36 protein-coding genes are annotated in these 51,870 nt (G+C 51.7%); 9 read left to right on the top strand and 27 right to left on the bottom strand.

The features are described from left to right. The first annotated feature begins 212 nt into the window (after positions 1-212). Positions 213-1,859: a hypothetical protein gene (locus tag AC0QKW_RS02755; RefSeq protein WP_473149526.1), complete on the top strand. Its 1,647-nt coding sequence runs from the start codon at positions 213-215 to the stop codon at positions 1,857-1,859. Between the two features lie 115 nt (positions 1,860-1,974). Here AC0QKW_RS02755 and AC0QKW_RS02750 read toward each other — a convergent pair whose 3' ends face one another. The 3 genes from AC0QKW_RS02750 to AC0QKW_RS02740 form a co-directional block, all read right to left on the bottom strand. Next, positions 1,975-3,045, bottom strand: a complete 1,071-nt coding sequence (locus AC0QKW_RS02750) for a PDDEXK nuclease domain-containing protein (RefSeq protein WP_473149525.1) — start codon at positions 3,043-3,045, stop codon at positions 1,975-1,977. 901 nt (positions 3,046-3,946) lie between these two features. Further along, a complete protein-coding gene (locus tag AC0QKW_RS02745) occupies positions 3,947-4,261 on the bottom strand; it encodes a plasmid partition protein ParG (RefSeq protein ID WP_473149524.1) in 315 nt (104 codons plus the stop codon). Then, entirely contained in the window at positions 4,258-4,857 is a 600-nt protein-coding gene (locus AC0QKW_RS02740; protein WP_473149523.1) for a nucleotide-binding protein, read from the bottom strand. The genes AC0QKW_RS02745 and AC0QKW_RS02740 overlap by 4 nt, the downstream gene beginning before the upstream one ends. 338 nt (positions 4,858-5,195) lie before the next feature. Between AC0QKW_RS02740 and AC0QKW_RS02735 the strand changes: the two genes are divergently transcribed. Next, a complete protein-coding gene (locus tag AC0QKW_RS02735; protein WP_473149522.1) occupies positions 5,196-5,744 on the top strand; it encodes a tyrosine-type recombinase/integrase in 549 nt (182 codons plus the stop codon). Between the two features lie 198 nt (positions 5,745-5,942). On the opposite strand, the gene AC0QKW_RS02730 is transcribed toward AC0QKW_RS02735, so the two are convergent. The 8 genes from AC0QKW_RS02730 to AC0QKW_RS02695 all read right to left on the bottom strand — a co-directional run bounded on the left by AC0QKW_RS02730 (position 5,943) and on the right by AC0QKW_RS02695 (position 16,923). Beyond that, entirely contained in the window at positions 5,943-7,739 is a 1,797-nt protein-coding gene (locus AC0QKW_RS02730; RefSeq protein WP_473149521.1) for a GmrSD restriction endonuclease domain-containing protein, read from the bottom strand. Between the two features lie 48 nt (positions 7,740-7,787). After that, positions 7,788-8,360, bottom strand: coding sequence for a hypothetical protein (locus tag AC0QKW_RS02725; RefSeq protein ID WP_473149520.1), 573 nt, complete (start codon positions 8,358-8,360; stop codon positions 7,788-7,790). Between the two features lie 168 nt (positions 8,361-8,528). Beyond that, complete coding sequence (locus tag AC0QKW_RS02720) at positions 8,529-11,435, bottom strand: ATP-binding protein (protein ID WP_473149519.1); 2,907 nt, start codon at positions 11,433-11,435, stop codon at positions 8,529-8,531. A gap of 37 nt (positions 11,436-11,472) precedes the next feature. Then, positions 11,473-12,090, bottom strand: a complete 618-nt coding sequence (locus AC0QKW_RS02715; RefSeq protein WP_473149518.1) for a hypothetical protein — start codon at positions 12,088-12,090, stop codon at positions 11,473-11,475. Next, positions 12,080-12,805, bottom strand: coding sequence for a hypothetical protein (locus AC0QKW_RS02710; RefSeq protein WP_473149517.1), 726 nt, complete (start codon positions 12,803-12,805; stop codon positions 12,080-12,082). Before AC0QKW_RS02710 ends, AC0QKW_RS02715 begins: the two co-directional genes overlap by 11 nt. 74 nt (positions 12,806-12,879) lie before the next feature. Beyond that, a complete protein-coding gene (locus tag AC0QKW_RS02705; protein ID WP_473149516.1) occupies positions 12,880-13,509 on the bottom strand; it encodes a restriction endonuclease subunit R in 630 nt (209 codons plus the stop codon). A gap of 4 nt (positions 13,510-13,513) precedes the next feature. Further along, a complete protein-coding gene (locus AC0QKW_RS02700) occupies positions 13,514-16,366 on the bottom strand; it encodes a DUF1156 domain-containing protein (RefSeq protein WP_473149515.1) in 2,853 nt (950 codons plus the stop codon). Between the two features lie 155 nt (positions 16,367-16,521). Beyond that, positions 16,522-16,923 (bottom strand): hypothetical protein, encoded by a 402-nt coding sequence (locus AC0QKW_RS02695; protein ID WP_473149514.1) that lies wholly within the window; start codon positions 16,921-16,923, stop codon positions 16,522-16,524. A gap of 1,224 nt (positions 16,924-18,147) precedes the next feature. Here AC0QKW_RS02695 and AC0QKW_RS02690 point away from each other — a divergent pair. Continuing rightward, complete coding sequence (locus AC0QKW_RS02690; protein ID WP_473149513.1) at positions 18,148-20,457, top strand: tetratricopeptide repeat protein; 2,310 nt, start codon at positions 18,148-18,150, stop codon at positions 20,455-20,457. 249 nt (positions 20,458-20,706) lie between these two features. Here AC0QKW_RS02690 and AC0QKW_RS02685 read toward each other — a convergent pair whose 3' ends face one another. Further along, positions 20,707-20,937, bottom strand: coding sequence for an NfeD family protein (locus tag AC0QKW_RS02685; RefSeq protein WP_473149512.1), 231 nt, complete (start codon positions 20,935-20,937; stop codon positions 20,707-20,709). A gap of 212 nt (positions 20,938-21,149) precedes the next feature. Next, the gene (locus AC0QKW_RS02680) at positions 21,150-24,578 is read right to left on the bottom strand and encodes a helicase-related protein (protein ID WP_473149511.1); all 3,429 of its coding nucleotides are present in this window, start codon (positions 24,576-24,578) and stop codon (positions 21,150-21,152) included. Positions 24,579-25,157: 579 nt separating this feature from the next. On the opposite strand from AC0QKW_RS02680, the gene AC0QKW_RS02675 reads away from it, so the two are divergent. Together AC0QKW_RS02675 and AC0QKW_RS02670 are read left to right on the top strand one after the other, a co-directional pair. Further along, entirely contained in the window at positions 25,158-29,132 is a 3,975-nt protein-coding gene (locus AC0QKW_RS02675; protein WP_473149510.1) for a hypothetical protein, read from the top strand. Further along, positions 29,113-31,560, top strand: coding sequence for a hypothetical protein (locus tag AC0QKW_RS02670; protein WP_473149509.1), 2,448 nt, complete (start codon positions 29,113-29,115; stop codon positions 31,558-31,560). Before AC0QKW_RS02675 ends, AC0QKW_RS02670 begins: the two co-directional genes overlap by 20 nt. Positions 31,561-32,141: 581 nt before the next feature. On the opposite strand, the gene AC0QKW_RS02665 is transcribed toward AC0QKW_RS02670, so the two are convergent. The 4 genes from AC0QKW_RS02665 to AC0QKW_RS02650 all read right to left on the bottom strand — a co-directional run bounded on the left by AC0QKW_RS02665 (position 32,142) and on the right by AC0QKW_RS02650 (position 35,523). After that, positions 32,142-33,161, bottom strand: a complete 1,020-nt coding sequence (locus tag AC0QKW_RS02665) for a sensor histidine kinase (RefSeq protein ID WP_473149508.1) — start codon at positions 33,159-33,161, stop codon at positions 32,142-32,144. Beyond that, positions 33,148-33,891 (bottom strand): response regulator transcription factor, encoded by a 744-nt coding sequence (locus AC0QKW_RS02660; RefSeq protein WP_473149507.1) that lies wholly within the window; start codon positions 33,889-33,891, stop codon positions 33,148-33,150. The genes AC0QKW_RS02665 and AC0QKW_RS02660 overlap by 14 nt, the downstream gene beginning before the upstream one ends. Before the next feature lie 100 nt (positions 33,892-33,991). Beyond that, positions 33,992-34,408, bottom strand: a complete 417-nt coding sequence (locus tag AC0QKW_RS02655) for a hypothetical protein (protein WP_473149506.1) — start codon at positions 34,406-34,408, stop codon at positions 33,992-33,994. Next, on the bottom strand, positions 34,405-35,523 hold the full coding sequence (locus AC0QKW_RS02650) for a ParM/StbA family protein (RefSeq protein ID WP_473149505.1): 1,119 nt from the start codon (positions 35,521-35,523) through the stop codon (positions 34,405-34,407). Before AC0QKW_RS02650 ends, AC0QKW_RS02655 begins: the two co-directional genes overlap by 4 nt. A gap of 297 nt (positions 35,524-35,820) precedes the next feature. Between AC0QKW_RS02650 and mobF the strand changes: the two genes are divergently transcribed. Beyond that, the gene (gene mobF, locus AC0QKW_RS02645; RefSeq protein ID WP_473149504.1) at positions 35,821-39,267 is read left to right on the top strand and encodes a MobF family relaxase; all 3,447 of its coding nucleotides are present in this window, start codon (positions 35,821-35,823) and stop codon (positions 39,265-39,267) included. A 370-nt stretch (positions 39,268-39,637) separates the two neighbouring features. Here the strand turns inward: mobF and AC0QKW_RS02640 are convergent, their stop codons facing one another. The 10 genes from AC0QKW_RS02640 to AC0QKW_RS02595 form a co-directional block, all read right to left on the bottom strand. Continuing rightward, positions 39,638-42,622 carry a tetratricopeptide repeat protein gene (locus AC0QKW_RS02640; protein ID WP_473149503.1) on the bottom strand — a complete coding sequence of 995 codons (2,985 nt, stop codon included), beginning with the start codon at positions 42,620-42,622 and terminating at the stop codon, positions 39,638-39,640. A gap of 2 nt (positions 42,623-42,624) precedes the next feature. Then, positions 42,625-43,071: a hypothetical protein gene (locus AC0QKW_RS02635; RefSeq protein ID WP_473149502.1), complete on the bottom strand. Its 447-nt coding sequence runs from the start codon at positions 43,069-43,071 to the stop codon at positions 42,625-42,627. A 1,598-nt stretch (positions 43,072-44,669) separates the two neighbouring features. Then, the gene (locus tag AC0QKW_RS02630) at positions 44,670-44,867 is read right to left on the bottom strand and encodes a hypothetical protein (protein ID WP_473149501.1); all 198 of its coding nucleotides are present in this window, start codon (positions 44,865-44,867) and stop codon (positions 44,670-44,672) included. 596 nt (positions 44,868-45,463) lie between these two features. Beyond that, complete coding sequence (locus AC0QKW_RS02625; protein ID WP_473149500.1) at positions 45,464-45,826, bottom strand: hypothetical protein; 363 nt, start codon at positions 45,824-45,826, stop codon at positions 45,464-45,466. 4 nt (positions 45,827-45,830) lie between these two features. Continuing rightward, positions 45,831-46,958 carry a peptidoglycan DD-metalloendopeptidase family protein gene (locus AC0QKW_RS02620; protein WP_473149499.1) on the bottom strand — a complete coding sequence of 376 codons (1,128 nt, stop codon included), beginning with the start codon at positions 46,956-46,958 and terminating at the stop codon, positions 45,831-45,833. Further along, positions 46,942-47,364, bottom strand: a complete 423-nt coding sequence (locus tag AC0QKW_RS02615; protein WP_473149498.1) for a hypothetical protein — start codon at positions 47,362-47,364, stop codon at positions 46,942-46,944. The genes AC0QKW_RS02620 and AC0QKW_RS02615 overlap by 17 nt, the downstream gene beginning before the upstream one ends. 2 nt (positions 47,365-47,366) lie before the next feature. Further along, positions 47,367-47,915: a hypothetical protein gene (locus AC0QKW_RS02610; RefSeq protein ID WP_323350650.1), complete on the bottom strand. Its 549-nt coding sequence runs from the start codon at positions 47,913-47,915 to the stop codon at positions 47,367-47,369. Continuing rightward, positions 47,915-49,183: a hypothetical protein gene (locus tag AC0QKW_RS02605; protein ID WP_473149497.1), complete on the bottom strand. Its 1,269-nt coding sequence runs from the start codon at positions 49,181-49,183 to the stop codon at positions 47,915-47,917. The genes AC0QKW_RS02610 and AC0QKW_RS02605 overlap by 1 nt, the downstream gene beginning before the upstream one ends. Further along, entirely contained in the window at positions 49,167-49,829 is a 663-nt protein-coding gene (locus AC0QKW_RS02600) for a hypothetical protein (RefSeq protein ID WP_473149496.1), read from the bottom strand. The genes AC0QKW_RS02605 and AC0QKW_RS02600 overlap by 17 nt, the downstream gene beginning before the upstream one ends. A 63-nt stretch (positions 49,830-49,892) precedes the next feature. Further along, a complete protein-coding gene (locus AC0QKW_RS02595) occupies positions 49,893-50,474 on the bottom strand; it encodes a hypothetical protein (protein ID WP_473149495.1) in 582 nt (193 codons plus the stop codon). Positions 50,475-50,707: 233 nt separating this feature from the next. Here AC0QKW_RS02595 and AC0QKW_RS02590 point away from each other — a divergent pair, with 233 nt between their 5' ends. The 3 genes from AC0QKW_RS02590 to AC0QKW_RS02580 are packed head-to-tail and all read left to right on the top strand — an operon-like array spanning position 50,708 to position 51,638. Beyond that, entirely contained in the window at positions 50,708-50,881 is a 174-nt protein-coding gene (locus AC0QKW_RS02590) for a ribbon-helix-helix protein, CopG family (protein ID WP_073611168.1), read from the top strand. Continuing rightward, positions 50,878-51,318 (top strand): hypothetical protein, encoded by a 441-nt coding sequence (locus AC0QKW_RS02585; RefSeq protein WP_473149494.1) that lies wholly within the window; start codon positions 50,878-50,880, stop codon positions 51,316-51,318. Before AC0QKW_RS02590 ends, AC0QKW_RS02585 begins: the two co-directional genes overlap by 4 nt. Then, a complete protein-coding gene (locus tag AC0QKW_RS02580; RefSeq protein WP_473149493.1) occupies positions 51,315-51,638 on the top strand; it encodes a hypothetical protein in 324 nt (107 codons plus the stop codon). The genes AC0QKW_RS02585 and AC0QKW_RS02580 overlap by 4 nt, the downstream gene beginning before the upstream one ends. The last annotated feature ends 232 nt before the right edge of the window (positions 51,639-51,870 follow it).

Genomic DNA, 51,870 nt, shown 5'->3' with positions numbered 1-51,870 from the left:
CCACCTAGCGATCGCGTGAATCAGTGTTAAGCGTCCTGACCAGACCCTTAATACGCAAAAAGAACCGGCAGCGAATGCCACCGGCTCTTTAAAAAGCGAAAACCCGAGAGGACCAGTTCCCGAGTCGCGCCAAATGTCTTGTGCGACCATGGTAACACCGGCTCTCTCTCGGGGCAATACCCATTGCTCTTTTTTAGGAGAGAGAAGCCCCCATGACCGCATCCATAGGATGGGGCGAGGAGTCGCGTAAGACTCCCCGTTCCGAACCCCTACCCGCTGACCCCATCGGCCAGCGGCTGTGTGAAATCTTTGGCCACTACCGCTGGAACTTCATTCGCGCCGACCTGCCGGATGACGCCACCACCAAAGCCGCCTGGACGACCGTTACCACCTACCCACTGCGGCCCCGCGTTCTCTGGAACCAGTGGCAAGATGCCAACCAGCTAATCGGCGTCCGCTTTACCCACGACACCCGCTACGCCCTGCTCGACCTCGATGCTGGCGGCGACTACTGCACCCCTGAAGGGGTCGACCAGATTCGCGCTGCTCTCGAGACCATTGGCATTACCCGCACCCTGCTGGTGCGCTCCAGCTGGAGCGGCGGCCTGCACCTCTACCTCCCCTTTGCCGAACTGGTCAACACCTTCAACCTGGCTGTCGCTCTCAAAGAGTGCCTCCAGGCCCAGGGGTTTCGGCTCCAGGCGGGGCAGCTCGAAATCTTTCCCAACGTCAAAGCCTACGGCGTCGAGACCTTCATTGAATACATGGGCCACCGGCTGCCCCTCCAACCCGGCAGCGGCTCCTGCCTGCTCGACGATGCCCTCAACCCCATCGGCAGCAGCCTAGCCCGGTTCTTCTGGCTCTGGGATGGCGCGGCCAGCCACCAAGACATGGATGCCCTGCGCCATGCGATGAAAATTGGTCGCGACAACCACCGCAAGCGGCCCAAACGCCGCAGCCACCCCGTTGAGAGCTGGCGACACGACCTCGACCTTGAGATCACCGAAGGTTGGACCGACTATGGCCAGACCAACCACCTGCTGAAAACCATCGCCTGCTACGGCCACGTCTTCGAGGGCATCCAGGGCCAAACCCTGATCGACTACACCCTGCGCATCGCCCTCCACTGCCCCGGCTACGTACAGTACTGCCGCCACCAGCACGACATCAAGCGCAAAGTCACCGCCTGGGCCAGAGCCGTCGAAGGCTACTACTGGCCCCTAGGCACCACCCCCAGCCGCGACACCAGCCAGCCCAAGAACAACCTGGTGCCTTTCAACCAGCAGCAGGCCGAAGATGCCCAGCACCGCATCTGTACTGTCTACACCGAGCTAGAGCAGGCCGGAGAGCTGCCTGAGCAGATTACGGCCCGAGCCAGGGCGATCGCTCAAGCGGCCAAAGTCAGCCAGCAGACCCTCTACAAGCATCTCAGCCTCTGGCACCCTGCCCACCAAGAGGGTGTAATAGCCCAGGTAGCAAGCCTTCTAGCCCCTGAAGAGGTGAATTCCGAAGCAATGCCAGAATCGCTAGAACCCTTAGAAATTAAGGAATTACACCCCTTTGGGGGATATATGAAGAGTGAGGCGCTTTGCGCCGGTGATCTGGGGTCGGATTTAAAATCTCTTTCTCCGGAAAGGGGGGTGCGGGGGGATGAGCCTGCTTTTCCACAGGAGGCAGAGCCTGCGGCCTACGACCCAGACCTGCACGAGCAGATTCAGCACCAGATCCGGAACCTGGGTTGGTCTGGGGAGGTGATTGGTCAGTTCATTGCTGACCAGTTTGAGGGCAAACGCTGGTCTGAGCTGACGGACGATGAGCGGTTGCTACTGCTCTATCATCTGCGTGTGGTTGATAGATAAATAGGGTGATGCAAATTAGAGGGTCTAGGTACCTCAAACCCTTGCCTATAAGTCTTTTCAGGGTGACCCGAATTAGCATAAAAGAAGGCGGTTACTCGTTGTTAGCCTATCGCGGTTACAGAGGTGAGTTGTCCTGCTCAGCCCCAATTTCCCTAATGGCTGCATCTAGTTCCATCTCCAATTGCTCAGCAGTGGGTAGACATCCCTGTAAAGCTGGTGGCAGCTCGTCACGCAGTTTGTAGGTGGCCACACCAATGGGGTTCTGCACTGTGTCCAGGGCAAATTCAACGGTGGTGCGCTTCTTGGACTTGCATAAGATGATGCCAATAGTGGCTTCGTTCCGCTCGTCGCATAGCAGGTGGTTGACAGCGCTAATGTAGAAATTCATCTTGCCTGCATACTCCGGCTTAAACTCCGTCACCTTGAGGTCTATGACCACGTAACGATGTAGCTTCAGGTGGTAGAACAGTAGGTCAATAAAGTATTCGTCGCCGTCTACCTCAAGCCGGTACTGGCTGCCCACAAAGGCAAAGCCTACCCCTAGCTCTAGCAAAAAGTCACGGATGCGTTCTACCAGAGCCCGCTCCAGGTCACGCTCCTGCACCTCATCAGCGAGGGCTAAAAACTCGAAATTGTAGGGGTTTTTTAGCAGGTCGCGGCTCAGGTCTGACTGTTCAGGTGGCAGGGTACGCTCAAAGTTGGTAATGGCACCGCCCTGGCGGGTAAACAGGTTGGTGTCGATCTGTAGATCTAGGATGTTGCGACTCCAGCCAAATTGAACGGTTTTGCGGGCATACCACAGACGCTGTTCTGGGCTGTTGAGTTTGTTGAGCAGCGACTGGTTATGCCCCCAAGGAATTTGTGCTATGACCTGTAGCACTATTTGCTCATCGGGGTAAGCCTCGGCCAAAGCCCTCATGTATTGCAGGTTTCGAGGAGAGAATCCCTTCATCTCTGGAAACTCGCGGCGGAGGTCTTTGGAGATGCGGTCAATGACCTTGCTGCCCCAACCCTGCGATAGCTGGCGTTCCATAATCTCTTGGCCTATGTGCCAATAAAGCATGATCAGCTCCTGGTTGACAGCCAGGGCAGCCTTGAGTTGCGCTCTACGGATGCGTTGCTTTAGGCCATTAATCAGGGCAAAGTAATTTTCGTCTTCGGGAAATAGGTCAGGGGGTTGGGGCATAAAACAACAGTCATTTGGTGGATCAGCGGCCATAAATAGACGTGACCAGCACAGAAATTTAGAATTCCTGAGTCTTGTAACCACTGTCCTATATAGGTTTCAAGAGATGTGGCCCATTTTTACACGAATCGATGTCATACCCGAATTTGTGCACCAGGCTGGTGCACAAATCGTTCATCAGGCTAAGCTTCGGCGAAGGCCCATACTTGAGATTGCGTGGTGAAAAGCCCTGTATGTGGGTTTGAGTAGTAATGGAACAGAAACCCACGCTAAGCACTTCTAATTTCCGTACCAATTGAACCCCTCTGGCAGAAAGGGGCTGAACCCCCTGATATACCGTTTTATTTTTCTGTACCAATTAGGGAACTGTTCAACTGGCACAAGAGCGTCTGCCAAGAACGTCAAAAAACGGGCTTTGAGAAGCACTCCCTGCAAAGCTTTCAACCTTAGCGTAACTTTCTGTACGATTACTCACTGAACCCCCTCTTCAAGCGCGGCAAAACGAGTTACGACAAATTGGTAAATCATAGTGAGCGATCAAAAAACAAAACTATTCATTTAGATGCTTAAACATCTAAGCGTCTAAACATCTAGATGCGATCACAGCCTCAGTCACCATGCACCTCCATGCCCTCGTCAAGGCAGGCCTTGTTCAATTGGAATGTAACTCTTGCGGCAAATAAACGTTAGTCACTGTGACCTCTAGACTTAGATGTCTAAGCATTTAGATGTCTAGACATCTAAATGCTTGAATGCCCGAAAAGGTTTAGGAGTGAGTTTTCCTGCATAGCTGCTCTTCAGCCATTTCAGAATCCAACTACGACAAAGCAGTCAAGCAGCGAACAAAAGCCAAAGCCGCTTATCCTAGACTGAATGTCCAGACATCCAAGCATCTAGACATCTAAACATCGGAATTGTTTTCGAGCCATGCCGCGATCGCAGACTCGGCAATATCACTCATCTCCATTCCTTCGTCAAGGCTGGCCCGCTTCAATCGGCGGTGCAGTTCCTGAGTCAGATAAACAGTAGTGCGTTTGTAGTCGCCGCTGCTGCTCTTTGCTTTGGATGTTGAGATGCCTGGTTGCTTAAACGCTTGAACGTCTGGATGCTCAGATGTTTGAACATCTAACGAAGGTTCAGGTTGGGTGGTTTCTGCTACCTCAGGCTGCTGCTGAGCTGCTTTGAGTAGGTTAGCGAATCGGTTTTGGTCACTCATGGCAATATCTCCTTTCCGATCGCGGTGTAGCAGCTCCAGGCGATACCCGCGTAGCTATCGCCTTTCACGTCCTTAACTAGGCATCCATCAAGTGCAGCCCTCTGGAAAGCGTTCAGCCTGCGGATGCCGCCAGCGAATAGAGGAAGCCCAGCGTCGTTCAAAGATGCCCTAGCTTCTACTCCGGCTGCATTGGGCTTGGGGGGAATGATGGTGAGCAATACCCGGTACTCTGCCTTGAGCCCTTGCAGCGGCTCCACCATCTGGAGCATGGCCCCCATACTTAAAGCGTCGGGGCTGCATGGAATGATCAGTAGGTCGCATCCCTGGGCAAGGCTGGCTAGCTCATCAGACGATGGCCGAGCGGCTGTGTCTATAACAACATGCTCAAACTTGCCAGACATGAGCAACTTGGGTGATCGCTGCTCATCAGCCACGGTAAAGGGGAGGCGATCGCTAGCAGCCCATTGGAGAGCAGAGCGGTTGCTGTCGCCATCGACTACCAGAGTTGCCCCCAGCCCTTGCAGATATCCTCCCAGATGAATGGCGGTTGTGGTCTTGCCCACTCCACCCTTAAAGCTGACGACGGTTATGATCACTGCCTCAACTCCTAAATGATGTCGTGAGCATATCAGATGTCTAGGAGACTGGATGCTTGAGCATCTAAAAATTCAGACGGTTAAACATTCAAGCATCTAGACATCCAGACATCTAAGCATTTGCCCCAGCACGCATGGGACTCACGATAGCCCGAATTCCGTCTCACCATTCCAGACTTGAGACTGTGCAACGCAGAATCAAGGGTTTCTGACTGTCTCACCTGAGACTTGAAGTCATCCATCGACCCCATATCCCAAAACCCTTATAAACCGTCAATTCCTACTCAACAAAATCACAATTCTGTCGAGTAAAGTGGGGGAGTCGCACAGCGGATCCGATGAGCACGAACGGCCAGGCGAAGGTATTGACTCACGACGAAATTGCCCAGCTGTTTGCGGCGATAGACTCTTTTAGGGATAAAGCCCTGTTTGGCATCATGCTCTACTGCGGGCTGCGGGTGAGCGAGGCGATCTCACTGCGGCCCGGTGACATCAAGGGGGATGTGCTGGTGCTACCGGCTAAGGCGACGAAGGGCAAGCTAGCCACCCGGCAGATCGACATCCACCCTAAGCTGGCGGCGCTGCTGGCGGCCTACGACAACGGCGGGGCTGAGTATCTGTTTCCGGGTCGTCATGGTCGGGGCCGGTTAGCGCGGTCGTCGGCAGACTGGTTGCTCGACCAGGCATTAACCTATGCCGGCCTGGATGGGCTGGGGATTAGCACCCACAGCTTTAGACGCACAGCCCTGACCAACCTAAGTAATGCCGGGGTGCCGCTGCGGGTGATTCAGGAGATTAGCGGCCACCGCAGCTTGGCTAGTTTGCAGCGGTATTTGGAGGTGAGCCCTGAGCAGAAGAAGAGGGCAATCGCCGCCCTGGAGTATTGATTCGGCCTAGACGGTGGCAGCAAAGCGAAGTCCCGCTAGGTGATGACAAGGTGTTTGATTCCCTGGGCCTGAGCGGTGGCGGCAGTGGAGGTTGAGTAGGAATGGGACAAAAACTTGTGCTAAACACGGTTAATTTCTATATCAATTAAGGCTTTCAGCTAACACTGAAACCCCAATATCGGGTATTCATCACTAATCTTATATTTCCGCAGGTAAAGCCTTTTGCTCTTCACCAGTGAATTTGGGAGTCCGTGTGTCTCTTATCTCAAAGGGAATCTCTCGGAGAAAGGTACGGATTTTGTCTAGTACAAGATCCATTCGAGCGTCTATGAACTGGTCGAGGGCATCCTCAGGCATCTTGTCATCTCGAAGCCATTCAACCACTACATCTGGTAACAGGTGTGTTTTCTGAATAATCGAGAACTGCTCATTTTGATATTCGCGAAGGTAAATCAGAGGGTGCTTATTGCTAATCTCCAAGTTCGTGATTTGCGGTAGGTAAGCAATATTTATTAAGCTGTCAGCATACAGTCCAAACCTGCCCATATTTTTCTCACAAAAGTCTGATGGAAAAATATGATGGAGATTGGGTTTGTCAGTTAACGAGTAGTAGACTGATTTGAGAACCGAAGTATCTGGATGCTTCCAATCACGAGGATCTTGACTTGCATACAGTGCCAAAATAGCTCTTGAGAGACGTCCACGATTGCTATAGGACGTATCTCTGAGCTGTTTACGATCAATTAAGAACCTGTCAAAGCCAAATTCACCACCAGCACGCACTTGATTCAGCCTTCTGATGTGGTCTTTTAAGTGGGTAGTGTTGCTGAGCAAATCGTCGTTGTGGCAGCTGTGATACCAAAAATAAGCTTTGAGGAAACCGTAATCTGGTGATGGGTTTCGGAAAAAGTAGGACGCAAGAGTCATGTAGAAGTATCTAAATGGCACCAGAGCAGGCCCATTTAGACGTAGATGGCTATCAAAAAAGTTGAAAACCTGACGTATTGCTTTGACTCCGTCGTCCCAGACTGCTTCTAGGTGTTCGGTTTTAATGGCATTGAGATACCGATCTGTAATGTTAAGGACACCAGAATCAGGAATTGCGGCCCGAATCAGAATGGCAAAGATCTGTAGCAGCGTCATGTTGTCTACCACCGAGAAGCGGCTCCCGGCACCTCCTAGACTTTGCCGAAACTGCTCAAACATTCCTCGTAAATAGAAGCCCTCTTGGCCATCTCCAGGTCGGAATGTCTTGGCCACTACAATATCGAACATGCTCAATGGCTGGCCAGCCTGGTTGATGCGCTCAAAGATCTGGCAGACTTCGTTGACTTCTATGCCGCGTAGCTCAATGAAAGACAGCTTGTAATTGTCCAGTACCTGCCTGAATTTTCGGAGCTGTTCTCTTTCTGTAGATTTGTATTGGTATCCTGATTCATCTAGACGCTCCTCTATATCTGCATAACGAGTGGCGATCAATTCAATTTCTACAATAAGTCCTGCGTCATAACGCTGTTTTCGTCCTTTATTGCGAAGAACTTTGCCTTCCTGGTCATCAATTTCATCCCAGAACAAGAAGCGCTCTCGCCATGACTCATCTTCGATTTCGTCTGAATCTTCAACAGTAAGGTTCACAAAGAGTTTAGAGTCTCTATTTTGCCCCTTAATGCTGCGACCATACATAGATGTCAGCAAGGCTGTGGTACGCTGTTGACCATCCAGTAGATAATGAAATTCTGTAATATCGCCGTCTTCATTTAACGGATGGCCACCTATTTCCCGGTGCATCTGAAGTTTGGTGTCAGTCTTCCAAACTAGAATGCTGCCGAGGGGATAGAACTTATAGATGCTGTCCCAAAGCCGTTTGACGTTGTCTCGCTCCCAGACAACGTCTCGCTGAAAGGTTGGAATTTGGTACTGTCCTCGACGTAAATTCTCAAGATAAGTTGTAATGCCGAATGCATCGGGACGAATTCTATCCACATAGGAATTCATACCATTCTCCAATCAATAGTTTCATCATTACTCATTCTGCTCCACGAGCTATTCTTCAATAGTTTGGATCAATTCTTCTTTATTCCAGAAAAATAAGCTTTTCACCTTTTTCATGATTGGTGGGAATTTCCATTCGTTTTCACTTCGATTAAAGTATCCCCAAATCGAACCGGCAACAGCTATTATGACCCATGGTATAGACCATAAAGCAAATCCAAAAGGATACAAAAAAATTGAAGGTAGAAATATACAGAGTATCAAGACTATAACTTTTCGCGCTATCTTGCTGAATTCAATTATCTTCGTAGAAAGCGTACTTAAGACCTTTCTGGCAGTAACTAAGAAGTCACACAGCCATAAGTAGCTTTTCTTCAATAGTTCAGTTAGCGAAGCGAAAGTTATTTTTGAGAATGATATCGTTTGAGTGTAAATGAAATTGATCAATTTGAGAGAATTATTGAAGAATATCTTCGTTATCTTTAACGCCCATGAGGGTAGTTTTATGAAGGCAAAAATAAATATTCCTTTTATGGCCGCATCCGAAAAGTCGGACACAAGATTGACTTGTTCTTTATTCTGCTCTTTACTTAGATTTTTAGAGTTGTTTTTTTGCTTTTTCATGAGTATTCATTGAGCCTGGAATGAAGCGATGGACTGGAATATAGCGCTAACGAACAACGCTATACATATTGTTTTTTGACGTAATGTACAAATGTATAATTCCCAATAAAAAAGCTCATCAACATCAACATCAATCAGCTAAATTTTTTATTGTTGTTCATAAACTTCTTACTCCAACCGCGTTGAAGCCTGAATATCCATCTCATCCAGCGGTTCTTCGATCGCATTGCTAATCCACCCTGGTTCAAACCCCTGGGTGGTCTGAGCCCGCACGGTGACTTCAACGGTCATGGTCTCAGCCCTGTCAGAAAGCGCTTGCAGCACGTTGAAGAAGCTAAAGAGCTTAGCTTTGTCGATATTGGTGCGAATTTGATAGGAGTGGGCTTGCCTGGTGCCCCCGGCCACCTCTACTAGGACGGTTTTGGTAATGCTGGAGGTTTGGCCCTGGATGACGTACTCCCTACCATCGGTGTTTTCGCTGCTGGTAGATGTGCCGGTGTCTACGATATCTCCAGGGTCTAACCCAGAATCGACTTGGCTGCTGCCGCCTTCTCCATCGGTGCCTTGTTGGATGGGGGTAGTAGTCTCTGTTGCTGGGGCTACGTAGGCTAGCCGTTGAGCTAGCGCCGGGGTCAGCAGAAATCCAGACAGATCTAGCTCGTCTAGGGGAATGGCTTTGTCAAAGCTGACGAGGGATGGATTTTCGACCTGGGGCTGTCCGTCAGTGGGTACGGTCATGTAGGGCACATAGCCCAACTGCCCCTGGGCGATCGCCTGAACGATCGCCTGTTTGATGCCCCCTGGACTCAGCATTTTGGGGTAGTTAGGGAACCGGAAAAAGTAGCTGACTAGGTCGTCACCCACCACATACTGCCGATCTGTCTCGCTCAGGTTGGCCAGCCGCACCAGCTTACCGACGGTCATGGAATCAAAGACGTGATTTTTGAGCAGGTCTAGCACCCGCTCTTGTAGGTTTTGGCTGGTGTTGAGCTGAGACCGCAGATCCATCACCTCAATGCGGATGGGGTCTCCGGGCACTGGCAAAAGCACATCGTCGTAGAGCCGCCGCAGGGCAGAGCTGATGGCATTTTTAGAGTCTTTGCTTTTTTCCTTCAGCTCGTCGATGTCTTCGAGGGTGAATTTGTACTTCGCTTTCTGGTCGATCAGGCTATCTAGGGCCAGGGCGGTTCTGGTGGCCTTGCGAGCTTTGTCGAGCTGGCTTTGGCTCGGAATCACGAAAGCCAGGGCGTTTTTATATTCTCGTTTGTCGTTGCCCCGGTACTCAACCCACTGGAGAGCCTCCGCTACGGCGGCTTCTCGGCTTTTATCGCTCCATTCGGCTCCCAAATAGACAATGGTGAACTCGGTGGTGCGATCGGGGATGGCGATAGAGTCTTTGGGCCATAGAAGGCTACGGCCCCGGCCACCGCTAATCAGCTTGCCAAGACTGTTTTTTAGGTACTCTAGAACGTCATCACCGTCTACTTTGCTCTCTTCGTCAGCGATTAGCTTGTTGAGGTTGGGCTTGGTTTCAAAGCGGTAGCGCTTGCCTACGTAGTGCAGATATAGCAAATGGTCACGCAGGCTGTTTAAGGCAGTTTTGAGGGTGCTGCGCTCCAGGTTGGGGGCCAGACATGCGGCAGTAATATCTTGCTCCATCACGCCCCGGTCTTCGCCGCTGCGAGCACCAAAGGAATACATGAGAATGGCCGCCGCAATGCGAGAGCCAACCTGAAGATGGGCCAGGGCCGGAGAGTCTTCTGCAATCTGTTGATCAACGGCTTTGACCTTGGCATTGCGACCGGTAAAGTCGGCGGCCAGCACAGAGCTGTATTGCTCGCGTTCGCCCACTTGTGAGAAAAAGGCTCCCCGCACCCCTTCGTCTTCAAAGGGGATGTCACCAGGGCTGATCAGGAGGGATGTGCTGTTAGCGGCTCGCAGCGCGTAGATCACTCGCGCCAGGAATTGAAGTGCCCCTCGGGTGCGCTGGTAGCTGGGTAGGCTGCCCCAGCGGTGATACATCAAGTCGAGCAGGTCGGGGTGAAAGGGGTAGCTGATTTTGATGCGGTCGGCCAATACATCGGCCTGTTGTTTGGCTTCCTGGGCGGTGTATTCAGCGTCTTCTTGGTTTTTGAGGAAGTGAAAGAGTAGGTCGGCCTGGTCGCGGGCGATCGCATCAATCACATCGGGTTCGCCTACGCTTTCAAACAAGCGTCGCTGCACCACCTTCATCACCTCGTCGCCTGAAACGGGCTCTTTCTTGGCATCAATGCGATTGACCAGCTTGTCTAGGGTGCTCAACAGCCCCTCGTTGCCAACTGCTTCTTGCACGCTGGCCTGAAGTGAATAGACCATGGCGGTGTGGGCCTGGTCGCGCACCACTTCGGTGAGCTTTTGCATAAAGGTCAGCACCTGGCGGCCAAAGGTCGAGTCGCCAATATCCATACCCATGGCGTTTTCGACGTAGACCAAAAACTCGTCTAGCAAAATCAGTACGGTGCGATCGCGCAACAGCTCGCGAATCACATCGTTGCCGGGGGCAATGCGAGCCCGGTCTTGTGCTTCGACTAGGGCGTAGGTTTCAGCCCCACCCAGTTGCCAGGCCAGATAACCCCAAGGGGTGAGCACACGGGGGCCATCGGGCATTTGGGTGCCGGTGCTGGCATCGAGATCGAGCCCAATGAAGGCGATGGTTTGCACGGGGCCAGGGTCGGGCAGCTGGGCTAGCTCTGCCATGGCTTGCAGCTGCTGGCGGTGTTTGGTGATGTGATACAAGCTAATGAGGGCATGGGTTTTGCCGCCACCAAAGGGGGTGCGCAGTTGCAACACCCGATCGCCTTCGCCCCCATCTAAAACCTTGAGCACGTCGCTAAGCAGAGTTTTTAGCTCGGCGGTTAGATAGGTGGCGGCAAAAAAGTCTGGGGCCTGGCGGTACACTGGCGGGCACTTGGCCTCTTGCCGCACCACAGCCCCCAAGCTGGCCGCATAGACCGACATATCGAGCTTGCCATCGCGAATGTCTTTGTGGGGAATGGCAATTTGGTGCCAGGGCTTGAGTTGATAGGCGCTGCTCATAATGCCAAGAGAAGAGGGGTGCTGCGAAAACCTGCCGCTATGCCACAAGGCTAGTTTCGGGCTGAAGCGTTGATACTAAGATGCCCAGAATCTTATTGACCTCTTTAATGAAGTAGTCGCTGGTGTCAATAAATGCTGTGTTTCCAGACAGTTTTAGAAACTTCCAGTCGTTGCCGGTGGTAACGGCTCCATAGATCGTGTCGATGGCATTACCCTCTCGCTCGTTAAAAAGCCGCGCCGCCACCATGGTGGCAATACACTGCCCTAACCCGCTGGGAATGCTCTCGTTTTTGGCTTCAATGATGGTGAGCACAGGGGCCGCCACATAGTACTGCTCTGGCGATCGGCTGAGAATAAAGTCGCAGCGACCCTCTAAGCCTGTTGCAGGCTCCACATCGAAGGACGTGCCCGAAAAGATAGCGACCTGGTTGCGTAGCTGCCGCCGCACTTCCATAAGCACGGGCATAACGACTAGCTCAGACCTAGCTTTTTCGGTATTGATGGCGCTGGCCAGGGGCAATTGCTCTTTGAGTACCGCCGTTAGCAAATCGCTCGGCTGTAGGGGGGCAATAGCGGCAAATAGGTCTTGGGTCTCATTGGTAGAGAGCCCAAAATCTGACTTGACTTTGCTAAGGGAGAAATTACTATAAGCCATAATTTTCTAGAGCAAGATATTTAATGTATTTAAGAAATCGATAAGCACGATTTAATCCTTGTGGGTGTAAAGATGATCCAATATGAAAGACCCTGTAATAGATATCGTTAGGTTCTTCAATTCCTGGAGAATTCCTGAACAGTTTGATTGCATGAAAATCATTTCCATTCGTGATGAGGCCATAGCTAAAAATTCGAGTTGATGGATTGCCCAACATGTACGAAAGAAGTTGAGCTTTCGCCATATTAAGATTTTTATGGCTAAATCCTTGTCGTCGATAGCGATGTGGTTTCTTGACTTCTACAGGTAGAATCCATTGATTTTGATACAAGACGAGTTTGCCTATAGCTCCAACCACTGGAATAGCAGGATAATCGTGCTTTATAGACGATAAGTAGTAACTGATTGGAACTTCAGGCTCTACGTGGAACGGATACGAATAAAACCTACACAGCCAAAGCAGAGGATCAACTATGGAGTCGTGAACCATAGTTTCAGTAAAGCTACGCCGAATAGAGCGTTTCTGGTTGTCATAACTCTTCCTGATTTTCTCGACTTCGCATTCCTCGTCCTTAGTAAGTTGAGGTTGGTCTTTTTCAAATTCAAAATTCCGTTCCCACTGAGTTAGCCTCTCTATCCCATGAACTTCGCATAAGCCAAAGTCGTGCTCAAGTGTAGCTAGGCTGATTGTATGAGCGGGGAAGACTTGCACCATACTGATTACTTATGTCGAAGGTAGGATTGGAATCTAGAGATTGGGAATTGGGCTTAATATCTAACCTCAGAATGCTAGTTCTTAACCCCTAGCTGAAGTTTCTTTAGAACTTGCAAAACCTGGGCGAAGTCATCGCCTCGATCAAATAGCAGTTCATCCGAGAGGGCATAGTCTGGGGGGCGAGAGTTTTGGAGCTTGATGTAACGAAAATTGCTGCCGTTGGTGACTAGGCCATAGACGGGGGCTTCGCTGTTGGGGTTGGCCAGCATGTAGGCCAAACATTGGGGGATGGCGTTGATCAGTGAAAATTGGGCGTGCTTGGCTTCGATCACTAAAACCCAAAACCGCTCATCGCAGACTAGAACGTCGATTTTGCCCCGATACAGGGTGTTTTGGTCTTCAACGGCCAGTTCAACGCTGGCTTCGTCTTGCACCCGCAGTTTGCTTTGGTAAAAGCCCGCCAGGTCGAGCAGGGGCGACAGCACCACCATTTTGACCAGGTTCTCAGACAGTTGGCCCCACTCCAGCTGATACATAAAGTTCTGCCGAATGTGGCCCAGGGTCGATCGCTCTAGGTCGGTGAGCACCGGTAGATCGGTTTGCCATTCCGAGAAACCGTTGGGCTGGGTCGATTTCACCAGGCCAAAGTCTTGATGGAGCGCTCGCAGGCTGATTTGAGATGAGATGGGCTGAATCTGCACCATGGGGTTATCGGCTTTGGGTAAATAGGTTGTCTTCGACCAGGCGCTTCCAAGATGCTAATAGGGTATCAATGGCGGCCTGTTCGTGGGTGCGCTGGCTGGTGATGGTGTCTTGCTCGCTGTCGCGGGTGTGGTTGGGGGTGAGGGCACGCCCGGCCAGGGCCTGGGCAACCAGCCGCAGCTGGGTACCGTCGGGTTGAGCCAGGGCCAAAAAGGGGCCAATTTCGCTAGGCTTGTTGTCGGCTAGCCACAGCAGCCGGTGCAGGATATCAATCAGACTGGGGGCTGGGCCAAGGGCCTGGAGCGGTTGGTTAAAGGTTTGCCGCCCTTCAGTTTTTTGAATGCCCAGATCGTCGTAGGTGCCTCGGTCTTGGTAGTCTTTTAGCTGCACTTTGTTGGTGGTCTTTTTGATCAGGGGGTGTCTGCCCTCGGTGAGGCCGCCGGGGCCATCTAGCTCTACGCCAATGCCCTTGGCTAGGGTGTTGGCTTCGTCAAACTCCACCACGGCTTCGCCGTACTCGTAGCGGGCCATGATGTAAAACTGGGTGGGTTTGTCTACGGCACTGACACCGCGCCGATCGCATTGCAGCACGCTGGTGAGCACGGCTTCGACGACTTCTTTTTGTACTTCGTCTAAAAAGGAACTGGCGGCAAGTTCATCGCCGTTGGGCAGCTCGACGCGCTCGTATTGGGTGTAGGCCCGTAGCCCTGCCCCAATGCAGGCAATGACTAAATCTGCTCCGCTAACGCCCTCGGCCATAAGGGTGGCCACCCGCTCGCGAACAATTTCGCTGAGCTGAGGAATCACATCCATGGCGTAATCGCCGATACCAGCCCCTTTCCCTTTTCGGGCTACCAGAAAAATACTAGATGCCAAAGCAGCAGAATTTTGCCCTCTTAACCGTGCCCCCATTTCGGTGTCAAGGGGCCATGCCTCAGTAATTGTGAAACCAGCCCGGCGGAGAGAATCTATGAGCGTTGCCCAGCCTGCCGTAGTTTTGTGGGCATAGACAACTACCATTGTCCCATCTGCTTTCAGTACCCTGCTAGCCTCACAAAATGCCTGATGCATCATGTCTTCATAGGCTTTAGCTGCTTGCTTTTTATTGCCATCATGCCGCGAAGCATCCATGGTAGCTTCTTTTTTCTTTGGAGTTAGCTGGCCCAAGAAATGCTCGGGATAAAGATGACCAATTGATCGCTTGAGCCACACATAGAAAAAATCTGATAAATCAGCATAAGGAACAGAGTCAAAATAAGGTGGATCGGTGATAACAGCATCTAATGATGCAGATTTTATTGCGATTGAACTGGCTGATCCTCTATGCACATGAGCCACATTTTCAAATGAGCAACTTGGTAACGTTGCACGCATAGATTTGACTCCAGCTTCGTAATTAGCTCCCGCTGGATTGAAAGGAGCAGATTCTGCAAAGTCCCACACCATTGGAAGTGCTTGCCGTGAAAAAGTATTTTTAGTTCCTCTGCCTCCTGTGTAGTTCCATGTGCAGAGGGTTGAACTGTAATCTGCTGTTCTGCTGGAAGTTAATCCTAAACAAGTAGCGATTGCTCTTGCTAAATCCTTCTCATAACCTTTCTCCACCATTGCCTCATGGGCCTTTTGCACCCACTTAACAAACGTCATCAGCGCCAGCAGTTGCCGAGTGGTAAAGAGCTTTCCAAACGTATCTAAGCCGTAAAGATGAGTAAAAAATGCTCTAGTGTCCGCCGAAAAAATAGGCTCATCAGGAACAGTCAAGCCTGTTTCTTGGCATAGTTGCTCTAATCGAAATTGAATGGCAGCTTCATCTGGAACGTAATGTTTGTAGCTGTCTCCTGATAAGTAGATTTTTCCCTGTTCTCCAGGTGTTACACCAATGATCGCCATTAACTGATTGTCTATTCTGCCGACCTTCCCTTCCCTTTTTACGTGCTCACTTTTTACAGTAGTTCCACAATGGCGACAGGTCGATGTTCCCCGTGCACTGCCAGAAGATGGGTCAAACCCTAGCGCCCCAGCCGATCGCGCCTCCACCACCTCAAACTCAACCCGCTTGGTCTCGTGGTTGGGTATTACCTTCAGCGCCACATACTTATTCGCCTTCTTGCACAGCCACGTCTGCCGCGCTAGCGGCACCTGCGCCCCACACGCCGGGTTTGGGCACTTCACCGTCCGCGTCCACAAATACGCCACTGGCGTCAGCTCCTGGGCCAGCCCTAGCTGCCGCTGCCGTGGGCCAGCCAGCAAATTCATTTGCTCCGAGGTTTCACCGGACACCTCACCCACCTTAACCGGCGGGTACAGGTCGCCAATCTCCTCCCGCACCTGGTCAATCACCCACTGGCCCCACCGTTCCACCTCATCCGCCAGCTTCTTGCCGTAGGTTTGGGGGTACACCAGCGTACACAGCTCAATAATGTGCGCCACCGGGTTGAGGTCTACCGCATAGGTCTCACAGCCCAGCCGCAGCGCCTCCAGCGGTATGGCCCCGCCACCGGCAAACATGTCCAGCACCTTTGGCGGTGGCACCTCGCTCAGGGGCGTGCTCTCTGGCAGGCCCAGCCGCTGCCGGTGGGCCTCTAAAATCAGCTTCCGCGCCTTCTGAATCGTGTCATCCCCCGCCTCCCACCGGCACAGGTCGGTCATAAACTTGGCCAGGGCCGTGCGCTTTTGGTAGCTCGCTGGTGCAGCCACCAGCGAGGCAAACACCGCCGCCCGCGCCGCCACCAGGGGCCGCCGTGCCCACCACAAATGCAGCGTCGAAATGTGCCCCTTACGAATCGACTTCTCCCGCGCCGCCTCTACAGAGATCTCGCGAATGGGAATGAAGTCTTCGATAAGGCGGCGATCGGTCGTCATAGGGCGCGTAGGCATCAACATAGTTGGCTTCAGCGTAGCCGATGCCCTCCCCCACCGCTCAATCGTTAACGCCCTCTTCTCTTTCGCTTCTGCGCTTTGGATCCAGATTTAGGGGGCTGTGCCCGCCATACCTGAATCGAAGACAACTTTTCTTGCTATCGTTCTGGCTTGTTGGCTTTTCTCTTTTTGGGCTTGGGTGCAGGTTTGTGCGGCCTAGCTACTACTGCGTCAAAGCTAGGCTTCTTGGGCAAAATTTGTTGTTTTGGTTCCGACTTTTGGGTTTTGATCTCTGTGGGATTGGACTTAACTCTGCTCCGTCTGATTTCTAAAACGACAGGTTTAGGATTCTTTGGAGATGTCGCTGACTTAGCCTTTTCCTGGTGCTCTTTTAGAGCATCAATAGACCGCAACTTAATACCATTGGTCGAGCGATTAATGGTGTAGAGATCGCCATAACTTGATCTTAGTTGCTGTAGGCTAATGCCCAACAGTCGGGCAACCGTTGTTTCATCTGGAATAAACCGACTTTGGCTGATGGCCCCCGCTAAAATAGCCATACGCTGATGGAATGCGCTCTGTGCAGGCCGACCGGCTAAATCGCGATAGGTTGATGTCTGCCCAGACCGTTCATATCGCTCAATCCGCGTCCAAATTTGGTCAATGTTGTCAGGCCAACGGGTACTGCACCCCTGTCTGAGCGCCTTCTGCCCATCCCAATAGTCTGCCCAGCAGCGATGGACAGCCCAGGGTGCCCCCAAGGAATCGAACAGCACACAGTCCCCATAACCGTTGGTGTGATAGAAAACCGTTGCGCCACACCACCAGCAAGTGGTCTCGCGAGTCTCAGCCTCTCTAATTTCTGTGGGCTGATGGCCAATAGCTGCCCTAGCGGCTGATGGTGGGGGGAACTGAAATGCCGACCGGGTAGGGATAACAAACTGAGATAGAGAGGAACGCCCCCCCAAGAAACCTAAGCCACCACCATATCCACCGCTGTTGTTACCCCCACCCCACCCACAGCTACAACCTGGGGGATGATTCCACGCATTGCACATAAAGAGTACCTGCTATCGCGCCTCAGCAATTGCCGTATATAGCGTGCTGCTTTATACGTAATACGGTTTTATCCTATGTAAGCAAGCGTTTAACCCTTGCTATGCCGTACTTTCCGTACCAGCCAAACGCTAGAAGCGGCTAAATATGGTCATTTAGCTGGGCGGCTATCTGGAATGCTTGGAGTCCAAGGGTTTGACCTGTGCTATCCGCCAAATGGCTGACCTGCAAAAAACTCAGCCCCCTAGCGGTATCTAGAGGGCTGAATAGGATGGGTTATTTGTCTGATTGATGAGGCTGGTTAAGGACTATGCGAAGGAGAACGGCAAACGCGATGACTGGGTAGGCGGCCTCTATGCCTGGTGTATATGGGTAGGGCGTTTGAGGAACGGGAATATTAGAGGTGGGTTGGCTAACGGTGGCGTTGGTTTCTAAAGACGATGGGGACACCGGCAGATAAGACTGGGAGGTATAAACCATATCCGTTCTCCTGTCCGAAACAAGTTGAGTGCATCGTGTCAGACGAGGAGAGTTATAGCTAGAGGCTAATCAAGAAGTTAAGGCAAAACTTAGAGCAATGCGGAGAACAATCGCCAAAGTGCTTGTTTTACAAGGTTTTGGCGTTTATCCTTGCTTCTTATCCATTTTTATCTGGACAGGCTTAATGTCCTTAGCTGCCTATTAAATGTGGCAAACATCCCTGGTACAAACGATAGGTGCATAGCGCAATGGCTGGAACAAAGAAACGCGATCGGGGCCGCGTACTCACCGATAGTGGCCATAAAAAAATCTGGACAGCTATTTATGAAGTGTTTCCAGACAGACAGACCTATGCTGCGATCGCTAGGTGGACAGACCCATTAGAGGACAACCCTAATGCTGTAGCACACATTACAGCAGAGACAATTTCCAAAGTTCTTACCCAACGGGAGGGTGTTGACCATAAAAAACTTGATGATTTATTTTGTGCGTTTGGGCTAAAACTACAAGACAGCGATCACATTCTTTTCAGTGAAAATAACCAACCCAGGAGCGACCCCAGCTTTGTTGGGCGAGAGAAAGCATTGGCTGACCTAGATGCTCTCATCAAACAGGGGGCCAAAGTCATTGTTATTAAGGCGGCTGGTGGTGTTGGCAAAACAACTCTGGCAAAAAAATATTTATCTCAAGTATTTGGATCATATTTAGAATTTCCTATCGCTAAGGAAACTAAAGATATTGCGAGTGCAGAAGGTCTATTAGAAGAAAAAATTCGGCAACTTGGAGAAGAGCCAGGATTAGAATTTCTTGTGACTATCGATAGATTAAAACGAAAATTGCAAGAAACGCCAATAGGCATTCTGATTGACAACTTAGAACCGGCTCTTGATGCAGCAGGCTTATTTATTGAGCCGCATCGAAGATATGTAGAGTTATTGAGAGTCTTGGCTGATCCTACTGTTCAATCAACTACACTAATTACCAGTCGTGAACGACTAAGAGAGTGGAGTATTTCAACTCAACATTATTTACTGCCTAAGCTCAGCTTGTCTACCTGGATACATTTTTTTGATGGCCAAGGATTAAAATCAGACGAATCTCTTATTTCTTCATTGCATGAAGCTTATGGCGGCAATGCTAAAGCAATGGAAATTGTTAGTCGAATAATATCAGAGGATTTCGCAGGAAATATTAAAGATTATTGGGATTCTAATCACGGTAATCTTCTAATAGAAAGAGATTTAGAAGGGTTGGTTTCAGAACAATTTGAGCGATTGAAAAAGCTTGTCCCAGATTCTTATAAGCTCTTATGCAGAATGGGATGCTATAGATATCAAGATGTTCCTAAAATCTCTTCTCAAGGGCTTTATTGTTTACTATGGGATTCCGATGAAAGGAGTCATGGGCGAACAATAAAATCTTTGCAAGACAGAGCATTAATAGAATTTTCAGAAGGATATTACTGGATGCATCCAGTAATACGGCAAGAATCAATTGACCGTTTAAAGAGAGAGGATGATTACACGAGAGCAAGCTCTTTTGCTGCCAAATACTTCACAGAATCTGTCGCCAGAGTGGAAACTATTGAAGACGCAAAGAAAGCGTTCGAAGCTTTTTATCACTATGCGGAAATAGAAGATTTCGAGAATGCGTGTTTAGTGGTCACAAAAGAACGAGAGAATAATTTTGGGTGGCCTGAGCCATTGAACATTTCCGTTGACAGGTTGAGCTTATCTAAATCTATGATCTCAATTATTGAACTTAGAATAGAAAAAATATTAAAAAAGGGAGCCAATTCGTCTTTGTGCGGATTGCTTGATGCAATGGGAGATATGTATTGGGACACTGATATAAACAAAGCAATAGTTTATTACCAGAAATCTATTAGTTTGGCCGATGAAATTCATCTTCAGGATTATAGAATTCTATCTAGATTTAATCTGGGTCTTTGTAAGATAGCACTATATGAACTTGAAGAAGCTAGCGCTATTTTACGAGAGTCAAAGAAAATTTCCCAAGACAACGAGAATCTTAGATATAGCATTTACTGTTCTTTTTGTCTTGCATACATTGCTGCTGAAATGGGCGATCAGGATAAAGCTTTAAAGTTGGTTGACTATGTAGAGAGGGAAATACCTAAAGTTGATATAACCTCGTGGGGAAAAGGATATAGCCTTCTGTTCCTAGGACTAACATTTAACAGGATAGGGGCTCTTGAAAAATCCTTAAAATTTCATGAAGATGCCATAAGTTTTTCGCATGAGTCTAATTATGCACAGATTAGAGCTAAAGCTTTATGTGGCATGGTTGAGCTTTATAGGCTGATGAAAAATTACGAAAGCTCATTAGCTATGTATAATCAAGCCTTTCCTTTGGTTAGAGAAATTGGAGCCGCATATGATGTAGCTGAAGTGCAGTATCAATGCGCTTTAACGCATGCTTGCATGGGCAATATTAATGTTAGTAATGAAATGTTCAACGACGCTATCATTTATTTCAAAAAAATGAAATCTGAAAAACAAGTATCAAGGGTTTTAGACGCCATAACGTTGATATAAAATTCAAGTAAATAACATCCCATAGCTCGGACGCTTTTCTGGGTAAGCGCTGGAACCATTGCTCTCTATTTTCTGGATCCATCTTCGGAAAGGGCTGGAAATTATAGGCTACTATTGGCTCCTAAAAACTGTCCGAAATGTTGAATCAGCACTTTTTGAAGAGATGGGTGATCCTAAGAAAATAGAGAATTCCAAGAACCATATGATGGTTTAGTGATTTGAGCCATCAATTAATCATCCATTCAAAATTCAGTTTGGTGTAACAACCAGTAATGTCAGTCCTTCTCTGTCAACGATCTTGACTACGGTGTTTGGCAGAGCCTCACCTTCATAAAGGGGATCAAAGAAACGTGCAAACCAGTAAGTTCCCATAAATTTAACTCTACCTGTCTTGTGTTTTGTAATAGTTTCCTCAACTATGGCTGTGTCCGGTTGTTTTTGGCTATCAATAACATTAGGAATCACCGTGGTTTGGTGCATTGGTGCATCTCCCATCTCTTAGGTTGATGCACTTAGTTTGCTTCTAGTTCAACTAAGAAGCCATAGCAAATCAGGACGTTTAACCTAAAGATAGGCTTTCATCAATAGTTTTCTGCAAGCTAGGGATAGCAAGGCTTTCAGCTTGTCGCTACGCACAGTTTAATTGGAGCAGAAATCCTTAACGTCAGGCATTTGGGCTTAACGTCGAGAATCTACCCCTTAACGTCCGCATGCTTCTGGATCGAGGAAGCCGCTACCAGGTATCGCGTCACCTGCTGAATTTCCTTGACCTCACCCACCAGCGCCTTCGCCGGGTTCTGAATCCTCAGTAATTTAGGCTCTGCCGTCTTACAGCCCCACACCACATATAACCAGTAGCTATCCCCCAGTTGCTGGGCCTTGCGCCACTCATTCGGAGTCAGCGACACCTCTCGGTTATCCTGCGCCCGCCCCTTCACCTCAATACGGCGCACCGAAGAAATCCCCGTTTCGGGGTCAGCAGGGCCAATGCTGCGAATATCAAAGCCGCTGCTGTCGTGTAGGGGGGTAATGTCCTCTGGTGTCCAGCCGCGATCAATCTCATACTGCATGACAAATTTCATTGCGAAGGCTTCCACCTCGGGGTCATTCTTCATGCCCGGCATGCCGACAATATCTGCGGGGCCAGGGTGCACCAGCGCCGACCCCAGATAGACCACTCGACCAGGGCGAACAATGCGTAGATAGGTTAGCTCGCTGGCCTTGACCTTCTTTCGTTCTTCTAGGTCATGGACTCGCTTGAGGGCGGCATCTCTCGCCACTCGGTAGGTCTCATCGCCAGAGGCCACCTTCTGCGCCAGCAGGCTCCACTTGCTCTGCTGATCTTGAATGGCGGTGTGCATGGCCTTTTCTAGATACTCTTGCCGAATGCCAAGCTCTCGCTGGCGATCGCCCTGCACCTGCTGCATCATGGGCATTTGTATCCGCACCTTGGCCCACTTCTCAAAATGCTCTAACTCTTGTGGCGTTGGGGGGTGCACCAAGAGCGCAAAACTGCTGTCTGCCGGTGCCAGGTCGTGGAGGCAATCGGGCGAAATGATCTCTAGCTGGTTGCTTTCAGGCTTCTCCATAACGGCACACAGCAGCGATTTCAGCGTGATCTCCTTGCCGTGGCGCTCTTGCCCCGCAATTTGAACTTCTAAAAAATGAATGCGGTAGGGAGTATCGGCATCGGCATCGATAAAGACCGCCGACCCGGTACAGATCACATTATCGAGCCGGGCATCGAGGCGTTCGGCCACCGCAGCAAACAGCGGATGGCCAGGGGATAGCAGCTCGCTATCTTGATGGGTCGGGTTGTTGAGATGGTCTTTGTAAAACGTCAGCTTAGGGTAGGTTTTCTCGGCGGTGCCCAGTCGCCGTACCGATTGCAGGTTGTTTGACCGAAACTCTTCTTTGACGTAGGGCACGCGCCAAAGCCCATCGGCCCGCACGTCTAAATTAATGCCCAGAAAATCGCAAGACCGCTTGAAAAACTCCTCGATGTAGCGAGGCATCAGCCGTTGCTCTTCTGAACGGTAGTCTTGCTGCTGAGTGCGTTGGATTTTGACATGGCTGGTGGCCAGGGCAATGCCGGTGTCCCGTTCCAGCTTCTCCAGCTTGTCGGGGTCAAGGCGCTCGATTTGCTCGACCGCCTCATCCTCGGCGCTTTGGTTTGTCGTAGCTTCGCGCACCAGCTCTTCAAAGCGAATGTCATTGAGGCGCATGAGCTGGCCAATCACGTCAAACACGCGATCGCCCATCGCCTCCCGAATTTCATCCAGCTTAGACAGCAGCTTCTCTAGAACCCGGCCCTCCACCGTGTTGATCGCGGCAAAGTTGAAGATGTAAACGTCATGGGGCTGCCCAATGCGGTGAATGCGGCCCATGCGCTGCTCTAGTCGGTTGGGGTTCCAGGGCAGGTCATAGTTAATCATCAACCGGCAGAACTGGAGGTTAATGCCCTCCCCTGCTGCCTCTGTCGCCAGACAAATCTGCTTGTGGAGCTGAAAGTCTTTTTGAGCAGCCTTACGCGCTAGCGGGTTCATACCCCCATGGATTTCGCAAGTGCTGTAGCCCCATTCCTCCAAATTTTTCTTCAAGTAGTCCAGGGTATCGCGATGCTCGGTGAAGAGCAGAAGTTTCCCATCACTGCCCTGGAGTTCATCAAACTCTCCCCGAGTCAGGCAGCGCTTTAGCTCGTTGAGTTTGGCCTCTGTTCCCATGTCGATGGTTTGTTTCGCCAGGTTGACTAGGCCCTTGAGGATATCGAGCTCTTCCCGTAGCTGGTCAATCTGTTCAGCGACGGTCGATTCGATGGCCAGCTCGTCTAAATCCTCTTCCTCACAGTCATCGCTGTCCATCTCACTATCGACGGGCTTGCCCATGGTCATCAGGCGCTGCCGCTGCTCTTCCGGGGAGAGCCCATCTAGCTCTTCTAAAAGAGTCGTGAACCGCTGATGGCGTTTCTTGAGAGAGGAGTAGATGGCATTTAAGCTGCTGGCCAGTCGCCGCTGCAAGACGGTGCGGGCCAGAGCCACCGAAGCCTGCTTCCGGCCTGTGGTTTTGCCCAGATACTTGTTGATGTACTTCGTGACCTTCTCGTACAAGTACTTTTCTGGATCGGACAGCTCAAAGGAAACGGTCTGGGCATATCGAGCCTTGAACAGCCGTCGCCCCTCGAAATCCCTCAGTTCTTCCTTAATGCGCCTTAAAAACCAGGGGCTATCCTCCATTTGCAGGATTTCAGGGTTAATTTCGCTAGAAATGAACTGATCGGGGTCTAGCAGGCGCAGAAAGTTGTGAAACTGATCAACATCGCCCTGGTGGGGAGTGGCCGTTAGCAGCAGAATGCGTTCTGCAATCCGGGAAAGCTCTTCTGCCAGCTTGTAGCGCCCGGTGCGGCGGAGGTCTTCTCCCTGGGTACGAGCCGAGCACTTGTGAGCCTCATCGATGATCACCAGATCCCAGTCAACCTGAAAGATGCCAGGGGAGACATCTTCACGCTTAGCAAAGTCAATGGAGGCGATGCACTGGCGAAACCGCTCCCAGGGGTTGCCAGCCAACTGTCCCTTAGCCAGGGTTGAATTGATGACTTCAAAGGTTTCGGAGAACTTGCTCCTAAGCTCATCCTGCCACTGGATGGTAAGCGGCGCTGGCGACAGAATGAGGACGCGCTCAATGACACCTCTGAGCTTGAGTTCCTTGAGCAGTAACCCTGCCATGATGGTTTTGCCCGCCCCTGGGTCGTCTGCCAGCAGAAAACGAATGCGGGCCTGGGGCAGAATGCGACTATAGACCGCCTCTAACTGGTGGGGCAGTGGGCGTACACCGCTGAGGCTAACCGCAAAATGTGGGTCGTAGGCAAACGCTAACTTGATCCGGGCTGATTCAACAAACAGGAAAAACTGTCGGGCATCAACAGGCTTGGTGGCAAAATCGCTGGTGCTAGTCAGTAGTTCTTGCGCCTGATCGAGACTGATCGTTGCTTCTCGGAGATCGCCTTGCTGGGTCTGCACGGTCAGCAGAGCCATCCCTTCAAACTCCACTGCTGATTGAACCGTCACCACCCCTGTGAACTGGTCTGGGATGGAGATCCGCTTACCGATAAGTTGGTCAACCATAGTTAGCCTGTAGCGCTGGTGCAGAGCCTATGAGCCCTAGGATAGTAATTCCCATCTGGAAGGCGGCTTCATCGCGCCTGGGGCAGACAAATCATCATATTCCTCATAATGGCGAGGCGGTCACATAGTCTTTGCTAGGTGCCTGGATGAGGCATTTGGGAAAGTGAGGCGGTGACTGGCTTTAGAGTGGGGCGATCGCATCCACCCTCTCCTCCTCCGACACATCGAGATATCGCTGTAGCGCTGCCATCGACGACCACCCGCCCAGGGCTTGTTGCCTATCCAGAAGATGTCTGACAGCTGCATCCGACAGCACATGTGGCCCTTAGCGCGTCAGGCTGAAGGCCATCATCGATGCTAGGCCATTGATTGCCTTATCTTTTATCGCGGTGTACATCTTCCCCGATGCCTTGTTTCCATGGATTTATTTTTTTATACGGATTTAATGCTCACCATCTGACTTTGATGGTATAAGTGTTCTATTCGTTTTCAAGCACAGACGAAGTTGAGTGCTCAACCAAGTCATTTTGTGCAGTTACAAGACATAGCCTCGATAACCCGATCTGAATGAGGTGATCCATGACGACAGAGTCTCTGCGTTCTTATAACGCAGTCATTGCGCGTACTTTATCGAAAGCAACTCAGCTAGGAGAGCAGTCGCCGAAAAGCAAAACGCTGGCTCGCCGAGGAATTGCCGGTTTTTGTCAGCTACGAGGCCCAACTGGGGGCGGCAAAAGCAGCTCACTCTATCGCAAAGGTTCAGCCGATAACGTTAAGCCAGCCCTAGAACTCATTAAGGATGCAAACCGACAGGCGATTTTCGTCACTCACAGGTGGAATATCCTACATGACATTTTTGATGGCGTAGCCAACGCGAAAGATAGTCAGGGTAAGCCCTTCACCGCCAGCATTTTATATGCTCAGGATGAAAATGTCATTGCAGCCGTTACCCAAACTCCTCTACCCCACGAAAAGGGAATTCAATCTTCTGATTTACCCAATCCTTTCGAGGAAATTGAACTTTTAAAGGCTAAAAACCTTCTTGTTCTTCCCGATCTTGAGCAAAAGCTCAGCAAGATCTGCATTCACATAGCGAATACTAGCCGAACCCTGAATAGCAGATATCTTCCACTCCTCCAGGGAAGTATTGCTCAAGAAAAAGAAAACTTACGAAAATCCTGTGCTTCCCTTGAGCGAATCCTGCTTAAGAACATAGCTGCCTTAGAAAAGGGAATCAGTAAAATAGAGCAGTCATCTGATGCCAACAGTGAAGCAACTAAAGCTGCTCACATGCGGCTTCAGAAGTTCAGGGATAATCCGTGGATAAGGCGCATTTTTCCTGCCATACGCTGGCAGGATGAAAAACAGCATTTACTGATTATGACTACTCAGAAGCTGTTTTCATCCTTTTACGACGGACAAAATAAGGTTCGAATGTCTCATAGTGACCTAAATGGCCACGTGATTTTCATCGATGAGTTTGATTATCAAGCTGATGTACTTCAACAGCTATTAGCCCAAGCTCAGTCAGTCCAGGAACCGCCAGAATGTCTGGGACAGCTTCTGGAGAATGGGAGAAGGTTCTTAAAGCGTAATCGGCATAACAAGTCTGAATATGTTCAAGAAATCAATCATCGACTAGAAACCTTTCTCGATGAATTAGAAGAGGAATTAGAAGCTAGTAATATCGACCTAAGCTCTGCGCGAGCTATGACGATTCCGCTAGAGCATTATCAAGAAAATAGATCCTTCAGTAAGCAATTTCTATTTCGCTCAGATCATCTAGTTACCAGCCAGCCCCTGACGATGCGTCGAGCTGAACATGGGTATGAAGTCGAGGTCGGAGGAACACAAAATTCTGAAACTGAACAGTCTGTCGATGTTGGAAGTTTCTTGCGGTTGATGGAGAAATCTATCCGCGAGTTTAGCCTAATTATGTCTGACTTGTCTTCCACGGAAGAGGAAGCCCGAGAAGATATTCTGGGACTTAGTAAACTGCTGTTCGACCCGGCAAACGATTATCGCCCATCCTATTACGGCTCAACATTACCAAATCTGGCTTTATTTTCCTTGCCACGTGCCGATGAAGTTGAACTTGAGCCGTTGATTAAGAGCAATATTCTTCCCAATACCCATGCTAATGTCTACGGCTTAGCCAATTGGTTACTGCAACAAAATACATCAGAAGTAGACCTTGACCCACTTCGCATTCAGATTAAGCGTGCATTTCTACCAACTACACCAGAGGGACTTCTACTTTCACTATCGACTAGAAACCTAGTCTTTGCGCTTTCGGCAACATCTTATGTGGAGCGTGCCATAGGCAATTTTGACCTTCGTTGGCTGGCATCAGCACTCAGATACATTACTGAAGCCCGCACACCTACCATTAAGAAGAGCTTTTTGGGAACCGATTTTGGCAATAGAAAAGAATCCTGGTTCGAGAAGCCAGTTCCATACGTTCAAGATGAAGTCGATCTTGATCTTCAGAACGAGGTGATCGCAAGTCTTAGCAAGACAAAGACCACTGTAAGAAATACTAATTTACAGTTGCATATTCGTGATTTTGAGGATATACAACAAAAACACGAATGCCAAGAAATGCTGGAATCGTTGCCGCCCGGTTTTTTTCAGCAGAATTCTGAGCCAATTACTAAGGCGACTAAAGAATATCGGGAGAAAGTCTTATGCATGTTGCTTGAAGTCATTGGGCTTGCCGGGAAAAACTACAAAAATAAAGGTCAATTAGCCTTTGTTAACTCTACAAAATACCTTAGGGAGTGGCTGCTGAGCGAGAATTTATATCACAGCCGAGAATGTCTCTCATGGTTAGAGAATGATGGTAAATTCAGCTCGAAAGTTCGAGAAGAGTCAATAAATAAGTTTGATCCCACAGATTTTGATGACGTCTTCATCCCTGTCATCATCCATAACACACCTGCTATCATCTGCCTGCTCACTGCTGAATGTCAGAAAAGACATGGATTCAGCAATGCCTATCAATCTGCTTTTGAGACTGATAGCATTGTCCTCATACTGACACAAATTGCCTCAGCTACTAACGGGATAAACCTGGATTTTTCACTCCCGGAAACCGGAGAGAAAATGGATTTGACCTGCTTGTATCTTCTAGAAGCTCAACATTTTTACTTCTCGACGTTTGACGATACTAATAGCAGTGAAGACGAAATGGCCCATGCGGGCTCTCAGTTGAGAAATCTTGACAAGCTATGTAGAGCGGGAGAACTCTCTCGGGCCGAACATAAGAGAAATATCTTGCCCCTGATGACAAATTCTCGGCAAGAAATTTCGCTGCTAAACGAACGTTATAAGCGGACGGATGATTATGTAAAAAACACGGCTGCAAACGTTCAACAGCAGGTAGGTCGGATAGAGCGAGCTTGGCGACATATTCCACTTGTTGAGATTCATCTCGCTTCTGGCTTGGCTCAAACTTTGGTGCGGTTTACTTCAATGCCTACTTTTGGCAATAACCGTGCACTCATTAGTGATCTCAATATCCAGATGCTTGAGGCCTTACTGAAGCAACAGGATGCCGAGCAATATGATTTCATTACTCAACTCATGACCCCGACTCAAACGGGTAACCAGGCTGTTGAAATCATAGACAATCAGCTGGTACCTGCAATTCGTGAAGCACGCCGTTGTACAGGCGGCAATGATGGAATTTCTGGGCTATGGCATAGCCTCGGCAGAGCTGTGCTCGAACACGACTATGCCTGGAACCCTAAAAGCAATCAATACGGTATCAATGTCGCACTTCGTGATTGGGCTTGTTTTGAGAAGCCAATTGAAAGTTTAACCAGTGGCAAAATCTGGTATGACCCCAATGCTTGGCAATTTTTTGGGTCGTCTAAAGAAGGGTGCGTTCGGTACAATCCAGAGCGCTTCTATGAGTATATTCAACGGCATCCAGCCATAATTGACTGGTTCAATAGAAGGGGTTACAGAACCTCTATTCAACCTTTTGCCAATGAGATAGAGGAGCACTATGCTTTTCATCCTCTAGTTGTCCAGCGACTGCTTCAAGGCCGACTAGGTGAGGAAGCCATTCGGGCATTACTGTATGACCGAGGCATTAGAACCCATATCACATTAGATAATCCTGGCGTGTTAGAACTCTATGACTTTAGTGTTTCTGAGTCTAATTTCCGCATTGATGCTAAATTCTGGAGCCAAGATAGCCAGAACGAAGCGGATTTAGAGTACCAAGCCTGGCAATCAGGAGGGTCAAGTCTAAACAATGCACCGTTAGGTTTAATTCAAAAACTTGCTCAGATTCGACAAGTAGAAGGGCCAAATACAAAGTTGGCCATCCTAAACTTCGTGGCTACGAGAGATGATGCCCCACTATTGGGCTTTGACCATAATCTTCAGCTGTCTCCAGTAGACCAGGCAGATATCTTAACTCTCAGCGGTTGTGTATCAGATAGCCCCATCATGACCTATACCCCAGGATTTCAGCAATTCACCACATTAGTCTTTTCTAACTTCAAGAGTAAGGAGGCGTCCGATGCAAGCGAAGAATCATGAAATAGTGCGTCAACTCTCCCTTTCCCACACAATTTACCGAGATAGTGAAATTGATACCAGCAAAGCAAAGCAACTAGTTGTCTATCACTACCCGTTGGCCAAAAGCTATCGTTGGAAAGAATGGCAGACCCACCTAGATTCTGAGTTGTCTGACAGGTACTACCCGTATCTTATGCGGAGCTATCGCGGTCAGTTTGGCTTGTTTGTTGCGGTTGACTCTGATGATGGTAAACCACCCATCATTCAAAATAGTGATGGCATTAACATTCCTCCTGAAAGGGTAAACTACGCACCTGAACTGAATCCCATCTGGATACGGCTGATCATGCGTAAGGCGACGGCGTTTGATAGCTACTGCAAAGGCAGCCATACTTTGGGACGCCCCCTTCTAAAGATTGATATTTGGCAGGGTAAAAAGGGAGCAGGTATTAATGCCATTAGCTTGGATTGCCGTACACAGCAACTAGCTGATGGAAATACTACTGAAGTAGTGCTCTTTTACGAGAATGTTCCTCTCAGGCCTCTCAATGGCCAGGAAAATGCTCGTAAGCAGCAGGGGTCTTTATGGACTTATGGAAAGAATAAAGTTCTTGTGCGGTGGATTCCCTCCCATGGCTCAAATACAGCGGGTACAATTTACAAAGAGATCAAAAAGAGTAAAAATTGCAGAAGACAGCGACCATTCATTGACCTTTCGTCTGCGGAGGCACTACAAAAAAGCTGGCCCTACATTCTGAAAACCGTACAAGATGAATTGATCAGGCAAGCTGCGGAATTTGGATTTGACTTAAAACCTAAAGTTCTCAACTTAAGGCTTTTGCCTATCAAAACCAAATATAAATCCAACCCTTTAAATCAAAACTTGATTCCTAGCATGGCTTTGGATGCCAAAGTGGACGTTTTGGACTGTAGGTTTTCTCAATCAGTACCTGCTTCTGAAATTGTCCAGCGTTTACAACAAGCTTTGGACAAGAAGAAGCTAGGGACGAAGCTGAGCTTATTGCCTCCAGTTCAACCTGGTGAAATTTCTGAAATCACATTTCGAAGCGACCAGAGGCTTCTTATCCTAATCGACCAGCTTAAAGATACTATCGATGATCGATATCCACTGACTCTGGAATTGAGTAGAAAGGTGGCTTGTCAGCATATTAATGTAAATCCTCATGATCTCATGGGTGATTCAGTTGAAGCAGGACTTCTCGTTGAACAGAGCGATGAAAATGAGAATACCTACTTAATTCCCGAGGCAGACTCAAAATATTACGATTATACCCTTTCTCTGTTCGATGAGGATAAATGCAAAAGTGCATTAAGCAGAAATGCAGAAATCACCATCAAGGAGCTAGAGCTTAAGTATCTTCTACTTAACCGAGAAGCAAAAATAAGTACATCGCTACCCGAACAGAAAGATCTGCTAACTGAGGATCTAATTGTAATAACTGATGGCTATCTGTTTACAGTAAGAGATGATAGGCCAGTCATGCTTCCTTTTAATCCTTCCGTTTCAAGTTATGTTAGGAAATGCGATGAAATTCTTGGCAATTTCAATACGTCAGTTCAGTTCCTGTTAGGACTCCTGCAAAAAAAGTGGCCCTATAACTACCAGCCTCAAGTCGTTATGCAGGGGTTTGGAAGTGAGACCGAAAGGCTTAGCAGATTTGCGCGTCAGTTGACTATTGTTATTCATAAGTCTGAAGACATTTCAATTTCATTCCAAGATCCCAAGTATGAAAAGCCACATATTATTCCTCCCCACTTAGATGATGCAGTCGAGAGGCTAAAATCTCAAAACCTGCATTTACCGCTTTACAGGTGGAAGCTTCCTGAGCGTAATGAGTTAACCATGCATATAGAGCAACTCGTGGAGGATGGAGAGCTAACTCCTGGTCGGAAAGAACTGTTGTTGAGGGAGCTAGATCATCTCATCAATTTTTGGAATGAAGCATTGAGAGAATTAGCTTACAGTGGTTCAGCAAAAATTGATTATAAGCAACTTAAAAAGGGTTGTTTAAATCGCTTACTGGAATTAAGAAATTCTTCCCTAAAGCAGAATGAAAAACCAAAGGAAAGGGTTGATTCCCAGTTAAATTCATCTTGGACGAAATTATTGTCGCGAGCATTCGACCTTCCATTGGAAGATATCCGAGGATGGCTTCGCAATGTTCCTGGTATGGAGCGCATATGGCATGACCCAGAACAGGGATACTATATCGTCGGAGGACTTGCTCCCCTTAAAAATCAAATTCAACGCCAACCTAGTATTCGACAATGGCACGCTTTACAGGGGAAACTAGATACTGAATTACTAACAGCTCTAGTTGATATCGATTGGGTTCGTGTTAATCAACTAGCTGGTAATCCTTGCGTTTCAACGCTTGTCAAGCGATGGCGCGAGTGTCAAAGCAAGCCTGATGAAGCTCTCATTTGAGGGAAGATTAAAGCCTTTGACCAGATCGCCCCTTACCGCCGATCGCGCACCAAATCCCGAATCACCTGCTCAACCACCCCATCCCAGCCCTATGGCCATGGGTTTGGCTGTAGCTCTGAAGCAACCGTTCAGCAGCAGCACGGTCATGGGTGTATACGGTCACAGCTTTAATCGCCTTCTCTGGCGCACCGGCTGACGATACCCGAGAGACCTTGGACTTACGGTGCAGGACAATCTTGGACTGGGGGATAGGTAGCCGGGCTGTCCGAATAATGCGCTGCTTCTGAACCACAAAAATAAGCGCCAGGAGCAAGAGAGAAATCGAAAAAATGAAAATCAGGTTGATTAGCACACTGGTGTCTCTATCCTTCTGACCGCTCCATCCTTTTAAGACTGCCCATTTACCACTTCACCTTCGCGCCCGCGATCGCATCCAGCACCAGCACCAGCACCACCGCCACCGGCTGCCGCTCCGCGATCATCTCTTGCACCCGCGCGATCGCCCGCACCGGCCCATAAACCTGATGCCGTTGGTACTCGGCCTGGCCGTCCCGCTTCAGCGGCTCATCCCAGCAGAGGCGCTAAGCCACTGGCAACGAAAACGAAAACCGGCTCCCCTCTCCCAGCTGGCTTTCCACGGCAACGGCACCCCCCTGCAACTCCACCAGGTCTTTCACAATCGTCAGCCCTAGCCCTTTACCGCTTGGGTTGCACCGCTGCGCCGCCTCAGAGCGCTGGTGCAGCTTAAACACCTCCTGGAGGTCAGCCGCCGCAATCCCCATGCCGGTATCGACAACCGCCGTCCAGACGAAATTATGTTTCACCTCAACCTCGACGGCAACACTGCCCTTGGGCGTGTACAGCACCGCATTCTTCAGCAGGTTCTCCAGAACCTCATAGACCTGGTCAGGATCAGCCCACACCGAAGGCAGGGCGTCAGGACATCGAACCGGAATTGTCCGGCCTCGGGCGCTGGGCAGTGACGACACCACCTCCACCACCTCACCGATGATGGCGGGCAGCGCACACACCTGACAGCGGGTCGGCAGATAATCATCCATCCGCTTTGAATAGTCCGAGATCGCCTCCGCCAGACGGCTCACCCGCTCGATTTGCCGCAGCTGCTTGCCCAACAGATCAGGCGTCAATGGCCGTGTCCCCTGACAGGCCAACTCCAAATCCCCCTTAAGTACTGTTAGGGGCGTGTTGATCTCATGCATTAGCACGGCCAGCCGCTGTCGCCGCCGCTGCTCCACCGTCTGTAGACTCATCGCCAAACGGTTAAAGTCAACCGCCAACCGCCGCAGCTCCGGTACATCGCCCAGGGGGGCTCGCGCCTCCAGGTCACCCGCCATAAATGCCGCCATCGCCTGCCGTAACGCCTTGAGCGGCCTGACGACAATTTCTCCCGACGACAGACTCAGAAAGACGACCATAACGATCCCGGCTAGAGCGACTTCTAGTCCCCCCTCCGCCAGCGAGGGATAGATCGCGGTGAGGCTCAGCGCAATCAGCGCCCCTAACCCCAACGTCACGATGTGGGAGGTCAGCAGCTGTATCTGCAACGGCGCAGAGCGCCAGGCCTGCCTAATCGATGGCATCTTCAAACTTGTATCCCACCCTTCTTACCGTTTTGACCAACGGGTTCACCCCCTCCGGCACCTGTAGTTTCGAGCGAATTTCTTTGCGCAGCCTAAAGATGCAAGAATCGACCGTACTGTAGTCATCTCCAGGGTGGTCGAGCCCCCAAATATCGTCCAATAACTGTGACCTGGAATAAACCTGTCCCGGCTGCCGGGCCAGTTTCGCCAGCAGGTCAAACTCCAATGCCGATAGCACCAGGTCAACCCAATCGCCGGTCAGCGACGCCCGGACGCTGCAACGCCTGTGGGTCTGGTGCAGCCGCAGATATTGATGCTGAATTAGCGCCGCATCGGCCCCGACCGCGTGGTCTTCATGGCGTAACTCGCGTCGCCGCAGCGTTCGCAGCCGAGCGATCAACACATCGGGGTCAAAGGGCTTAGTCATGTAGTCATCGGCTCCGGTGGCAAGGCCCCAAAGTTCATCGGTCTTCCCCCGCCGGGCCGTCAGCATCAAGATGTAGGGGTCTCGCCTCAGCGCCAGCCGCCGGACATGGGTACAGACCTCAAGGCCATCCATACCGGGCAGCATCAAATCTAGAACGATGTAATCGGGCTCTAGCTGCTTGCACAGCTCCAGCCCCTGCTCGCCGGTCTCGGCCCAATAGCTGGTGTAGCCCGCTGCATTAATACAGGCCTGAATGGTATCGGCCACATCCGCGTCATCTTCAATGATGAGTACAACCGCCATAGCAATCGTCAGAGTAAGGGACAGGCAGCACCGCCGGTACCAGCGGTGCCCTACCTAGCCTAGAGACGGAGGTGTGGCCGAGCCGGTTCTCAGAACGAGGCTAAAAATCATCCAGGCCCGCCGCCGCCAGATCCATATCGACATCAATAAACGGTGCAGGGTCAGCCTGCACCGGCGACAGCGACTCCGCCGCCCTCGATACCGCAGACAGCGGCTGAGGCCCAGGAGCCTGAGCCATAACGAGTACCGGCGTTGCCCCAGAGATCGCCAAAAACCGGTTCTGGATCTGTAGACTACGCAGCTGCATGTCCTCCAGCAGGGTTTGAGCCAGAGCCTGAAGCTCCGACTGGCTGAGGTCTGGTTCCAACGCCCAGGGTAGGTAAAACACCTTCAGCGCCCTGAGCACCGCTTCCCGCAGCGATACCGCCGGGTTCGTTTTCAGATAGGTGAAGAGTCGCCCCGCATCCGAATCCACTTCCACATCCAAACGCAAGATCACCCGCTGCCGACGGCTCATGCCCGCACCTCCTGGAGTGCCCTGGTGCGGGCATGAGCCCTGGTGGCTAACCACTTCACCCCGCCATAGCAGTCGGCAAAGCGCACCTGGTCGATTGCAGACGTTACCTCCTGAAGCCGGTACGCCATTTCTTGAGCAAGATCGGGCAGCCAGTTGGGCGTCGCACCGGGCAACGTCGCCAGGTAGTCCGTCAGATGAGGCCGCAAGAGCGTTGCTGCGGTACCACCGCCAATTAACACCTCATACTCCGTCAAATCGAGGGCGGCAAAATGCTCGCTCAGGTGGTGCCGCACCTGCTCCCAGTAAAAAGCCTCCGCCGCCTGCCTGCGCTGGGCTAGCGGAAACACCTTGCCCGGCTGGTCGGGAAACTGCACCGTCTCCTGCTCCCTTAACAACGCCTGCACCAGGTAGGGATTCTCTGGCTCACAGAGCGTTTGGGCCACCGCTTCAAGGAAAGCGACATAGCCCAACTTTTCCGAATCACTGGGCTTCCCTGTTGGGGGCTTACCCTGACGAAACACCAAAAAGCTCAAATCTCGATGGCCAATCATCAGCACGACATAGTTTTGGCGGCTGGCCTGCTGCTGCTGCGCAAGGTGCTGCTGCTTGCGCCAGAGCACCAGCCCCGCCGCCTCCGGCAGCACCTTAACGCTATCGATCTGGAGATCGTAGGCCTGTCCGCGATAGAGAAAGTGCCCCGTTTCTTGCAGCCGCTGAGTCAGCTCCTCGGCCTCGGACAGATACTCCTCAAAGGGCAGCGCGATGCCGATATCCAGATGCAGGGTTTTCAGCTGATGAGTGTGGGCCATTTCCCCCACCGCACCCAGGCTGCGGAGATGAGCCAGGGTGCTCTTGCGCAGGGTGGCTGTAGATTTGTTGGGACGCCCCTCGGCATCATCGGCCAGGGCATAGGCCTGATTGTTCCACTGGAGATAGGCTCCAGCCCCCAGGCCACCGCCATACTCCTGGCCCTGGTGACGCAGCACCTCCAGCTCCGAGGGCGGTAAATCCGCCACCTTGGGTGGACAGGCATAGCCGTAGCAGCGGTTGCCATCGGTTAAACAGGCCTTGGTGCCCGACATCCCAAGGTCGATAAAGAGTTGATGGGTAGCCATGGATAGTTCCTTCAGCGGAATGGGCGTTAGATGGCATCCACCCGCGTTAGACGCGGCTAGCCCCAGGTGACCAAATTGAGGCTAGTTGCGTCAGACGACGGTAATTGGCGTGCGATCTGTCCCGACTATAGAGACCAACTTTCACCGAGTCCGTGCAACCCGTGCACGGACTCGGTGAGATTCCTTTCTTACGGTGATGGGTACACCCAGGAGGAGGACGCTCTCCAACGGTCTGACACGATGCCACCAAACCCTCCTGAACCCCATCCACTCAATGGTTGAGGGACTTTCAGCCCCATGCTATCGATGTGCTCGGTCTCCGCTGCCCAGGCCGAAACTTACTACGAAAAAGACGACTACTACATCGCAGGCACCGACGCAGCCCGCTCAGCTGCTCGGTGGTATGGCCAGGGCGCAAGCACCCTCGGGCTCCAGGGCGAGGTCAAGCCCGAAGACTTCAAGGCCCTGCTTCACGGCATCGCCCCAAACGGTGAATGCCTCCACGCCCGTGCCATCGATCCTACCCGTCACCGGGCCGCCACCGACTACACCTTTTCAGCCCCCAAGAGCGTCTCTATTGCCGGGTTGGTGCAAGGCGACGAGCGAGTGATCGCCGCCCACAACCAGGCCGTCGATACTGCCCTAGAGGTCTTGGAGGAGCGCTTTGCCCAGGCTCGCGTCAGCACCCCTGAAGGACGGCAGCGCGTGGTGACTGGCAACATCGTCGCGGCGGTGTTTCAGCACGACAGCAGCCGTGAACTCGACCCGCAGCTGCACAGTCATTGCGTCGTGATGAACACTACCCAGCTACTCGATGGAGCCTGGCGCAGCCTCAGCAACGAAGAGATTGTGGCCAACCAGATCCTGCTGGGAGAGATCTATCAAAACGAGCTGGCCTACCAATTGCGGCAGATGGGCTATGACATCGACCCCCAGGGCAAAGGGCAATTTGAATTAAGCAACTACAGCCAGCCCCTGCTGAGCACCTTCTCAACCCGCACCCGTCAGATCGAAACCTACCTCCAGCAGTGGCAGCAGAGCCTGGACGAAACGCAGGGCACCCCGCTCCATGTCAGCCAGAAAAAGCAGGCGACCCTGCGCACTCGAAAACGCAAACAGGCCGTGCCCCGCGAGGTGCTGCTAGCAGCCTGGCAGCAGCAGATTAGTGACCAGAATCTCACCCTGCCCGACGTGCCCCACCAGGAGCGAGATTTATCTACTGCCGCCCACCACCAGGCAGACCAGATGGCCCGCGCGGGCACCGCCCACGCCTCAGAGCGAGAGTCAGTATTCCGTCGAGGGAAAGTAGAACGCTTTGTCCTAGAACATGCCCTGGGTGAAATGCCCTTTGCGGTCTTGCACCAGGCGATCGCGGCCCAGGGCGAGCTGCTGTCCGTCGAGGCCGTCAAGGATAAGTACACCACCACCGCCGCCCTGCACCGGGAGCGAGACACCATTCAACTCATGCACCAGGGGCAGCATCAGTGGGCTCCAATTCTGAGCGAGGCCGAACTCCAAGACCAGCTGCCGCAGTGGCCGACCCTGAGCGCCGGGCAGCAGCGAGCGCTCACCCTGGCCCTGACCAGTAGCGATCAGATGTTGGCCTGGCAGGGCCTGCCGGGTAGCGGCAAGACCTTTGTGTTGCAGGCCTTCAAGCAGAGCGCAGAAGCCCAGGGCTTTTCAGTGCGAGGGTTTGCCCCCAGCGCCGAAGCGGCCAACGTGCTGGGCAAAGAAGCTGGGCTACCGACCGATACCGTGGCCAGCCTGCTGCACGCTCCCGATCCAGCACCTGAACAGCGAGAAATCTGGGTGATTGACGAGGCCGGGCTGCTCTCCGCCAAGGATGCCCATGGACTCCTGAGTCTGGCTGTGCAGCAACAGGCTCGCGTCATTCTGGTGGGCGACACCCGCCAGCTCTCGGCGGTAGAGGCAGGCAACCCGTTCAAGAGCTTGCAGGCCGGAGGCATTCAAACCGCCTTTCTCGATGAGTCTCGACGGCAGAAGACAGCGGCCCTGAAACAGGCGGTTAACCTGCTGGCCACCGACCAGACAGAAGCCGCCTTTCAAACCCTGGTGGGAGCGGGCACGATTCAAACGATTCCATCCCCGCCAGTACGCCTTCAGCAGGTGGCCACCGACTACCTGGCCCTTGACGAGACAGAGCGCGACAAAACCCTGCTGCTCGCTGGCACCAACCAAGAGCGCCTGGCCCTCACCGCCCTGATTCGCACAGGGCTTCAGGCTCAGGATCAGTTAGGCTCTGATGGCTTTACCCTGACCTCCTTGCGCCGCAAAGACCTAACCCAGGCCCAGGCAGGCTATGCCACCCACTACGCCAGCGGCGACATTGTCATCGTCAACCAGCCCTACAAACGCCAGGGACTGGTGAAGCACCAGCCCTACCAGGTGATCCAGGTCGATGCCCGCTGCAACCGGCTGACCCTGGCCGATGGAGCCGGTCAAATGCTGGAGGTTGACCCAACGGCCTGCCCCAATAAGACTGTCTACACCCGCCAGGCGATCCCCGTTGCCGTGGGCGATCGCCTGCGCTGGACGCGCAATGATCGGGCACAAAACCTCCGCAACGGGCAGGCCTTTACCCTGACGGCGATCGATGCCCAGGGCCAGGCCGAGATCCGCTACCCCGATGGTCGCTGTGACGCCGTGGATCTAACCGGCTTGCAGTATGTCGATTACGGCTTGGTCAGCACCACCTATAGCGCCCAGGGCAAAACTGCCGACCGAGTGATGGCGCTGATGGATGCCACCACCAGCCAAGAGTCATTTTATGTGGCCGTCTCGCGAGCCAAATACCAGCTCTCGCTCTACACTGCCGACTCGGATGAACTGTTGCGCCAGGCGCAGCGATCCTCAGCCAAGGAAAACGTCAGCGCCTATGTTCCGCTCTTTAATTTGGTGAACACCCATGCCCAGACCTCGGAAAGTACCCCCGCCGCCACCCCCTCAGCAGTGGGCGATCGAGATGCCGCCAGGGATCTTGGCCGAGGCGCTGGTGAGCGCGTTGCAGCAGGCCTTGCTACCGCTCCAGCAGCAGATCGCGGGGCTCCAGCAGGACAACGCCCAGCTGCGATCTCAGATCGAGGACTTGGTGCGCCACCAGGCCCAATCGGAGCAGGTGCTAAGGCAGATGACCATCGAACACAGCCAACTCCAGCAGAGCTTGAACGCATTGCTGAAGGGGCTAGAGACTGGCAGCAGCAGCGACAGCTCCAGGCAATTGCAGGCACTCTTATCGGCCTTGGTGACACAGTTGAGCGAGTTAAATCAGCGGGTGAGCAGCAATCTCGATGGGCAGGAGCGATCTCTCGCCTTGCTCATGACCTCGCTCGCAGCCTTGAACGACGACGCCAGCAGCGGGAGCAGCGGCAGCGGATCAGCGCCGAGCAGATGATGTGGGCTGAACGTCTGGTGCCGGAGGTGAGAGGTATCCTGACGCTAGCCAAGCAGGCAGGCCAGATGGAGCAAACCGGGCCTGACACCTGGGTGCTCAAGGGCCGACACTACACGCTGTCGTTTTGCCAATCGACCGATACGATCTCCCTGGTCGCCCAGGATGGTCGCGGCGAGCTGCTCCGACTTCAGCGGCCCCAGGGAGCCTGGCAACCGAAGATAGCCCAGGGCATCACGCTAGAGGATGTTGGCCAGATTCAAAAGGCTCATCGGCTGTTGAACCGGGCTATGCATGCTCCCCAGCGCTCTCGCCAGGTTGAGATGGAATGCTAAAGCCTCGCCGCTTACGCTGCGGGAGACCTACAAGTTTGTGGATCTGGAGAATGTAACGGGGCACAGTTTCCAGCGGTCATTTGCGACGAATCTGTACCGGTAGGGGTATAGCCTGGCGAAAATAGCCTGGTTCTTGGCGCATAGTAGCGGGTCAGTGACGGCACAGTATATTGGTGAGCCTCATAAGGTAAGGCAAACTATTAACATCTCGCGAAAAACTTACCAACACAGGTGTTGGTAAGTTCGGAAGAGGAAATTGAATATTTCTGATTCTTAAGATGAATCTGTTTTTGAAAGCTTAGCGCCTTTAGGGTTTCGTAATTCCGTTCATCTTTTAATTTAGCAATGGTGGAAATTGCAGCATGATTCGCTATCGCAATACCATTATCAAAATGAAAACGATGGCAGCCAATGCTATATAAAAGATCCACATGTTGCTACCACCTTTTTGTTCAGATGGTGTTTTAGCTGTTGGCAATGACTTCAGCCACCAGTCATCCTGTGGCTTCGTAGAAGCTGAGACTCCTATTGGAGGGGCCAGTCGAGTCTCATAAGTGATAGACTGGTTACGCTCTCTAAGAGCCCGTTTACATTTCTCAGTCATGTGAGAAAGTTGAAGCTCATTAAAGATAGCTAGAGCTTCTTCGTAGCCATTTTTAGCTCTCCATTGATCGTTAAGTCTAACTAAGGCGTTTGATCGATTAAACAGAGCATTTGCCATTCCTCGTCGGTGACTTAGCTCGCGTTCAATTTGATATTGCTGATCGTAATACTCAACAGCACGTTGATAATTTTCTAGATGCTTATGAGCACTACCCAGTCCTCCTTTAAGAGTTGCTTCATAGTGACGATCTCCAATTTTTTGAGCTATTTTTAGAGAAGTCTCGTAATATTCAATTGCAAGTTGATAATTGCCCAAAGACAAATGGACTGATCCTAGATTTCCTAGGGCGCTTGTTTCTGTCGAGCGCTGGCCAATTTGACGAGCAATATTTAAGGACTCTTCATGGCATTCGATAGCATTCTGATATTTTTCAATCGCATCATATACAGTGCCTAAGTTTCCCAAGATTGGGGCTTCTAAGGCTCTGTTATCAATCAAACGAGCTATCTCCAGAGCTTGCTTATTATACTCAATAGCGGATTGGTACTGTCCTAGTATTTTGTGAGTGCCGCCTAATGCTCCTAAAATGATAGCTTCACGACATAGGTCTTTCAGATGACGTGCTATTCCTAGAGATTCTTCACGATATTCGATAGCTTGTTGATATTCTCCTAAAAATTCGTATGCATTACCTAAGTTTGCTAGAGCAGATAGTTGGCCTCGAGGAGTTTCTATTAACTTATATATTTCTAGCGCTTGCTTGTGATAGCTAATAGCGCGCTGATACTCTCTTAAATGGTTATATGTATAGCCCAACCCTCCTAAAGCTGATGCCTCTCCTTCTCGATAGCCAGCTTGATGTGCAAGCTCTAACGATTCTTGGTAGACATTGAGAGATTTTTGAAACTCTTCTAGCTCTATATAAGTACTGCCCAAATTCAATAAGCCGTTGATTGCCGATATCTGGTTCTTGACCTCGTATGCGATAGCTATAGATTGTTGGTAATAGGTAATGGCGCGCTGCTTGTCACCGAGACACTTATAGTTCAAGCCTAAATTGCCAAGGATCAGACCTTCGTGGCTTCTCTCTCCGATTTCTTGTGCTATTCCTAGTGCTTCTTGGTTGAGCTTAGCGGCAATCTCAAAGTTCCCTTGATATAAATATACATTACTTAGATTGTTGAGAGCAGCTGCTTTTCCTTTGGGAAATTCAAAAGAACTAATTATTTCTAGAGACTGATGGTGAAAATGAATGGCACGTTGATATTCACCCAAAGAGCTAAGGCAGCTCCCAAGACGTGTTGATGCTTCGGAAAATCGCTGTTTTTCCTCAAATGTGTCGGGTGGATTTGAGTGCCAAATATTAACTAACCGTTCGTATAGCTCACTTAATAAACGATAATTTCCCTGTTGATCTAGAGAATTATAAAAACGTTCGACTAAATTAAAAGCATTGCTCGCCTCTCCTAACTCACAGAAATGATGAAAACACTCTAAGATATTTGTCAAAGCTGCGGTGTTTTCCTTTAAATAAGCTGAAAAATAGATGACAGCACGTTGGTTGCCAATTCTTACTTTATTGTTTTTACTGGAAATTGTCTGAACTAATTTTTTCACCAGAGGATGTAATGACCAACGTTCTTCCTGTGCAGTTAAAAAACCCTGTGACTCTAGGATCTGCAAATCCGCAACCTGGATTTGGGCTTCCATAGCTTGTGCTTGCTCTAGCTTAAAGGCTTTGCGATAGACGGATACTAACAGCAGCAGATCCCGTCGGTAGACAGCCAGTTTTGAGAGTAAAATCTCGACAATTTGCTCGACACGACTTTCGGAGGCCATTGTCGATTGAGGCGTCAGTGCGTCATTAAGGCTTTGCTGAAACAACTGTTTAAAGAAATTGAAGCTACTAGGCTCTAAACGAGAGTTAGCTGTCTCCTGCAACCAACTCGCCGCTAGCTTCAAAAGCAACGGGTGTCCTTGACCTAATTTGGAGAGTTCGGCCAATCCGGTTTCCCAAGTTGCATGAATCTGTTGCTGCTGGAGGTATATCGCCCCCTCCTCAGGAGTAAAGCCGGTTATCATCACCTGGTAGGATGCTTCGGATAAAACTGGTTCACGACTAGTTATCAGCAAGGTGCTGTTGTGACCTTGATCCTGCCATTGCGCTAAAAAGCGCTGGAAGGAGGGCCAGTGGTCTGTGTTTCTAACAGCTTCAAGTTGATCGACGATTACTAAACATCGCTGCTCGATCAGTTGGGCAATCAGGTATCGGCACAAGGTTTCATCCGAAGTTTTTTCTTCAGGAATGGGTGGATGAATGGCTTGATAAATCCAACGACTAAAGTCATTAAATGATGGCTGCCGTGCAACATTGACCCAAAATACCTTGTCAAAGGCCCAGCGCGATTGACCACAGTCTGGTGTTGTTTGAAAATAAACCCAGGTTGCCAGCAGAGATTTCCCAAAACCGCCACCAGCCAAAATTTCTAGGATCGGCAGATGCTGCTGATTAATTGCTTCACGCAGTTGAGCCTGAATCTGAGACTGGTCAATCCACGTCTGGTCATCCAGAAGTTTTCTGAGTTGCGCCACTAAGGGAACAGGATCGATGCGATCCATCAACGCCTGAACTTGGATCTTGTGGACATCTCCAAAGTTGACTTCGTTGGCATTAACTTGCCCTACAGCAGTGATTCGGGCTTCTCCTTCAGCCCGAATGTTAAATCGTGGCCCCTGTTCTGTCTGGCTCATGACTACGTATCACCAAAGTTGACCGTGGTCGCGTTTACTTCTCCCACTGCGTTAACTCGCGCTTCATCTTGTGCGTTGACAGTAATTGTGACTGATTTTTGTGTCTGTTTTTGTTCACCAATATTGATAATTTTCTGGGCGATTTGCTGTAAATCTTGCTTCAGTGGCTGGTTTTGAGGCTCGCTCAGGTCATCATCCATATAAACTTCCAACTTAATCAGAGCGGCTTCGGACTGTTGCGTCTCGACTTCAGAGATAGCCGTCTCAGCACGTTTATTACCTGCAAAATGTTGTTTGATGCGCTGCCAGAGTTGGTCAATTTGACCGCTAGCCTTCTGAAGAACCAGTGGTGTTGCTACTTCTCCAGCCTTCGACGCTGCAGACTCAACAAACTTACTGGCCGCCAGAGCGACGAGCGTCGCTGTCGTGAGAGTCACGGGGTCAGTCATAGAACTATCCTGCTTATGGAGAACGCATCCTAATCATGGCAAAACAAGATTGGCCTGTCGATGCCTAGCTTATGCTGTAGTGCTATTCCGAATGCAGCTGGCTTTTGGTCACGTCCTTATTGACTGGCAGGTTGGACTAAAACCAGTCAGAACATGACTAACTTTCTGATCCAATGGATTTATGATTCCGCCTAAGTGGTCAAAAGAATAATGATGGAATGAAGGTGTTGAGCCATTGACCTTATCGCATAGCTGTCGACCTCGCAACTAGCCGGTCTGGCTTACCCCACCCCTATATCCATAGGAGGCCCTGACGTGGCTCAGTCGTAACTGTCCAACGCTGCGTTGGACAAATTTTGGAACTTTTTACGAAAGGGCTGTTGTGGGAGTCCAGTGATACTGGCCTAAGGTGATCGCATCCTGAGATCGCGGCATCCTAGTGGACGAGAGCGCTACCGACGGCGGTAGAGACACAACTTGGTATAGCCCCTACAGGACGCAGGGCCTGTAGGGGCTTTGTTTTGGGTCGGTGTGACGCCACTTACCGCCACTTAACCGCCAGTTACCGCTTTTTCCCGTCAGGGCTCTCTGCCTCTGCCTCCTTGGACGTCGTTGGACGTCATGGGGCAACACCGAGCGTCAAATGGCGCAGTAGCCCTAGCCGCGAGGGTAGCTACGCCCTGGGAGGGCTACGCATCCGAACCGTTCAGACACTACGCCATCCCTGGCGGGGTGAAATGCCCCTAAACTCCACCTACCAAGCGGTTTAGCGATTTTTGGGGGCAGGGTGATCGCAATAGGCCCTCTGCCTCTGCCCCACCGCCCAAAGCCTCTTTGATGGGTTGTGAGGGGTGGGGCAGAGGCAGCAATAACCAACAAAAGACCCCCAGCGATCGCCAGGGGCAGATGTGAAATTCCATTTACGCCCAACAGCTTACCTTTGCTACCGCCCCCACCGACGAGGGCACCTTAGGTAGACAGCGGGCAGGAGTCCTGAATCGTCAATGCTTCCTGAGAACTAACCCCCACCGGTACCGCTGGCCGTGGGGTTTTGTTTGGGCACCATCGCTTGGTCGCGTGGGTGATGCTATGGACTCTGGAGAATAACCTGCTGATTGAGCAACTCTGCGGTTGATGGACCATCCAGATAGGTTGGGGAACATGGAGCCAGCAGCGAGAGCACTGCACAAATCTGATATTGAAACCCCCACCGGTAGCGCTGCACTGGTGGGGGTTTTGCTTCGGAGGGCTATCAAAAGGCGATCAAGGCCTCATAGCCAGGTCGATTAAGCAGCGTTGGGCAGATAGGCACCCTACTTTTCTGGCAACACCAGATGCGGTAGGAACGCTCCCCGCGACCTACACCGAGGCCGCAAAATGCCTAAACAAAAGCCCTCATTCGTTACCTGCATCGCTCTCCTATCGCCCGCCCTGTTATTTGTCGTGACTCACCTTACCCCGCAGTTGCTGCTGACCTGGGCAGTATTGACTGAATCTGAGAGCTCGTTCACCATCAAAAACGAAAGTCAAGAAATTCAGTATGAAGGGCCTAATTCCGAGGCACCATAAGCGGGTTGCGATGGGGGTGCTCTGGTTGATCAGAATGGCGGGGCGATAAGGGCTAAGTCTTCTGGCTCAACCAAATCAAGCTGTACCGTTGTCTCTGGCGATGGTGGCTGATTTGGAATTAAGTTGAGTTCTAAATAAAGCTCGCGGTAGCTGACGACTGATGTTGTGGCCCAGCGATCAGCGATCTTAAGAGAAACCAAATCGCCCTCTCTAAACGACTGTGGCATAAACCCTCTCAGTGCTCTACCTAATAGATTAATTCTGCAAGTTGAATACTTGCATTACCCCTAAATAGCTACTCTGAAAATGTAACTGGCTTTAATTGCTAAGGTAGTTATGGAAACAAGAGAGCCGCCTTCCTACTCAACTTGCCGGGAGAGGGGGAGAAGACGGCTTCCTGGTCGATGTGGCTGTTTGGCGACTCTTGAGTTTCACTACCCCTAACTACGGAGAGAAAACATCATGGGACACCATGACTGGCTTGGCTTTCTGATTCTCGTCCTCCAGTTCCTTGACTGGCTAGGAAAACGATGATCAGGGTCTAATCCAACAAACCGCTGCCCTAGGGTGGCGGTCTGTTGTGTCGAATCCGCATTTAATATCCAACAATTCAGTTGAATGTTCAACGACGTTCGACAGCAATCAAAAATATTATAGCAGTTGACAGCTAGAGCACTATGCGTCAACCCTAGCTGCAAAGATAAGTGGAACCACAAGCCTCTTATCTCAACTCACGACGCTTTGCCCTGGGACTTTTGGGCAATGCTCAAAAAAGCGTTCTTATAGGGGGTTCTCAAGATGGGGCGATCGCACTACAGCAGACTCAATTGCTACATTCTGGGGGGCACCTCGGCGACTTAGAGTCCTGCCAAACTTGCCGTAATTGCCGCTGCGTCTCTGGAGGAAGCAGCTTGTACTCCTCAATCAACCGGCGGCACTCTTCCACGCGATATTCGTAGCGCTTGCCCATCTTGCGACAGGCTCGACCATCGACAGGAATCACGCCCAATTCGTTGCGCCAATACTCAGGGCTTCGGGCACGTAGCCCCAACGCCACAGCCAACGCCTTAGCGCTGACCCATTCTGGTGGTGTCACACCGTGCCGCAATAGCTGGAGAATTTCACCCTGCTGGGCTTCAATAATTGTCAGTCGAGCGAGTATTTCGCTGAGGGTGGGGTCGGTCATGGCCCTACTTCTCTAGATTCTTTTGCCTGAGTCGATTAAACTTCTCCGCCGCACTGTCGGCATAGCTCTTGATAGACTCATAGCCCGCCTGGGGTCGCGTATCGTGGGCCAGCTCAGGATTACCCGAATACCACTCCGCCGCCACCCGCTTCACCGCCGTATTCATATCGTGGCCCGCCTGAATCTGTCTCTGTAGAGCACTCTCCAGCTTGACCCCCACGATCTGCTGCTGAATCTCAGGATTCTGCAAAAACTCCTGGGGCGACACATCGCGGCCCAGCACATCGTAATCCCAGCCGCAGTTGCTCTTCGGCTGGCCATCCCAGGAGCAATTGAGATTCTGCGGCATCACCTGCCCCAGGCCCAGCGCCCCTGTGTCAGGGTTGACGGCAGTAGGGTCACCGCCCGACTCTTTAACAACAATCGCCTGGTAAAGGGCAATCGTATCCCCCAGCCGCTCATTCGGCTTGCGACCATTGAGCGCCCAGACTAAATAGCCCTTCTGCGGAGCCTGAGCCACGCCCCCTTGTATCTGCTCCCAGTGCAGGTGAGCGCCGGTGCTGCTGCCCGTGTTACCGGTCTTCGCCACCACCGCCCCGGCCCGATGCTCACCCCCCTTGCAGTGGGACAGATGCGCCGCCCTCAAGGTGATCTCAGGGAACGCCGAACTGGTCATATCCGCCACCGTGCCATAGCCCTTGGGGTCGCTCCAGCAGCGCACCGACACTGTATCTCCGGCGTAGCCGATCGCATGAACATGCACCCCCTCCGGCGTCGGCACATCAATACCCGAGTGCATCCGCATCTCATTGTGGATCGGGTGCATCCGCAGGCCAAAGCCCGAGTTGACCGTGTAGCCCGCAATCACATCGCCTTTGCTGATGAGGGCTTTGAAGTCATCATCGTAGAACCCAGCCACCGCCTCAGTCACGGCACTGACTTTCCTGAAGCGATCGCCCCAAGATTCGTTCGTCTCCTGATCGACCATCACCCAAGTCGAGGCAGCGATCGCCCCCACGCAGCCCAGCTTGAGCACCAGCTCCCCCGCCTGAATCGCCGTGCCAATCACGTAGCGCCAAGTCGGGGGCAACTCCGACCAGTGGGGCTTGTAGTTTCTAACGGTTGAGCTCACTGTGGGTCACCTCCCCCTCCGTCACCGTCACATCGAGGGCCAAGCCGTTGTTCAAAGCCCAGCGGTAGACCCCGTTACCCAAAGCACAGGCGGGCTGCCCCAACCACTCCAGGGCGATCGCCTCTGACTCCCCCACCAGTGCTTTGCGCAGCTCAGCTTTCGTGGCATCGAGGGCAATCGGGTCAGGGGCCACCGCCACGCAGGCTTGCAGGCGAGCATCGTTACCCTGCACCCTGGACACTAGTTGCCACGCCGCAGGCTGGTGGGTGTTGACCCACGACTTCACCCCATAGATTGGGTTGTAGAACTGCCCCCGGCCCGGCTGCTTCAGGTCTAAAAACGCGGCCCCGACGAACAACGCCGCCAGGGCCAGCAGGTACCGAGTTCTGATTCGCCAGAACAGCATCGCTACTCCCCGACCTTCACAGCGCGAGTGTAGGGACGGGTTTCGATGGGCTGTCCCACCCGTTCCTCCCCGGTCAACACCTTATGGGCGCTGCCCGCAAGGCTCTGCGTCGGCACCACCAACATGGCCCCGAAGTTGGTGCCCGCCACGACCGGATTCCAGATATCGCCCCCGGCCTTGACCGCCGAACCCTGGAGGACATTTAGCCCTGCCGAGAGCACAAACAGCCCGCCCCACACCGAAATGAAAGCTCCACCCATCGTCTGTAGCGGGTGGTTCCGCAAGCAGCTGAGGCCGCTGCGAATCACCGGGAAAATGCTCCAGGGATCGGTAGTGGGCGTGATAACAAAGATCGGCTTGCGCTTGCCGCTGGTGGCATCGAACCAGCCACCATCCTGCACGTTAGAGCGCATGGCATTGCGTGGTGCGAGCTGGACACCGCTGCCCCGCCCTGGTGAGCTGAGCTGAGGCGTAATGTCGATGATTTGCCCGTCGATGATCTCAGGGCCGTTGTTGCCGTTGGCAAGTTGATTGTTCTTAGAGCTAGCCATTAGGAATTTTCCTCAATGATGGATTTGATGCGGTCGAACAAATCGGAGCCCTCCTGGTACTTCTTGCCCGTGCAACCCAACACTTCTTTGATGACTTGGGAGCGGGGTATCCCCTGGGCCAAAGCGTTGGTTACCGCGATGATCAGGGGCAGATCCGGGGCTAAAGAGGGGTCTGGAAACTTGGAAACTTTCGTTTCACCCAGAGGTGAAAGCCTTACCCCGTCTTCGTTTCCGTCCGTTGCACCTGCCGTTGCAGGGGCGTAACTCGGTTTCGGCACTTCATAGGCCACCATCGGCAGCCATTCTTTGACTTCTGAGTGGTAAAAGACCGCCTGCTTGGGTGAGAACGATCGCTCAAAAATCACCTCATCCTCAATTGGCGGAATGCTGGTGTCCGACTTCCGCAGGCTCTCCAGATGGCTCTGGCTGCTGGGGGTCTGAATCGTGAGCAGGTCAAACGTGGCTCTCATGCCACCGCTGACCCCGATATCGCCCACCAGCGACGACTGAGTAATGGCCCACAGCGCCCGGTCATCCGTCTCCCCCGACGACAGCTCCATCGTCAGCTGCGACTTGAGGAACCCGTCGTACCAGGCCTTGAAAGCCGTCTTCATCATCGCCAGCTCGTCGATGATCAGCACCTTGGGCCGCTGAGGCAGCTGCCGCCAGGCAAAGATGAACTTCTGCATCTGCTCGCAGATGTCGTCGATATCCTCTTTGGACTCTAGAGAATCAGCCATGAAGCCCAGCACGTTGTCAGCCTTCTCCCAATAGCTGTGCTCCTTGGGGTGGTACTTGGGCTGAATCACCCACACCACCGCGCCCTGTTTCACCTGGGCCTGCCGGTAGGCATGGGCCACCGTTAACCCTTTGCCAACCCGAGGGTTAGCCGAGATTAAGGTAGGCCGCATACGAGCGGCGAGAATGGCGGCGGGGTTGCCCACCCGGAAAGACTCGGTAGCCCCAGCGAAAGGCACCTGCCCATTCCAGCCCTGCGGCTCGGGTTGAATCGGGGGGCCTGCGATTGCCACCTTAGGCTGCTCTCCCCCCAACGCCCAAGCCACCCCACAACCAACGGCCACGGCTCCAAACGTAATCGCCGCAGGCAGATAGGGATAGGTTTTCTCGTAGCGAATCTGAGCCCCATTGGCAAAAGCCTCCAGGTCAGCAGGAGTGAGATTGCTGGCAGGCCGTTGCAGGCCACAGAACAGCCCCAGAGCAGCGGCCCCAATCGAGCCATAGAGCAGATGGTTAGTCTCTAACTTCATGGGCCTGCACCTCTTCAGACAAAGAGTGTTGGCGGTCGTGGTACTGAACCATGTTCTCGATGGCGACTACCGCCAGATTGGTCGGTGGGTCTTGGGGCAGCGCCGTCATTGAGCGGGCCACCTCTACGGCCTCAACTCGGAAGAGCGCCGCATTAGCCTGTCGCCAATCGCGATCGCCCTTGGCCGTATCCAACATCACCTGGGCATCGCGCTGGTAACGGTTGAGCGGGCAAATGATCTGCTGTTGGTAGCAGGGGTCAGTGGGCTTCAGGACGTCCTGTTCCGCCTGCTGGCGGTAGCGGTAGGCCTCATTGTTGAGCACCGACCGACCGACATCGGCCAACACCAAACGGCTGTCTTCGTAATTGCCCGAGAGCCGGTCTTGAGCTGCCGCCAACACGTTCTCGTAGTTAGGGGCGGGCAGTTCACTTTGGTAGGTGCCTTCGTCGCCAGTGCGGCCAGACTGCGCAAAGGCGAAGGCAATGCCAGAGAGGGCCGCTACCGCGATGCCACCGGCAGCCCAGTAACGGCGGTTTTGCCACCAGGGAACGGGAGTTAGGTAGATGTTTTGAATGGGTGATGCACCGCTAACGACCTCGCGACGGTATTCGAGGGGGACGGCAGGGGGAGTGAATTTAGCTTCCATGGCGTTATAACCAGAGTTACGGCGTTAACAGGATGAAAACGGCGGTTATCAGGGCTAAACCCCCTAACCAGCAGCAGCGGTATCGGACTCGGTGGGCTTTCCCAAAGCTTTCAGCGTTCCAAGGGCATCGGCTAGGGATTTGGTTTCGTCTGTCTGGGCAGCATCAATCTGGCTAGTCTGCAAGCGGTAGAGGCGCTGCTCTAGGGCTAACTCCTGGGCCTTAGCGGCGATCTTGCTTTGGGCTTGTTTGGTGGCTTGTAGGCGTTGCTCACGAGCGGCGATGTCATTGGCAAGTGCCCCTTGAATCAGATCGGCAGTCTGCAAAAACTGCTCGGCTACAGCTAAGGGGTCATCAATTACCAGCGCTTCAGAGTCCCGAAACTGGGCTAGGTCTACGGTCATGCCTTGGTAATTGGGCAAGTCGATGCTGGTGCAGTGGTTGCCAGCATGGATTGTTAGGCCCCCAACAGTGGGTTCGGGAGGGGCAGGAGGGGGGCAGAACTGCGCGATCGCAGCCTCTATAGCAGCGGAGCTAAGTCCGTTGCTGGTGTTGTAGCCGTTGTCATTCAGCCAGCGGCGCACGCTGGTTTTGGGCAAGTTGCCGTGCTCTTTGCAGAACGAATGAAGGCTTACGGATTTGGCCATAGCTAAAAGTCCTTTAGTCCGTTGTGGGTACGGGTTTGGCGCGGCATGGCACAGCAAACAGTGAGCCAATCAGGTCTAGCCCTGTACCTATGCCGTTTCGAGTTTGGTTCAACCGTTTCGAGCTTGGTTCAGATGGTAGCATAAAGTATTCTAGAGTAGAATACTTTTATCCTATACAGGATACTTGAGGTAAATTTGAGGCAACCGTTCAAAATGGAGGGGTTAAAACCGCTATGACTGCCACAATGCCGACTAATAAGGCCAAGCTAGGGGTCTATGTAGACCAAGAACTGAAAGCAGATGTCGAGAAGCTTGCAGAGCTGGAAAGTCGTAGCGTGAGCAACTTCATAGAGATTTTGCTGAAAGAACTTGTGGCTAATGCCAAGGCAGAAGGAAAGTTGAAATGACCCAGAGCAGCGATCGCTTAGCCCAGATAGAAGCCATCCTGGCCGAAAATGCTCGGCAGCTAGTAGAGACACGGCAGCTAGTAGAGAGCACGCGGCAGATCTCCGACAGCAATGCCCGCGCTATTGAGGCATGGGGCAGCCGTATTGAGGAGGTGCAGGTAGACACCGAAGAGGCCACCAGCTCTACCAGGGCCGATCTGGCTGTGCGGATTGAGGACAACGCCCACAACCAGGGCATTGACCGGGTACGCTTTGACCAACTGCATGAGGAGCACACCCAGCGCTTCAATACTCTGTTGGAGGAAGCCAGAGCAGACCGGGCAGAGATGCGGGCAGCCCGTGAGGCCAACACCACAGAGCACCGGGCCTTCACACAAAACATTCAGACCCTGCTGGCCGAAATTGCCCGGCTGTGGCAGCGGGTGGCAGCAGGATGACCACTGGAGACAAAGCCAAGCGAGCTACAGTTGCGATCGGCCCGTTGGCGATTGCTGGGTTCCAGATGCCCGATGGTAGTTGCCGGATGAGCATTACCATCCCGGCTGAGGCAGTTGGGACTGCTCAGCAGAACGGATCAAACTTTTTGTGCTTGAATGCCTTCAAAGCCTCACAGGTCAGTAGTTACACGCCACAAACTTCTGATCAGGGCAAAGCCTACGCAGAACACGATGCTCTGCACAAACAAGTAGCCCAACTAGAACAGCAGCTCCACGACGCTGGTCTAGAGCCCTGGCAACTACCGCTGATCGAGCGGTAACCACAGTCTTTTGTTGCACGTAAGGAGGCCGATACCAACCCCAAAACCCCGATGAAATCAAATATCTAGAGTCGGCTTGCCCGGTTCAGACACCTGTACTATGATCCGGCAATGATTGACGCCCCGCTGGGCTGACCACCTAGCGATCGCGTGAATCAGTGTTAAGCGTCCTGACCAGACCCTTAATACGCAAAAAGAACCGGCAGCGAATGCCACCGGCTCTTTAAAAAGC

This window comes from Pseudanabaena sp. PCC 9330 (assembly GCF_055795045.1).
Note: the sequence above shows the minus strand (reverse complement) of the source record. Positions and strands in the feature narration are given on the sequence as shown.

Bases quoted from the DNA above. Each gene is read 5' to 3' on its own strand.
- AC0QKW_RS02755 (WP_473149526.1), top strand. From the start codon at position 213: ATGACCGCATCCATAGGATGGGGCGAGGAGTCGCGTAAGACTCCCCGT.
- AC0QKW_RS02750 (WP_473149525.1), bottom strand. From the start codon at position 3,045: ATGCCCCAACCCCCTGACCTATTTCCCGAAGACGAAAATTACTTTGCC.
- AC0QKW_RS02745 (WP_473149524.1), bottom strand. From the start codon at position 4,261: ATGAGTGACCAAAACCGATTCGCTAACCTACTCAAAGCAGCTCAGCAG.
- AC0QKW_RS02735 (WP_473149522.1), top strand. From the start codon at position 5,196: ATGAGCACGAACGGCCAGGCGAAGGTATTGACTCACGACGAAATTGCC.
- AC0QKW_RS02730 (WP_473149521.1), bottom strand. From the start codon at position 7,739: ATGAATTCCTATGTGGATAGAATTCGTCCCGATGCATTCGGCATTACA.
- AC0QKW_RS02725 (WP_473149520.1), bottom strand. From the start codon at position 8,360: ATGAAAAAGCAAAAAAACAACTCTAAAAATCTAAGTAAAGAGCAGAAT.
- AC0QKW_RS02720 (WP_473149519.1), bottom strand. From the start codon at position 11,435: ATGAGCAGCGCCTATCAACTCAAGCCCTGGCACCAAATTGCCATTCCC.
- AC0QKW_RS02715 (WP_473149518.1), bottom strand. From the start codon at position 12,090: ATGGCTTATAGTAATTTCTCCCTTAGCAAAGTCAAGTCAGATTTTGGG.
- AC0QKW_RS02710 (WP_473149517.1), bottom strand. From the start codon at position 12,805: ATGGTGCAAGTCTTCCCCGCTCATACAATCAGCCTAGCTACACTTGAG.
- AC0QKW_RS02705 (WP_473149516.1), bottom strand. From the start codon at position 13,509: ATGGTGCAGATTCAGCCCATCTCATCTCAAATCAGCCTGCGAGCGCTC.
- AC0QKW_RS02700 (WP_473149515.1), bottom strand. From the start codon at position 16,366: ATGACGACCGATCGCCGCCTTATCGAAGACTTCATTCCCATTCGCGAG.
- AC0QKW_RS02695 (WP_473149514.1), bottom strand. From the start codon at position 16,923: ATGGCTATTTTAGCGGGGGCCATCAGCCAAAGTCGGTTTATTCCAGAT.
- AC0QKW_RS02690 (WP_473149513.1), top strand. From the start codon at position 18,148: ATGGCTGGAACAAAGAAACGCGATCGGGGCCGCGTACTCACCGATAGT.
- AC0QKW_RS02685 (WP_473149512.1), bottom strand. From the start codon at position 20,937: ATGCACCAAACCACGGTGATTCCTAATGTTATTGATAGCCAAAAACAA.
- AC0QKW_RS02680 (WP_473149511.1), bottom strand. From the start codon at position 24,578: ATGGTTGACCAACTTATCGGTAAGCGGATCTCCATCCCAGACCAGTTC.
- AC0QKW_RS02675 (WP_473149510.1), top strand. From the start codon at position 25,158: ATGACGACAGAGTCTCTGCGTTCTTATAACGCAGTCATTGCGCGTACT.
- AC0QKW_RS02670 (WP_473149509.1), top strand. From the start codon at position 29,113: ATGCAAGCGAAGAATCATGAAATAGTGCGTCAACTCTCCCTTTCCCAC.
- AC0QKW_RS02665 (WP_473149508.1), bottom strand. From the start codon at position 33,161: ATGCCATCGATTAGGCAGGCCTGGCGCTCTGCGCCGTTGCAGATACAG.
- AC0QKW_RS02660 (WP_473149507.1), bottom strand. From the start codon at position 33,891: ATGGCGGTTGTACTCATCATTGAAGATGACGCGGATGTGGCCGATACC.
- AC0QKW_RS02655 (WP_473149506.1), bottom strand. From the start codon at position 34,408: ATGAGCCGTCGGCAGCGGGTGATCTTGCGTTTGGATGTGGAAGTGGAT.
- AC0QKW_RS02650 (WP_473149505.1), bottom strand. From the start codon at position 35,523: ATGGCTACCCATCAACTCTTTATCGACCTTGGGATGTCGGGCACCAAG.
- mobF (WP_473149504.1), top strand. From the start codon at position 35,821: ATGCTATCGATGTGCTCGGTCTCCGCTGCCCAGGCCGAAACTTACTAC.
- AC0QKW_RS02640 (WP_473149503.1), bottom strand. From the start codon at position 42,622: ATGAGCCAGACAGAACAGGGGCCACGATTTAACATTCGGGCTGAAGGA.
- AC0QKW_RS02635 (WP_473149502.1), bottom strand. From the start codon at position 43,071: ATGACTGACCCCGTGACTCTCACGACAGCGACGCTCGTCGCTCTGGCG.
- AC0QKW_RS02630 (WP_473149501.1), bottom strand. From the start codon at position 44,867: ATGCCACAGTCGTTTAGAGAGGGCGATTTGGTTTCTCTTAAGATCGCT.
- AC0QKW_RS02625 (WP_473149500.1), bottom strand. From the start codon at position 45,826: ATGACCGACCCCACCCTCAGCGAAATACTCGCTCGACTGACAATTATT.
- AC0QKW_RS02615 (WP_473149498.1), bottom strand. From the start codon at position 47,364: ATGCTGTTCTGGCGAATCAGAACTCGGTACCTGCTGGCCCTGGCGGCG.
- AC0QKW_RS02610 (WP_323350650.1), bottom strand. From the start codon at position 47,915: ATGGCTAGCTCTAAGAACAATCAACTTGCCAACGGCAACAACGGCCCT.
- AC0QKW_RS02605 (WP_473149497.1), bottom strand. From the start codon at position 49,183: ATGAAGTTAGAGACTAACCATCTGCTCTATGGCTCGATTGGGGCCGCT.
- AC0QKW_RS02600 (WP_473149496.1), bottom strand. From the start codon at position 49,829: ATGGAAGCTAAATTCACTCCCCCTGCCGTCCCCCTCGAATACCGTCGC.
- AC0QKW_RS02595 (WP_473149495.1), bottom strand. From the start codon at position 50,474: ATGGCCAAATCCGTAAGCCTTCATTCGTTCTGCAAAGAGCACGGCAAC.
- AC0QKW_RS02590 (WP_073611168.1), top strand. From the start codon at position 50,708: ATGACTGCCACAATGCCGACTAATAAGGCCAAGCTAGGGGTCTATGTA.
- AC0QKW_RS02585 (WP_473149494.1), top strand. From the start codon at position 50,878: ATGACCCAGAGCAGCGATCGCTTAGCCCAGATAGAAGCCATCCTGGCC.
- AC0QKW_RS02580 (WP_473149493.1), top strand. From the start codon at position 51,315: ATGACCACTGGAGACAAAGCCAAGCGAGCTACAGTTGCGATCGGCCCG.